Origin of the sequence: Streptomyces sp. NPDC058877 (assembly GCF_042742855.1) — a bacterium.
Classification (GTDB): Bacteria; Actinomycetota; Actinomycetes; order Streptomycetales; family Streptomycetaceae; genus Streptomyces.
Genome location: NZ_JBHYMF010000008.1, coordinates 1 through 57,214 on the forward strand (window position 1 = coordinate 1; position 57,214 = coordinate 57,214).

General features: G+C 70.3%; 46 protein-coding genes and 3 pseudogenes (1 of these 49 cut by a window edge). 32 read left to right on the top strand and 17 right to left on the bottom strand.

Features of this window, described 5'->3' with window-relative positions; translation table 11 throughout:
• Positions 1-797 (top strand): transposase (locus tag ACFW2Y_RS03440; RefSeq protein ID WP_384872854.1); only part of this gene is annotated, 797 nt, incomplete at its 5' end.
• Positions 798-939: 142 nt separating this feature from the next.
• Here ACFW2Y_RS03440 and ACFW2Y_RS03445 read toward each other — a convergent pair.
• From ACFW2Y_RS03445 to ACFW2Y_RS03460, 4 genes and pseudogenes are all read right to left on the bottom strand, one after another.
• On the bottom strand, positions 940-2,580 hold the full coding sequence (locus ACFW2Y_RS03445; protein WP_384872856.1) for an ISAzo13 family transposase: 1,641 nt from the start codon (positions 2,578-2,580) through the stop codon (positions 940-942).
• 85 nt (positions 2,581-2,665) lie between these two features.
• Positions 2,666-3,034 (bottom strand): annotated as a pseudogene (locus ACFW2Y_RS03450) (transposase); the annotation flags it as partial.
• Positions 3,035-3,351: 317 nt separating this feature from the next.
• Positions 3,352-3,759, bottom strand: a complete 408-nt coding sequence (locus ACFW2Y_RS03455; protein WP_121787123.1) for a PIN domain-containing protein — start codon at positions 3,757-3,759, stop codon at positions 3,352-3,354.
• Positions 3,756-4,031 (bottom strand): hypothetical protein, encoded by a 276-nt coding sequence (locus ACFW2Y_RS03460; protein WP_384872859.1) that lies wholly within the window; start codon positions 4,029-4,031, stop codon positions 3,756-3,758. The genes ACFW2Y_RS03455 and ACFW2Y_RS03460 overlap by 4 nt, the downstream gene beginning before the upstream one ends.
• A gap of 244 nt (positions 4,032-4,275) precedes the next feature.
• On the opposite strand from ACFW2Y_RS03460, the gene ACFW2Y_RS03465 reads away from it, so the two are divergent.
• Positions 4,276-4,779 (top strand): DinB family protein, encoded by a 504-nt coding sequence (locus ACFW2Y_RS03465; RefSeq protein ID WP_384872862.1) that lies wholly within the window; start codon positions 4,276-4,278, stop codon positions 4,777-4,779.
• Here the strand turns inward: ACFW2Y_RS03465 and ACFW2Y_RS03470 are convergent.
• A complete protein-coding gene (locus ACFW2Y_RS03470) occupies positions 4,776-5,792 on the bottom strand; it encodes a LuxR C-terminal-related transcriptional regulator (RefSeq protein WP_384872865.1) in 1,017 nt (338 codons plus the stop codon). The two genes, ACFW2Y_RS03465 and ACFW2Y_RS03470, sit on opposite strands and share 4 nt — an antisense overlap.
• Positions 5,793-5,919: 127 nt before the next feature.
• Here ACFW2Y_RS03470 and ACFW2Y_RS03475 point away from each other — a divergent pair, with 127 nt between their 5' ends.
• From ACFW2Y_RS03475 to ACFW2Y_RS03490, 4 genes and pseudogenes are all read left to right on the top strand, one after another.
• Positions 5,920-6,090, top strand: coding sequence for a hypothetical protein (locus ACFW2Y_RS03475; RefSeq protein WP_384872868.1), 171 nt, complete (start codon positions 5,920-5,922; stop codon positions 6,088-6,090).
• Positions 6,091-7,137: 1,047 nt separating this feature from the next.
• Entirely contained in the window at positions 7,138-7,743 is a 606-nt protein-coding gene (locus tag ACFW2Y_RS03480) for a hypothetical protein (protein ID WP_384872871.1), read from the top strand.
• Positions 7,744-7,932: 189 nt separating this feature from the next.
• Positions 7,933-9,291 carry a helix-turn-helix domain-containing protein gene (locus ACFW2Y_RS03485; RefSeq protein ID WP_384872873.1) on the top strand — a complete coding sequence of 453 codons (1,359 nt, stop codon included), beginning with the start codon at positions 7,933-7,935 and terminating at the stop codon, positions 9,289-9,291.
• A 62-nt stretch (positions 9,292-9,353) separates the two neighbouring features.
• A pseudogene (locus ACFW2Y_RS03490) lies at positions 9,354-9,905 on the top strand (4'-phosphopantetheinyl transferase); the annotation flags it as partial.
• A gap of 130 nt (positions 9,906-10,035) precedes the next feature.
• On the opposite strand, the gene ACFW2Y_RS03495 reads toward ACFW2Y_RS03490, so the two are convergent.
• On the bottom strand, positions 10,036-10,353 hold the full coding sequence (locus tag ACFW2Y_RS03495; protein ID WP_384873024.1) for a hypothetical protein: 318 nt from the start codon (positions 10,351-10,353) through the stop codon (positions 10,036-10,038).
• Positions 10,354-10,597: 244 nt separating this feature from the next.
• Between ACFW2Y_RS03495 and leuA the strand changes: the two genes are divergently transcribed.
• The 16 genes from leuA (at position 10,598) to gntD (ending at position 33,551) form a co-directional block, all read left to right on the top strand.
• Positions 10,598-12,343, top strand: a complete 1,746-nt coding sequence (gene leuA, locus ACFW2Y_RS03500) for a 2-isopropylmalate synthase (RefSeq protein ID WP_384872876.1) — start codon at positions 10,598-10,600, stop codon at positions 12,341-12,343.
• Between the two features lie 86 nt (positions 12,344-12,429).
• On the top strand, positions 12,430-13,200 hold the full coding sequence (locus tag ACFW2Y_RS03505; protein WP_384872879.1) for a thioesterase II family protein: 771 nt from the start codon (positions 12,430-12,432) through the stop codon (positions 13,198-13,200).
• A 53-nt stretch (positions 13,201-13,253) separates the two neighbouring features.
• The gene (locus ACFW2Y_RS03510; RefSeq protein WP_384872882.1) at positions 13,254-13,520 is read left to right on the top strand and encodes a phosphopantetheine-binding protein; all 267 of its coding nucleotides are present in this window, start codon (positions 13,254-13,256) and stop codon (positions 13,518-13,520) included.
• Complete coding sequence (locus tag ACFW2Y_RS03515) at positions 13,517-14,890, top strand: cytochrome P450 (RefSeq protein WP_384872885.1); 1,374 nt, start codon at positions 13,517-13,519, stop codon at positions 14,888-14,890. The genes ACFW2Y_RS03510 and ACFW2Y_RS03515 overlap by 4 nt, the downstream gene beginning before the upstream one ends.
• A 90-nt stretch (positions 14,891-14,980) precedes the next feature.
• The gene (locus tag ACFW2Y_RS03520; RefSeq protein ID WP_384873010.1) at positions 14,981-15,178 is read left to right on the top strand and encodes an MbtH family NRPS accessory protein; all 198 of its coding nucleotides are present in this window, start codon (positions 14,981-14,983) and stop codon (positions 15,176-15,178) included.
• Positions 15,175-15,936, top strand: a complete 762-nt coding sequence (locus ACFW2Y_RS03525) for a thioesterase II family protein (protein WP_384872889.1) — start codon at positions 15,175-15,177, stop codon at positions 15,934-15,936. The genes ACFW2Y_RS03520 and ACFW2Y_RS03525 overlap by 4 nt, the downstream gene beginning before the upstream one ends.
• A 13-nt stretch (positions 15,937-15,949) precedes the next feature.
• On the top strand, positions 15,950-17,752 hold the full coding sequence (locus ACFW2Y_RS03530; protein ID WP_384872891.1) for a non-ribosomal peptide synthetase: 1,803 nt from the start codon (positions 15,950-15,952) through the stop codon (positions 17,750-17,752).
• The gene (locus tag ACFW2Y_RS03535; protein ID WP_384872894.1) at positions 17,749-18,978 is read left to right on the top strand and encodes a cytochrome P450; all 1,230 of its coding nucleotides are present in this window, start codon (positions 17,749-17,751) and stop codon (positions 18,976-18,978) included. Before ACFW2Y_RS03530 ends, ACFW2Y_RS03535 begins: the two co-directional genes overlap by 4 nt.
• On the top strand, positions 18,975-19,712 hold the full coding sequence (locus ACFW2Y_RS03540) for a thioesterase II family protein (RefSeq protein ID WP_384872897.1): 738 nt from the start codon (positions 18,975-18,977) through the stop codon (positions 19,710-19,712). The genes ACFW2Y_RS03535 and ACFW2Y_RS03540 overlap by 4 nt, the downstream gene beginning before the upstream one ends.
• 105 nt (positions 19,713-19,817) lie before the next feature.
• Positions 19,818-20,801, top strand: coding sequence for a TauD/TfdA family dioxygenase (locus ACFW2Y_RS03545; RefSeq protein WP_384872899.1), 984 nt, complete (start codon positions 19,818-19,820; stop codon positions 20,799-20,801).
• Between the two features lie 97 nt (positions 20,802-20,898).
• Positions 20,899-21,975, top strand: a complete 1,077-nt coding sequence (locus ACFW2Y_RS03550; protein WP_384872902.1) for a phosphopantetheine-binding protein — start codon at positions 20,899-20,901, stop codon at positions 21,973-21,975.
• Positions 21,976-21,980: 5 nt separating this feature from the next.
• On the top strand, positions 21,981-22,211 hold the full coding sequence (locus ACFW2Y_RS03555; protein ID WP_384872905.1) for an MbtH family protein: 231 nt from the start codon (positions 21,981-21,983) through the stop codon (positions 22,209-22,211).
• Positions 22,208-30,526 carry an amino acid adenylation domain-containing protein gene (locus tag ACFW2Y_RS03560; RefSeq protein ID WP_384872907.1) on the top strand — a complete coding sequence of 2,773 codons (8,319 nt, stop codon included), beginning with the start codon at positions 22,208-22,210 and terminating at the stop codon, positions 30,524-30,526. The genes ACFW2Y_RS03555 and ACFW2Y_RS03560 overlap by 4 nt, the downstream gene beginning before the upstream one ends.
• Positions 30,523-31,839, top strand: a complete 1,317-nt coding sequence (locus tag ACFW2Y_RS03565; protein ID WP_384872910.1) for an MFS transporter — start codon at positions 30,523-30,525, stop codon at positions 31,837-31,839. The genes ACFW2Y_RS03560 and ACFW2Y_RS03565 overlap by 4 nt, the downstream gene beginning before the upstream one ends.
• Complete coding sequence (locus ACFW2Y_RS03570) at positions 31,836-32,456, top strand: hypothetical protein (protein ID WP_384872913.1); 621 nt, start codon at positions 31,836-31,838, stop codon at positions 32,454-32,456. Before ACFW2Y_RS03565 ends, ACFW2Y_RS03570 begins: the two co-directional genes overlap by 4 nt.
• Before the next feature lie 75 nt (positions 32,457-32,531).
• The gene (gene gntD, locus ACFW2Y_RS03575; protein WP_384872916.1) at positions 32,532-33,551 is read left to right on the top strand and encodes a guanitoxin biosynthesis L-enduracididine beta-hydroxylase GntD; all 1,020 of its coding nucleotides are present in this window, start codon (positions 32,532-32,534) and stop codon (positions 33,549-33,551) included.
• Positions 33,552-33,783: 232 nt separating this feature from the next.
• Here gntD and ACFW2Y_RS03580 read toward each other — a convergent pair whose 3' ends face one another.
• Both ACFW2Y_RS03580 and ACFW2Y_RS03585 read right to left on the bottom strand, forming a co-directional pair.
• On the bottom strand, positions 33,784-34,176 hold the full coding sequence (locus ACFW2Y_RS03580; protein ID WP_384872919.1) for a DNA-binding protein: 393 nt from the start codon (positions 34,174-34,176) through the stop codon (positions 33,784-33,786).
• Positions 34,176-34,427, bottom strand: a complete 252-nt coding sequence (locus tag ACFW2Y_RS03585; RefSeq protein WP_256524754.1) for a hypothetical protein — start codon at positions 34,425-34,427, stop codon at positions 34,176-34,178. Before ACFW2Y_RS03585 ends, ACFW2Y_RS03580 begins: the two co-directional genes overlap by 1 nt.
• Positions 34,428-34,677: 250 nt before the next feature.
• On the opposite strand from ACFW2Y_RS03585, the gene ACFW2Y_RS03590 reads away from it, so the two are divergent.
• Positions 34,678-35,352 (top strand): excalibur calcium-binding domain-containing protein, encoded by a 675-nt coding sequence (locus ACFW2Y_RS03590; protein WP_384872923.1) that lies wholly within the window; start codon positions 34,678-34,680, stop codon positions 35,350-35,352.
• Positions 35,353-35,423: 71 nt separating this feature from the next.
• Here the strand turns inward: ACFW2Y_RS03590 and ACFW2Y_RS03595 are convergent, their stop codons facing one another.
• Genes ACFW2Y_RS03595 through ACFW2Y_RS03605 form a run of 3 tightly spaced genes read right to left on the bottom strand, consistent with a single transcriptional unit; the run spans position 35,424 to position 37,174 of the window.
• Entirely contained in the window at positions 35,424-36,056 is a 633-nt protein-coding gene (locus ACFW2Y_RS03595) for a DUF6000 family protein (protein ID WP_384872926.1), read from the bottom strand.
• Between the two features lie 3 nt (positions 36,057-36,059).
• On the bottom strand, positions 36,060-36,791 hold the full coding sequence (locus ACFW2Y_RS03600) for a HEAT repeat domain-containing protein (protein WP_384872929.1): 732 nt from the start codon (positions 36,789-36,791) through the stop codon (positions 36,060-36,062).
• On the bottom strand, positions 36,788-37,174 hold the full coding sequence (locus ACFW2Y_RS03605; protein ID WP_384872932.1) for a CPCC family cysteine-rich protein: 387 nt from the start codon (positions 37,172-37,174) through the stop codon (positions 36,788-36,790). Before ACFW2Y_RS03605 ends, ACFW2Y_RS03600 begins: the two co-directional genes overlap by 4 nt.
• Before the next feature lie 596 nt (positions 37,175-37,770).
• On the opposite strand from ACFW2Y_RS03605, the gene ACFW2Y_RS03610 reads away from it, so the two are divergent.
• The gene (locus tag ACFW2Y_RS03610) at positions 37,771-38,907 is read left to right on the top strand and encodes a Fic family protein (protein ID WP_384872935.1); all 1,137 of its coding nucleotides are present in this window, start codon (positions 37,771-37,773) and stop codon (positions 38,905-38,907) included.
• A gap of 122 nt (positions 38,908-39,029) precedes the next feature.
• A complete protein-coding gene (locus ACFW2Y_RS03615) occupies positions 39,030-40,418 on the top strand; it encodes an IS1380 family transposase (RefSeq protein WP_384872938.1) in 1,389 nt (462 codons plus the stop codon).
• A 199-nt stretch (positions 40,419-40,617) separates the two neighbouring features.
• Here ACFW2Y_RS03615 and ACFW2Y_RS03620 read toward each other — a convergent pair whose 3' ends face one another.
• The 3 genes and pseudogenes from ACFW2Y_RS03620 to ACFW2Y_RS03630 form a co-directional block, all read right to left on the bottom strand.
• The gene (locus ACFW2Y_RS03620; RefSeq protein ID WP_384872941.1) at positions 40,618-41,226 is read right to left on the bottom strand and encodes an SMI1/KNR4 family protein; all 609 of its coding nucleotides are present in this window, start codon (positions 41,224-41,226) and stop codon (positions 40,618-40,620) included.
• Positions 41,227-41,386: 160 nt separating this feature from the next.
• Positions 41,387-41,686, bottom strand: a pseudogene (locus ACFW2Y_RS03625) (IS5/IS1182 family transposase); the annotation flags it as partial.
• A gap of 30 nt (positions 41,687-41,716) precedes the next feature.
• Complete coding sequence (locus ACFW2Y_RS03630) at positions 41,717-41,989, bottom strand: hypothetical protein (protein WP_384872944.1); 273 nt, start codon at positions 41,987-41,989, stop codon at positions 41,717-41,719.
• Between the two features lie 157 nt (positions 41,990-42,146).
• On the opposite strand from ACFW2Y_RS03630, the gene ACFW2Y_RS03635 reads away from it, so the two are divergent.
• The 3 genes from ACFW2Y_RS03635 (at position 42,147) to ACFW2Y_RS03645 (ending at position 46,199) form a co-directional block, all read left to right on the top strand.
• Positions 42,147-44,327, top strand: a complete 2,181-nt coding sequence (locus ACFW2Y_RS03635) for a DEAD/DEAH box helicase (RefSeq protein WP_384872946.1) — start codon at positions 42,147-42,149, stop codon at positions 44,325-44,327.
• Between the two features lie 295 nt (positions 44,328-44,622).
• Positions 44,623-45,060: an NfeD family protein gene (locus ACFW2Y_RS03640; RefSeq protein WP_384872949.1), complete on the top strand. Its 438-nt coding sequence runs from the start codon at positions 44,623-44,625 to the stop codon at positions 45,058-45,060.
• 29 nt (positions 45,061-45,089) lie between these two features.
• A complete protein-coding gene (locus ACFW2Y_RS03645; RefSeq protein WP_384873012.1) occupies positions 45,090-46,199 on the top strand; it encodes an SPFH domain-containing protein in 1,110 nt (369 codons plus the stop codon).
• A 631-nt stretch (positions 46,200-46,830) separates the two neighbouring features.
• Here ACFW2Y_RS03645 and ACFW2Y_RS03650 read toward each other — a convergent pair.
• A complete protein-coding gene (locus tag ACFW2Y_RS03650) occupies positions 46,831-47,460 on the bottom strand; it encodes a DUF6000 family protein (RefSeq protein ID WP_384872952.1) in 630 nt (209 codons plus the stop codon).
• A 662-nt stretch (positions 47,461-48,122) separates the two neighbouring features.
• On the opposite strand from ACFW2Y_RS03650, the gene ACFW2Y_RS03655 reads away from it, so the two are divergent.
• The gene (locus tag ACFW2Y_RS03655; RefSeq protein ID WP_384872954.1) at positions 48,123-50,768 is read left to right on the top strand and encodes a BTAD domain-containing putative transcriptional regulator; all 2,646 of its coding nucleotides are present in this window, start codon (positions 48,123-48,125) and stop codon (positions 50,766-50,768) included.
• Positions 50,769-50,887: 119 nt separating this feature from the next.
• Positions 50,888-51,634 carry a DUF4232 domain-containing protein gene (locus ACFW2Y_RS03660; RefSeq protein ID WP_384872957.1) on the top strand — a complete coding sequence of 249 codons (747 nt, stop codon included), beginning with the start codon at positions 50,888-50,890 and terminating at the stop codon, positions 51,632-51,634.
• A gap of 4 nt (positions 51,635-51,638) precedes the next feature.
• Here ACFW2Y_RS03660 and ACFW2Y_RS03665 read toward each other — a convergent pair whose 3' ends face one another.
• The gene (locus ACFW2Y_RS03665; protein ID WP_384872959.1) at positions 51,639-52,739 is read right to left on the bottom strand and encodes a threonine synthase; all 1,101 of its coding nucleotides are present in this window, start codon (positions 52,737-52,739) and stop codon (positions 51,639-51,641) included.
• Between the two features lie 194 nt (positions 52,740-52,933).
• Between ACFW2Y_RS03665 and ACFW2Y_RS03670 the strand changes: the two genes are divergently transcribed.
• Positions 52,934-54,508, top strand: coding sequence for a S8 family peptidase (locus ACFW2Y_RS03670; protein WP_384872962.1), 1,575 nt, complete (start codon positions 52,934-52,936; stop codon positions 54,506-54,508).
• 153 nt (positions 54,509-54,661) lie between these two features.
• Positions 54,662-55,816 carry a DUF4190 domain-containing protein gene (locus tag ACFW2Y_RS03675; protein WP_384872965.1) on the top strand — a complete coding sequence of 385 codons (1,155 nt, stop codon included), beginning with the start codon at positions 54,662-54,664 and terminating at the stop codon, positions 55,814-55,816.
• Positions 55,817-56,001: 185 nt separating this feature from the next.
• On the opposite strand, the gene ACFW2Y_RS03680 is transcribed toward ACFW2Y_RS03675, so the two are convergent.
• Positions 56,002-57,214: the 3' portion of a glycoside hydrolase family 18 protein gene (locus ACFW2Y_RS03680; RefSeq protein WP_384872968.1), read on the bottom strand. Its footprint extends 125 nt past the window's final position; 1,213 of the gene's 1,338 nt are visible here — the last part of the coding sequence; its start codon lies off the right edge, out of view; it ends in the stop codon at positions 56,002-56,004.

Here is a 57,214-nt window from a genome sequence, read left to right on the forward strand (position 1 = left end):
TGCCGCCCGCGCAGATCTGGGCCCGTGAGCTGGACACCGGGCGCTACCACTGCTCGGTCTCCACGATGTACCGGATCCTGCGCGAGCGCGGGCAGGCGGGTGAGCGCCGCCGCCAGGCCGCCCACCCGGCCAAGACGGTGCCCGAGCTGGTCGCCGACGGCCCTTCCCAGGTGTTCACCTGGGACATCACCAAAGCGGCCGGCCCTCGCAAGGGCGTTTGGTACCACGCCTACGTCATCATCGACATCTTCAGCCGCTACATCGTCGGCCACACCGTCGAGTCGGCCGAATCAGCCGAGCGGGCAGAGGAGTTGATCCGCGAGACCATCGCGCGCAACGGCATCGTCCCCGAGACCGTGCACGCCGACCGGGGCACCTCGATGACCTCCAAGAAAGTCTCCCAGCCGCTGATCGACCTCGGCGTCACCAGGAGCCACTCGCGCCCCAGGGTCTCCAACGACAACCCCTACAGCGAGGCCCAGTTCAAGACCACCAAGTACATGTCCGACTACCCGGAGCGGTTCGACTCCCTGGCCCACGCCCGCGAATGGTTCGACGGCTTCATCTCGTACTACAACCACGAGCACCGGCACTCGGGCATCGGCCTCCACACGCCCGCCAGCGTCCACTTCGGCACCGCCGAGGAAATCCGCGACCAGCGGGCCGTCACCCTCGCCGAGGCCTACGCCCGGCACCCCGAACGCTTCGGCCGCCGCCCCAGACCGCCCGAGATACCGCAGACAGCGTGGATCAACGACCCCGCCAAGCGCAGCGAACCCGCACCACAAACCTCATAGCGTCACGACCGTCTCACTGGACTTGAAATCTTCCGGTACAGCTCGCGGTCGATCAAGGCCCGGCCCGCGGCGGAGGCATAGGCCAGGAACGTGCCGATCTGGCAGTTCTCCGTGCGTCCGGGGGCCTGTAGCTAAATAACTGTCAGAGTTGATCTGTGCAGGTGTCCTCGTGTGACGGTAGGCGGGCTTGTAGTTGGGCGAGGGTCCGGGCTGGGGTTCCTGGTAGCGGAGTGACCACAACGCGGTGCAGGTCCAGGAGGCGGTGGCCGTCTTGAAACTGGTTGGACAGGTTGGTGCGGGTGACGTTCAGGAGCTGGGCCAGAAGTGTGCTGGTAGCAGCTCTGCGGCGGCGTAACAGGGCTGTCAGCAGGCGGTGGTAGTGGTCGAGACTGCTGACCTGCGGGTGGAGGTAGCTCCGCGGGCGGTGGAAGCGTCGCTGGAATGCCGCCTCGGCCAAGGAGTCCCAGTACGGTTCCGAGACAGCGACCAGACGGTCGAAGGCGGAGCGTGACATGCCGGTCAGGGCCGGGTCGGTGAGCATCGTGGTCAGGGCGGGATCGATCCGCTGTCGACTGGGGGCCGGCTCGAGGAGCCGGGGTGCGACCGGTGCCAAGGTGTAGTTCCAGTCCCCGTGGAAGGCGTGGGGTGTGATCGGCAGGGCTTGGAACTCGGCAGGTGGGACTGTGGTGCCCAGGTCGTATCGGCCGGTGTCGAGTTCGGCTCCGATTCTGAGCCCGGTGCGGGTGGTCGTGGCGGCGATCGTCTCGATGACGACCTCGTAGCTGGTCAGGGGCCTGCCGCGCCAGCTCGCGGTGATGTGGCAGAACATCCGATGCTCGATCTTGTTCCACTTCGATGTTCCGGGTGGGAAGTGGCAGACCGTGATCTCGAGTCCGCTTTCCAGAGCGAAGGCGGCGAGGTGCTTCTTCCACGTCCAGCGGCGGGGATCGTTGGAGCCGCCACAGTCGGCGGTGATCATCAGCTGGCTAGCGTCCGGGTAGTCGTCCCGGCCGCGCTGCCGCCACCAGCGGCGGATGGATTCCACCGCGAACTCGCCCGTGTCGTGGTCGGTCCCGACGTTGACCCAGCCGGTGTTGCGGGCGATGTCGTAGATCCCGTAAGGGATGACCACGGGCTGGTCACTGGTGATGAACGTATGGCAGTCCACACGGACCGGGTTCTTGCCCGGCCGCCAGATACGTCCAGGTCGGTCCCGGTTGCCAAGCCACTCCTTGGCCTTGGTATCCACGCTGATCAGCGGCTGGCCGCCATCGAGGAAGGCCGCGGCGGTGGCGTTGATATGCCTGAACTGAGCGTCCCGGTCCGGATGGCTGGCACCCTCCGTGGTCTTGGCGGTGCCCTGCAGGCTGTATCCCAGGGTGTGCAGCAGACGCCCGACGGTCGCCGCGCTGACGGGGTGGCCCTGAGCGGTCAGCGCCGAGGACAGAGACCGCAGCGAGAGGGTGGTCCAGCGCAACGGCGAGACCGGATCGCCCCGGGTCGTCGGCTCGATTAGCGCCTCCAGCGCGGGCAGCAGACCGGGATCGGTGGCCGTCACCGGCTTGCGGCCGGCCCCTGGAGCCCGGATCCGGCCGACCGGCAAAGGGCGCCCAGACAGCTCGGCAATCCCGCGTCTGATGGTGGCCGCGCTGACGCCAGAAGCTACGGCCACCAGGGTGATCCCGCCGTGACCAAGCGCGGCGGCCTCGCTGGCCAGGTAGATCCGCCGACGCCGTTCATCGAGATGAGGAAGGAACTGATCGAACTTCGCTCGCAATGCCATAACCGAGGCCCGAGCGGACATACCCGCAGTCACACCTCATTGTCCTGCCAACACCCCAACACCGAGCAGTAATTGAAATACAGGCCCCGGCCGTGCCGGAGTACTGCCGCTGGACTCCGGCTGACTTGACGCCCTTCTTCAAAAACCCGGTGTCGTCCCCGATCAGGACCGCATCCTTCGCTCCGATCGTCTCGACGACGAAGTCACGGATGTCGTCACGGACCGCGTGCTCGTCCCAGTCGGCGAAGTTCAGCAGTCTCTGGAAACCGTCCGGCCGACGCTGGCCGGCCTGCTCGGCCAGCGTCCACCCGTTCTTCTTCTCCAGCGGCGAGAGCAACGTGGACAGGTAGTCCAGCGCCCGCTCACGCGGCTCCGACCTGCCAAAACGTCCTGCGAACCGGGCATGGAGACCAGCTATCCCGTCGGACCAGTCCTCGATCTGCGCGACCGTCAGCGATTCATCACACAGTCAGCCCAACGACCAACACGACACTCCGTCACGCCACATGCGGTTGCAGTACTAAATGCTGGCAGCCAGAGTCGGCCTCCTGACTTGCGACCGTCCCTCACCCGGATTGAGCGCTGCTTCCTGCGGGTGGGTCTGGGTAGTTACGGTGGCAGTCGCAGACAACCAGGACGCCCACAACATGATGGCCGACTAATTCTTCACCGATGGGACGGCGATCAACTCGATCATCCTCGCTCTCGTGGATGCCTTCTACGAAGCAGCAGCCGATCAGTAGGCGGATTCAAGTTGAGTAGGTGCTGAGGTCAGACGTCCTTGATCTGTACTTGGTCGCCGCACAGCTTCGACCAGTCGTCGCGATCCGAGGTCAGTACGAGGACGGGTGCCGGGGAGCGGAGCGCCATCGCAGCGACGAGGGCGTCGATGGCGTACTTGTGGCCGTGCAGGCCGCCGGCGTCGCTCAGCAGCTGCACCGCCGTGAGGCTGTCCGCCTGGGTGACGTCCTGGACCTGAAGGCGGGATAGCAGCCAGCGCAGCCGGGCGGTATCCGTCTTCCCGTAGACGGCTTCCACCACCGTCAGGGCCGACACGAGGACGGGTACGCCCACCCGCCGAGCGGCCTCGATCCGGGTGATCATCTGGCGGTCGTTGCGCAGTAGCAGCGACAGCGCCTGGGAGTCGAGCACCAGGGACCTGGCCGCGGGCTCTTTCATGCGGCGCTGTCGTTCGAGGCGTAGGGCGTCGGTGCGTCACCAAACAGTTCGCTCTGTGCAGCCTGGACCTCGGCGTCGCTCAGCGGCTCGTGCTCGGCTTCGTAGGCGGCTACGATCTCAGCAAGGCCGTCCATGGCGAGCTGATGCCGGACCGCCGCCGTCACGTAAGCGGACACGCCGCGCTTGCCGGTACGGGTGCGCAGAGCACCGAGAAGCTCGGAGGGCATCGACACGGAGATGTTTTCCGTGCCGCCGGGGCGGGGTGACTTCATGGCCGCAAGTCTAGTACAGGAAGTATTACAGCGTCTGGAGTGCTGCGTGGCCTGTACCCAGGGCGGGCGGTGATGCGTAGTCTTGGCGCTTCCGGATCTTTTTGTACTTTGCAGTGAATCCCGTGCTGGGATGGTGCTGGGATGGCTGACCCCTCGTCACCGCCGCTGCGCAGGGCGTCTGCCCGTGGACCTCCGTGCCGGTTCCGCTCGACAGCGGGCAGGGGCATCGGGGACGCTTCACGCGATGACAACAATCGACGACACCCCGCCCGCGTGGGACGAGCGCACCCAGCTCGCCACGTTTCTGGACTACGCACGCGGCACCGCCCGCGCCAAGTGCGCCGGCGTCTCCGAGGAGCACGCCCGCAAGGCGCTCCTGCCGGGCTCACCGCTGATGACCATGAGCGGACTGATCAACCATCTCCGCTGGGTCGAGTACTACTGGTTCCAGGTGATCTTCCTCGGTGAGGAGGATCTGGCCCCCATGACGGACGAGGACCCCGACCGCGAGATGCGTATCGCCGTCGACTTCCCTCTCACGCAGTTGCTTGACGAGTACGCCGAACAGAGCGCCCGCTACCGGGAACTGGTCGCCCGGAACGATCTGGCCGAAAAGGCTGTGGGAACCATCCGCGGCGGCCTCCACGTCGACCTGCGCTGGATCCTCCTCCACCTCACCGAGGAGACCGCCCGCCACAACGGCCACCTGGACATCCTGCGCGAGATGCTCGACGGCACGACCGGCTAGGCCGTCTCCTCCGAGCCCTCCTCCACGGCACCGAGGTCGGTGTGGTCCAGAAGGTCGGTCTGTGCGATGAGGTAGGCGAGCTGTGCGCGGCTGCGGCTGCCGAGGACTTCCGCGGTCTTCTGGACATGGGTGCCGACCGTTCGCCTGCTGATGCCCAGACGCGCCGCGATCGCGTCGTCGGTGTAGCCCTCCACCATCAGGCGCAGCACGGCCCTCCGGGTCTCGTTGGTGAGGGGCGGCGGGCGCAGCCGGGAAGGGGCCTCCCCTACGGCCGCCGCACGGCTCCATGCCTGCTCGAAGCCTTTCACCAGGTACTTGATGATGCTGGGGTGCCGAATGAGCAGCGCGGACTGGCGGCGGTCGTGCGGCCCGGGCATGAACGCCGTTCTCCTGTCGCAGACGATGAGCCGCTCGAACACCTCGTCGATGGTCCTGACCTCGGCGCCCGCGGCCACCACTCGCTCGATGTAGGAGAGTGTCGGGCCGTGTGCCCGCACCGTGTGCTGGTACAACGTGCGCTGTTTGACGCCGCGAGCGGCCAGAGCGAGGTCGCGCGGCAGTGCCTCGGCGAGGAGTTCGGGTGAGCGGCCGCCGTTGGGCTGGGCGGTCAGCAGCTCCTCGCGGCAGGCCTGCACCGCCTCTTCCAGGGCGGCCGCGATCACGCTTGCGCCGGAGAGCACCCGGACCGAGGTGCCGCCGCCCTGCTGGGCCTCGGCGTAGACGACCTCCGCCCGGGCCATCGTGGTGCGGATCGCCACCAGGGTGTCCTGGTGCTCCGTGATGGCCTGCTTGATCGGCCGGGAGAGCGCGGCGGCGGCGAGGTCGGGGGGGACCGGAGTGAGAAAGCCCGGGTGGTCCGGCAGAAAGCGGAGCAGGCCCAGGTCGACCAGGCAGTCGGGGATGCCGTCCGCCGCCGTGCCGCCTGCCGCCAGCATGTCGCGGTAGAACTTCAGGCCGTCCTCGCAGAGCTCGGGGAGCTTCGCCACCTCCACCTGGTCATGCTCTGTACACATCTGTCCACCCTTCACGTTCTTGCACTGCCCACTCATGATGCCATTCGAGCCTTCACCCGTGGCGAACGGTGGTGGATGATTCTTAAGGCAGCAACGAGGAAATAAGTTCTCGAATCCAGGGGGAATCATGATGAACCGCATTCACGCCATCTCCGTCGCGCTCGGCACGGCCGCCCTGCTCGCCTTCGGCGCCGTCAATTTCCTTGCGGGCGGCGCGACGTCGGCGAACACCGAACGCACGGTGTCCACCGCGCAGGTTTCCGCGCCCGTCGCACTGTCCGACTCCGCGTGGGGATAATTCCCGCCTCGCTTCCGCAGCCGTCCTGACGGGTCGGGGTCCGAGCGGACGAGGGAGCGAACTCCAGGGCGACCGCGCTGACGCGGGCCGGCCTCACCGGCGCGGGGGACGCCGGTTCTCACGTCTCGTGATAACCGGGGCGACTCGTCTTCGGCATCCGGCGGGGCCGGGTGGAACCTGACATATTACGGGACACCCTCGACAGCGATCCGGAAGGATCTCGAAGAGGGAATGGTGTCCTTCCATAGGCGCCGGTTTGCGGGGGAAATATCGGCCGGCCACGGTACCGGGCGCACCGGGGCGGGAGTCGTCGTGCCGACGTGCCTGACGGACCGCCGCCCCGACGGGCACTCACTCTGAGTCGACGGCATGGCGCACCGCGCTGAGCAGGGGAGAAGGCCTGCGCGTTCACCCTCAACCGATCTTCGGGGGTGGGTATTTGAGAGGCTCCGAAGCGCCTCGGCCGATCTCCGTCCGGGAGTGCCGGACGGGGCGGCCGGTGCGGCCCCGCGGGGCTCCACGCCCCGGAATCCGCCTTCGTGACCCCGTTCGACGCCGCCCCGCGGCCGGAACCGCAAGGGGTGCGGGTCGCCGGAGACCGGTCCATTCCGTGAGTCTCCGACAGATCTGTCAGTACCCGAATGGAACGCCCGACACGAAGGAGGACGACTCGGAATGTCCGATCGACCTGTGGTGGCCCTGGTCGATGCTTACTCCAGCGCGCGACTGCTCATTCCCCCGATCCGGGAGCGAGGTTATGAGATCGTTCATGTGCAGAGCACCGCGGCGATACCCGAACGGTTTGCGCCGTCCTTTCACCGCGATGACTTTCGCGATCTCGTGGTACATCGGGATCAATTCACGGACACACTGGACCGCGTCTCCTCCTACCGCCCGGTAGCGGTGCTTCCGGGACTCGGCACGGGGACCGGACTCGCCACGGCTCTGAGTGCGGGCCTGGGGCTGCGAAGCAGTGGTGTGCGACGGGGGGCGGCTCAGCGGAATTGTATGCAAGACGCCGGGCCGGCCGGATTCACGGTGCATTCCGTGAGTCTGGACGGGGTCCACTACATCTGCGATATCTGGGAGACGCGGCGGACCGGTTCGCCGCGGGCGGACGGACGGCCGCGCGGTGCGCGGCTGCTCGCCCGCCGAGGCGAGCGGCAGGACGGTCTGGTGGACCTGACCCTGACCGGACTCGACGCGGCGGGGTTGCGTAACGGTCCGGCCTGCACGGAGTTCGAGCACACCGCGCAGGGTCCGGTTCGGGGCACCCCCGCGGCGGGCATCTGCGCGACCGACGAGCCGCTGCTCACGCGTACGGCGATCGGCGAAGGACAGGCCGACTGGACCGTCTTCGCCTATCTCGCCCCGGAATGGTTCCGGCTGCGTGCCGCCCGGCCCTACCGGCGGCTCCGGCACGTGGCCTGGGTCGCCCTGCCCGCCGGGACGTCCGGTTCCGCGAGATTCCGCGGCCTCATGCGGGAACTGAAGGCGCTGGAGAGTCAGCACGGCGCCGTGGGGGGCGGAGCTCCGTCGGTGACTCGGGTCCAGTTCCTCCACGCCGACGAACGGATCGTGGAGCGTGACTACGCCGCGGCCCTGTTCGCGGTGGAGCGGTACGAGGAGGAGACGGGGACGTCAGCCGGCTGAACGTCCGTCCGACCGTGGCTCCTCGCGGACCGCGCCGGAAGGAAGAGACCACGGAAGCCGGTGCCCGGGCCGACATCGCTGTCGGGGGAGGCGGCGACGGCGTGCGACCAGAACCAGTGTGCTGTCCGCAGCACGAGACACAGTGGCGAGGATGCTTTGAATTCGACTCAGAACCGCGACGCGCGCACAGTGACCCCGGACCGTCAGGCGTCTCCGAGCCTCGGGGCCGAACTCAAGGCGGCGCGCAGACGCATCGGTGTCACCCAGACGCAGCTCGCGGACCTGTCGGCCGTCAGTGTCCGGGCGATTCGCGATCTCGAACTCGACCTCACCCAGAACCCCCGGCGGGAAACCCTCCGGCTCCTGATGGACGGACTGCGGCTGACCGGCGCCCAGCGGGCGAGGATCGAGGAAGCGGCGGCGGGGCTGGCCACCCGCGGGATGCCGGCTGACTTCCTCGCCCCGCCGCCCGCCGTCCTCGAACCGACCATCGGCCGCGAGCGCGACATCGAGGCCCTCACGGGTCTGATCAGGTTCGGCGGCCACCGCCTGATCCGGGTGGTCGGCATGGCCGGCGTCGGCAAGTCCCGGCTGATCCAGGAGGTCGCCGGGGCGATGAACGCCTCGGGCCGGATGCCGGTCGTCTGGGCGGACCGGGACGGCGGACGCGCCGGCAGGCCCGCGGACACCTTGCAGGTCCATCTCGCCGCCCTGCTCCGCGGCGATTCCGGGCTCGACCATCTGGCCACCACCTTCGGCACCCACGACATGCTCCTGGTGGTGCCCGACACCACCATGAGCCCCGGCTCCGAGGCGGCGCTGCGTCGCCTGCTGATGCGGTGCCGGGGACTGCACGTCCTGTACGAGGCCCGTGAGGGCTCCACGTGGGGCGCCGGCACGGAGTACCCCGTCTTCCCGCTGTCCGTGGGGGACCGTACGGCCGGCCCCGCGAGCCGTGAGTCGGCCGACAGCCCCGCTCTGCGGCTGATGCTGTCGCGCTGCGGATCATTCGAACGCGAGGGGCACGCCGACAGCGGGATCACGGCCGCCCTCGCCGACGTCTGCCGCAGCCTCGACGGCATCCCGCGAGCGATCGAGGCAGCCGCCTCCTGGCTCCTCCTCTACAGTCCGGACCAGCTCCTGAGCCTGGCCAGGCGCGATCCGTTCAAGCTCGCCACCCCGCCCGGCGGCGATGCCACCGGTCCACGGGCCGGGCTCGAGGCATCCGTCAGGTCGCTGCGTCCGCGCGACGCCGACGTGCTGCGCCGGCTCGCGGCCCGACCGCTCCCCTGGACCACGGCCGAGGCCCTCTCCTCGCCGGAGCAGGGCGGCGACTCGGCGCAGGACGCCATCCACCTGCTGTGCACCCGGGGCCTGGTGCGCCCGGCCGACGGGGACGCCGGCGGCAGCCCCCGGTTCACCGTGCTGAACCTGGTCCGGCATCTGCTGGCGGAGAGCGCCGCACCGGCGGCTCCCGCGCGCGAGTCCCGGGGGCCCCTGCGCTGGCCGTCCGCCGCGGGCGGGGCGGCCCCGGCCCGTGCGGCCTGACTGCGTGATCGGGCCTGATCGCCGAGTGGGCGGCCCATGGAACAGAGGAGAATCGAGGGCACGTGCTCCAGCACATACTTCCCCCCACGGTCCGGACCGCTCAGTCGCTGAGCGACCGCGCCGGTGCCGAGGCCGGGTTGTTCCCCGAGGAGTGGCCCGCCGTCGCCACGGCCGTCCCCTCCCGCCAGGCGGAGTACGCGACGGTACGTGCCTGCGCGCGTGACGCTCTCACGAAGCTCGGGCAGCCTCCCGTGGCCCTGGTTCCCGGTGAGGACAGGGAACCCCGCTGGCCGGCCGGAATCGTGGGGAGCATGACCCACTGCACGGGATACCGGGGTGCGGCGGTCGCCCGGGATCGCGATATCGCGGCTCTGGGCATCGACGCGGAACCGAATGCTTCCCTGCCCGACGGAGACATCCTGCGACATGTCCTCGCGAGCCGTGAGGAATCTGACCTCCTGGCGATCCTGCCGGCCCGCGGAATCGCGTGGGACAGGTTGCTGTTCAGCGCGAAGGAATGCGTCTACAAAGCCTGGTTCCCCCTGACCGGGCGCTGGCTCGGATTCGACGAGGCGGTGGTGAGGATCAGCCCCGCGGGCACCTTCGAGGCACAACTGCTCGTCGAGGGGCCCACGCTGGACGGCAGAGCCCTGGCCGGCTTCGGCGGCACCTGGCTGCACGAGGACGGGCTTCTCCTGACCGCGATCGCCGTGCCGTCACGGCGGACCGCCGACGGGGCCGACCTCAGTACCAGCCGTCGTCGGGCTTCGCTCCGTCGTGGAACTCGTACGGATCGCGGTCCTCGGGCAACGGCGGGAGCACCAGGGCGCTGGGCAGCGGCCCCTGGTCCTGCTGACGTGCGTAGCGGTGCATGCGGACCCGCAGATGCATCTTCCGTTCCCGCACCCTCAGCCGGCGCCGCTCCCGCCGTCCGGCCTCGTCGTCGTCCAGTTCCTGGGTGAGTCGCCGGTTGTCCCAGTAATCGCGCTCCTGGTCGGCCACCTCTTCCCCGGGAGAGGGGGCGTTCCCATGGTCACCGTCATCGTCAAAGCGGGCTGTCATGCGGTTCAGATTACTCGGGCCCGGAGTCCTCGCCGCGGGAAAGGAGGTGAATTCGACCGGCGACATGGGGGGTGGAAGTCGCCTCCTGGTCGCCTGTGTTGTCGCCGATTCCGGAGCGTCGGCACTTCTAAGGTCTGATCCATCGCGCGAGTTTTCGGCCAGGCAGGCACATTACCGGCCGACTTCCGGGGTGAGCGCGCCCCGCAATGCACGGACATTCCCTTTCGATCTGGGCAGAGGACCAATGATGTCAAGCACACTCGTGGAACGGCCCGCCTCCGTGGCCGCCACCACCCCGACCGTCACCCCCGTGGGCGCCGCCTCCCTGACCGGCAGCGTGCAGCAGCCGAGCGGTATGCCGGCGCATCGCTACAAGCCCTTCGGCGCCCCGGATCTGCCGGACCGTCAGTGGCCGACGCGCAAGCTCCGCAAGGCTCCGCTGTGGTGCTCGGTGGACCTCCGTGACGGCAACCAGGCGCTGCCCGAGCCCATGGACCTGGCGCGCAAGCACCGGCTGTTCCGGCAGCTCGTCGCCATGGGCTTCAAGGAGATCGAGGTCGGTTTCCCGTCGGCGAGCCAGGTCGACTTCGACTTCGTGCGCGAGCTGATCGAGCAGGACCTGATCCCGCACGACGTGACGATCCAGGTCATCGTGCAGGCGCGCACCGAACTGATCGAGCGCACCTTCGAGGCCCTGCGAGGCGCCCCGCGCGCCGTGGCCCACCTGTACAACTCCATCTCACCGCTCCAGCGCGAGGTGGTGTTCGGCGCGGGCCGCGAGGACATCCTCGATATGACGGTGCGGGCGGTCCGGCTGATCACCGAGCTCGCGGCACGGCACGTCGGCGGAGAGATCCTGTTCGAGTACTCGCCGGAGTCGTTCACCGCGACCGAACCCGACTTCGCGCTGGAGATCTGCGAGGCCGTGATGGACGTCTGGCAGCCGGGTCCGGGCCGCCCGATCATCATCAGCCTGCCGGCGACGGTCGAGTGCACCCTGCCCAACGAGTTCGCCGACCAGGTCGAGTGGATGCACCGCAACCTGAGCCGTCGCGAGCACATCAGCCTGGGCGTGCACCCGCACAACGACCGGGGCACGGGAGTGGCCGCGGCCGAACTCGCGGTCCTGGCCGGGGCGGACCGGGTGGAGGGCTGTCTGTTCGGCAACGGCGAGCGCACCGGCAACGTGGACCTGCTGACGCTCGGGATGAACCTCTTCTCCCAGGGCGTCGACCCGATGATCGACTTCTCGAACATCGCCGCGATCCGGCAGGTCGCCGAGGAGTGCACGCAGCTGCCGGTCCATCCGCGTCACCCGTACGCGGGCGACCTGGTGTACACGGCGTTCTCCGGCTCCCATCAGGACGCGATCAAGAAGGGGATCGAATCGATGGAGCGGACGGCGCGGAGCTCCGGGGCTCCCGTCGGTGAGACCCCCTGGGGCGTTCCCTACCTGCCGATCGACCCGAGGGACGTCGGCCGCTCGTACGAGGCGATCATCCGCGTCAACAGCCAGTCGGGCAAGGGAGGGGTCGCGTACCTGCTCAAGGCGGGGCACGGCTACGACCTCCCGCGCGGCCTCCAGGTGGAGTTCTCCCGCCTGGTCCAGCGGCACAGCGAGGAACGCGCCACCGAGATCGGGGCCGCGCAGGTGTGGGAACTCTTCACCCGGGAGTTCCTGGCCGAGGGCTCGTGGCTGCGGGTGACCGGCACGGCGGACGGCGTGGTCGAGGCGGAGCTCGACGGATCCGCCGGCTCCTTCCCCGCGGACGGCGGTGAGGCGTTCGCCGAGGCGCTGCGGGCCGCCGGCACGGACGTGGTCGTGCGGTCCCTCGTCGGCCAGCCGCCCGGCGTCGGCGACTCCCCGGTGGTCGTCTACGCCGAGTGCGCGATCGGCGGGGAGAGCGTCTGGGGTGTCGGCGTGCACTCCGACGAGGCCGGCGCGGCCGTGCGTGCCGTCGCCTCCGCGGTCGACCGGGCCGCCCGGTAGCACCGCGGTACGTCGCTCCGGACCGGGGCGCCCCGCCACGGCACCGTCGACCCGGCGGCCGGGCCCATGAGATAGGCGAGACAACGATGTTCAGAGATCTCCGGAAGCTGCCCGGGGCGTCCTCCAACGGGCCGCCCGAGGAGCTGACCTGCTACTTCCTTCACCACGCGGGCGGTTCCTCCGCCGGCTACATGCCACTGGCGCAGGCCTTCCCGCCCGGCTGGCGACTGCGCGCCATCGATCTTCCGGGCCGTGGCGCGGCCTCCCGGCAGCCGCACTGCCGTGACGCGGCGGAGGCCGTGGAGCTGATCAAGCCCGCCCTCCTGGCCGAGGCGAACGGCCCGTACGCCGTGTTCGGGCACAGCATGGGCGCCCTGATCGGATACGAGCTCGTCCGGGAGCTGGAGCGGGCCGGACGCCCGCCGGTCTGGCTCGGGGTGTCCGCGATGCCCGCGCCCCGGCTGGCGTGCGCCCTCTTCTCGGAGCGCCGGGACCTGTGGTCGCCGGAGCGGCTGATCGGCTTCATGCGGAGGCTGGGCGGCACTCCGGAGGAGCTGCTGGCCGACCCCGACACAGCGGACTGGATGGTCGGCGTCCTCCGCGGTGACCTGCACCTGGTGGACACCTACGCGTACGCGGAGGGACCGCCCGTCACCGTGCCGATGTCGGTCTTCATGGGCGTCGAGGACGAGCTGTCCAGGCCCGAGCTGATCGACGACTGGCAGTCGTACTGCACCCGGCCCGTGCGATTCCACTCCCTGCCCGGGGGCCACTTCTACCTGTTCGAGCAGGCGGAAAGCCTGGCCCGGCACATGGCCGAGGACCTCGCGCGGGTCAGGGAGACGGTACCGCTGTGACCACGGTCCGTCCGACATGCGAGATCGACCCGACTGAGAAGGAAAGACAGGAAATGGAATCGTCACCGAACACAATCACCGCCCCTTCCACGCCGCTCGTGCGGGAGATCGCCGAGCTGTGGGCATCGTTTCTCGACGACCGCGAGGTCGGGGCGGACGACAACTTCTTCGAGATCGGCGGGAATTCGCTGATCGGCATCCGGATCCTCGAACGGCTGTCGGAGACGTACGGTGTCCAGCTGTCCGTCCGCGACTTCTACCTGGCGCAGACCCCGGCTCGGGTCGCCGAGCTGATCGAACCGGCCAGGGCGCGGACGTGAGGCTGACACCGGGCGCCGGCCCCGACATCGACCTCGACGAGGTCGATCTGCTCGACCTGGACCTCTACGCGTCGGGCGATCCTCACCGGATCTGGGACGTGATGCGGGCGAAGGCCCCCTTGCACCACCAGACACTGGCGGACGGCCGGGAGTTCTGGTCGGTGACCCGCTACGACGACGTCTGCCGCGTCCTCGGCGACCACCGGGAGTTCACCTCGGAACGCGGCACGGTCATCACCCATCTCGGGGAGGACGACGTCGCGGCCGGCGTCCTGCTGACGTCCACCGACCCGCCCCGGCACACCGAGGTCCGCCGGCCGATCGCGCCCAGAGTCACCGCACGGGCGGTGAAGTCCTGGGAGGACGGCATCCGGCGGGCGATCGTACGGTTCCTCGAACCGGCCCTCGACGGCTCCACCTTCGACCTCGGCGAGCAGGTGCAACGGCTGCCCGCGATCGTCACGGGTCCGCTCCTGGGAATCCCGGAGCAGGACTGGGACCAGCTCGTCCAGCTGACGTCGATGGTGATGGCCCCTTCGGACCGGCACTTCAAGCTCGGCGGCGAGGCCGCGACACTGGCCATCGCCCACCACGAACTCGTCGACTACGTGACCCGATGGGTCAAACGGCGGCGGTCGGACGGCGGCGAGGACGGGAGTCTGCTCGACCACCTCATGAGCGTCCGCGCGGGGGACTCGCCGCTGACCGACGAGGAGATCGCCCTCGACGGCTACAGCATCCTGCTGGGCGCCAACATCACGACCCCGTACACCATCTCGGGCACGGTGCAGGCGCTCGTCGACAACCCCGAGCAGTACGCGCTGGCCGCCGCCGACCCGTCCCTGGTGCCCAACCTCGTGGAGGAAGGGCTGCGCTGGACGTCGTCCGCGTGCAACTTCATGCGGTACGCGGTGGACGACGTCGAGATCGGCGGGGGCACGATCCCCGCCGGTGGAGCGGTCGTCGCGTGGATCGGCTCGGCCAATCGCGACGAGTCCCGGTTCCCCGACCCGCACCGGTTCGACATCACGCGGAGCAACGCGAAGCGCCAGGTCGCCTTCGGATTCGGACCGCACTTCTGCATCGGCGCGCCGCTGGCCCGGATGACCCTGCGCGTCTTCTTCGAGGAACTTCTCCGGCGGTGCGGGTCGATCGCACCCGCCGGAGAGCCGGAACATCTGCGCTCGATCTTCATCGCGGGGATGACCCATTTCCCCGTCACCGTCCAGAAGAGGCGACACGGCGGCGGGGCGGCGACAGCCGGCGCCGGCGTCGCCGCACGGCCTGCCGGAACACCGGAAGGCGGGTGCCCGGCAATCGCCGATTTTCCGCCTCAGCAGTCGCCGGTGAAAGTCGATTCCGGGTTCTAGCCTGGTTTTCTGAGCTTCAGCCGGCAGGGCCGCCATTCTTTGGGCTCACCCACCCACACCTCGACCGGAGCAATGATGAGCAACACCTCAATGGAAACAGCGGAGAATTCCGCATGGCTGGCCGTGCGCAATGAGGAGGGTCGGCACAGCATTTGGCCTGTCGACCTTTCCCTACCCCACGGATGGGACGAGGCCGGTTACCGCGGCGACAAGTCCGGTTGTCTGGAGTGGATTTCGGAGAACTGGGTGGACTCACGCCCGGCCGGTGTGGGGCGGGTGCGGAATTGAGGACCCGAGAAGGCGGCCGACGGTGGCTCGTCCGCGATCCCGACCCCGACGCGCGAGCCCGGGTGTTCTGCTTCCCGGTGGCCGGAGTGGGCGCATCCGCCTTTCGCGACTGGCCCACGCGGACGGGCGACATCGAGATCTGCCCCGTCCAGCTCCCGGGCCGTGAGAACCGGTTCGGATCCCCCGCCCACACGTCCATGGAGGTGTTCGCCAAGGACGCGGCGGACGCACTCCAGCCCTATCTGGACAAGCCCTTCGGGTTCTTCGGCCACTGCTTCGGGGCGCGTCTGAGCTACGGCCTCTCGGTCGAGCTCGCCGCCCGCGGCGGCCCGACGCCCCGGCGGATCTTCGCCTCCTCCTGCCTCGCTCCCCACCGCGGCGGCTACTTCGGCGGCGGCCGCTCCGGCCCCTTCACACCGGACACCACGGACGAGGAGTACAGGGAGGAGCTGCGCCACGGCTGTGAACAGCGCGGCGAGCCCACACCCCCCGACGAGCTGCTCGCCCTGTCCATCCAGGTGCTGCGCGCCGACATCGCACTGACCTGCGGCTACCAGCCCCCGGGCGCCGGCAGTACCCCCCTGAACGTCACCACCATCTCCTGGACCGGGGACACCCATGTGCGCCCCGAGGAGATGGACGAGTGGTCGGCCTACGGAGATCTGCACCAGATCCTCCTGGCCGGAGACGACCACACCCACCGATCGGCACCGGCGGACCTGCTTCAGGTCATCGAGGACGGTCTCCCCCATGAATAGGAGTGCTCACACCGTGAACACGGACGGCCGCACCGCCCTGGGCGCGCCCCTCACCCTCACCGAGCTCTTCGCCAGGTCGGCCGCCGCGCACGGCGACGCCCCGGCGGTGTCGGACGACTCCGGTCGCCGGCTCACCTACGCCGAGCTCGACCGCGCGACGGCGGAGCTGGCCCAGCGCCTCATCGACGAGGGCGTACGCCGCGAGGACCGGGTGGGCATCCACCGCGAGCGCGATGTCGACCTCGTCATCAGCATTCTCGGCGTACTGCGAGCCGGCGCGGCCTACGTGGCCGTGGACCTGCGGTACCCGAAGGCCCGGCGCGAGCTCATGCTCCGCGCGGCCGACGGCCGCCTGACCCTGGTCGGCCCCGGCGAGCGGGAACAGCTCGGAGACCAGGTGCGCACCCTGGTCTGGGAGTACGACGCCGAGCGCGCCCCGTCCGACGCGCCGACGGCCGGCCTGCCCGAGCCCGACCCGTGGGACGCCGCGTGCGTGCTGTTCACCTCCGGCTCCACCGGTACCCCCAAGGGTGTCGTGGTCGAGCACCACAACCTCGTGCACTTCGCGACCAATCCGCTGCTGCCGGAGCTGAGCCCCGTCGACCGCGTGGCCCAGATCGCGAACATCTCCTTCGACACCTTCCACTGGGAGCTGTGGAGTTCGTTCTGGGCCGGCGCCGAGATCGTCATGATGCCCTCGGTGCCCGACCTGGTGAAGGGCGACCCCGGCCGCGAGCTGCGCCGCCGCCGGATCACCGCGCTGCTCTCGCCGACCATGGCCTTCAACCACATCGCGGCCGAGGACGCCGACGTGTTCTCCTCGCTCCGCGTGCTCCAGACCGGTGGCGACGTGGTCCGTCCCGCCGCCTGCCGCGACGTGCTCGCGAGCAAGTTCTCGGGGCAGCTGGTCAATCTGTACGGGCCCACCGAGGGAACCACCGCGGCCACCGCGTACACCATCACCGACGTCGCGCCGGACGCGACGAGCGTGCCCATCGGCGCCGGTCTCGCCGGCGTGCGGCTGCACGTCCTCGACGCCAGGCTGCGTCCGGTCCCGAAGGGCACACCGGGTGAACTCCACATCGGCGGAGCCGGCGTGACCCGCGGCTATCTGCGTGATCCCGCGCGAACGGCGGAGCGGTTCCTCCCCGACCCGTTCGGCACCCCCGGATCCGTGATGTACGCGACCGGCGACCTCGTCAGCGAGCGCCCCGACGGCGTACTGGACTACCTCGGCCGGAACGACGACCAAGTGAAGATCCGCGGCTACCGGGTCGAACCGCGCGAGGTGGAGCGTGCGCTCCTTGCCTGCTCCGGCGTTCTCGACGTCGCCGTGCTGCCGCAGGGCGAGGGCCAGGACAAGCGGCTCGTCTCCTTCGTCGTGCCGCAGGGCCGGACCACCATGCCCGAGGTGCGCGCCTACGCCGAGGCGACCATCCCGGACTACCAGGTGCCCTCCGAGTTCGTCCAGGTGCCGGAGATCCAGTCCACCCCGCACGGCAAGCGCGACACGGCGGCGCTGCTCCAGCTCCTGGGTGACCGGGACCGGCGCCGCAGCGACTACGTGGCTCCGCGCACGGACAGCGAGCGCTACCTCACCCAGGTCTGGGAGGAGCTGCTCGGCACCGAACGGATCAGCGTCAACGACGACTTCTTCGAGCTCGGCGGCAACTCGATGCTGGCCTTCCGCATGAGTCGCCGGATCAACCGGGACCAGGCGGCGGGCATCGGTCTGGAGGACGTGCTCGGCAACACCGTGCTGTCCGACATGGCCCTCGCCCTCGACGCGTCGCGGAGCAAGGGAGAGGACGAATGACGCGGCTTCTGATGTCGGCCGCCGACATCGACCTCAACGACACCGAGGCGTTCGTCACCGGCGACCCCCACGAGCTGTGGGCGCGGCTGCGCGCGGAGGACCCGGTCCACTGGAACCCCACGCCCGAGGGCGGGTTCTGGGCCCTCACCAAGTTCGACGACGTACTGATGGCCTTCCGGGACACCGAGACGTTCAGCTCGGAGCACGGGACCGTCATCGGCGGCTCGTTCCGCAACGAGGTCGACACCGCCTCCGGGCGCATGCTCGTCACCTCCGACGCACAGCGGCACCGGCAGCTGCGCCGCCGTATGCACCGGGTGTTCTCGGCGAAGATGATCCAGCGGGTGACGGAGACGGTCCGCGAGAGGGTCGCCGTCGTGCTGGACAGGATGTGGGCCGACGGCGGCGGCGACTTCGCCGTCGACGTGGCCCGAGAGCTGCCGGCCGGTGGTCTGATGGCCCAGCTGGACATCGGTCACGCCGACGCCCTGCACCTGCTGCGCCTCACCCAGACCATGATCGGGTACCGGGACGAGGACCACACCCTCGGTATCGCGAACGAGGGGCTGCGGCTCGCGACCGCCCAGGCGGACGTCTTCGACTTCTTCCTGGACCTGATCGCCGAGCGCCGGGCCAGGCCCGGCGACGACGCGGTGAGCATCTTGCTCCGGCCCGAGCCGGGTGAGCGTGAGCTCGACGAGGACACGCTGCTGTTCAACCTCATGAACCTCGCCATCGGCGGCAACGAGACGACCCAGCACAGTGCCAGTGGCGGTCTGCTCGCGCTGATGGACGATCCCGCGCAGTGGGAGGAACTGCGCGCGGACCCCAAGCTGGTCGGCACCGGTCTGGAGGAGTTCGTCCGCTGGACGTCCACCGCCTCGTACGTACAGCGGCAGGTCACCACGCCGGTGGTGGTGCGCGGCGTGCCGCTGGCCGAGGGCGACTCGGTCACGCTGTGGACGGCGTCCGCCAACCGCGACGAGGACCAGTTCACCGACCCGAACCGCTTCGACCTCGGCCGCACTCCCAACCGCCATGTCGGCTTCGCCAGCGGACCGCATCACTGCATCGGTGCCGCGATGGGCCGCACCGCGCTCGCCGCCCTGCTCCAGGGCCTGCGCGAGCGGCCCGGCCGGCTGGTCCCGGCCGGTCCCACGGCCCGGCTCCGGTCGAACTTCATGCTCGAGTACAAGAGCGTTCCCGTCGAGGTGACCGCGGTATGAGCGTCTGGACCCTGCAACCCGTTCCGGCCGACGGCGACTACCTGGTCTTCGGCGTGCCGTACGCGGGCACCGGCGCCGCCTCGTTCAAGGCGTGGCCGCGAGAGCTCGGCGCGGGCCGGTTCTGCGCCGTGCAGCCGCCGGGTCGCGAGAACCGGTTCGGCGAGGCCCACGTCACCAGCCACCAGGAGTTCGCCGAGGGCCTGGTGGCGGAGATCGCCGATCGGCTGGACCGGCCGTACGCGCTGATCGGGCACTGCGGTGCGGTGCCCTTCCTGCTGCAGATCGCGGCGCATCTGGAGGAGCGGGGCCTGCCGGCTCCCCGGCGGGTGTTCGCCTCCGGGTGGGGCGCTCCGCACAAGGGTCTCTACGGCAGGCTGAACTTCGTCGACCTCGACGAGGTCGACATGGTCGCCGAGATCGAGGAGCGGTGCGCGGCTCTGGGCTACCGGCTCCCTCCGGAGTTCATGGAGATGGCAGCGGAGACCCTGCTGGCCGACGTGCGGCTTCAGCGCGGCTACCGGGCCGAGGCGCTGCCCAGCCGGAACGTCCCCGTCTCGGTGATCGGCTGGACCGAGGACGCCGTCGTCCCCGAGGCCGAGGTATGGCCCGGATGGGACGAGTGCGCCTCGGCCACGTACCACGTCCTCGACGGCGACCACTGGGAGTTCCTCCGCTTTCCCGGGGAGCTGCGTGACCTCGTCGAGCGCGAGATGGCCGCCGCGATCAGCACGTAGCCGGCCGATCCGGTTCGTGACCGCCGGACACCACGCAAACGAACGCGGCGTGCGTCAAGCACCAAGGCTGCGTAGACGCTCAAAGGATCCGATATGCCCCTTCACGTGTTGAGCCGCCGAACCCCCGAGGACACCGACCGACCGGGCGTGACGCTGACCGACCGGGAACGCGCCGAGGTGCGCGCCCTGGCGGAGGAACTGCACCGGTCCCCGGCCGGGCAGGTCGACGATCCCCGCTGGCTGGCGCGGGCGCGGCGGCACAGCTGCCGGCTACCGGTCCGGCTGCTCGAAGCCCTGCGCGACTTCCGTTCCGCGCCGGGCCCCGGCGGCACCCTCCTGGTCGGGAACCTCCCCGTCGACGCGGAGACCCTGCCCGACACTCCGTCGGTGCCGGACTCGGTGGAGCGCACCGCCACGGTGCCCGCCGCGACGGCGATGCTTCTCGGCCAGCAGCTCGGCGATGTGTTCGCCTTCCGCGACGAGAAGCACGGCGCGCTGGTGCACAACGTCGTACCGGTCCCGGCGCTGGCGGCCTCGCAGAGCAACGGCGGTTCCGTCGAACTCGAACTCCACAACGAGAACGCCTTCCACCCGCACCGGCCGGACCTCATCGGGCTGCTGTGCCTGCGCAGCGACCACGAGGGGACGGCGGGCACCCTGTTCTCCTCCATCAGGCGGGCGCGGGTGCTGCTCGACGACAGCGACGTGGCGGTCCTGTTCCAGCCCCGCTTCGTCACCGAGGCGCCACCGTCGTTCCGTGCGGGCGACGCGGCCACCGCGCACGGCGTCCTGAACGGCTCGTTCGACGATCCGGACATCCAGGTCGACTTCAACGCGACCAGGGCACTCGACGACGAAGCCGGCGCGGCGCTGCGCCGGCTCGGCGCCGCCCTGGCCGAGGTGGCGTCGGAACTCGTGCTGCGACCGGGCGACATGGCGTTCCTGGACAACCGCCTCGTGGTGCACGGCCGTACCGAGTTCACCCCCCGCTACGACGGCCACGACCGCTGGCTGCACCGGGTCTACGTCCACCTGGACGGGCGGCCCAGCCTGTCGCACCGGATCGGCCCCGGGCCCGTTCTGGCCTAGGGCCGTGCCGAGCCCCGGCCGGATCGGCCCACGGCCTGATCCGCCGGCCGGCTCCCCGTCGATCGCCCGCAAGACTCCCGAAAAGGACACAGCTCACATGAACGCAGCCCAGACGGCTGTCCTGCCGTCGGCCGAACCGGCGGCGCCGAGCCTGGTGCGTCAGATCCTCCTGGACATCTGGAGCAGCACGCTGAGGCACGACGTGACCGAGCACGACAACTTCTTCCGGTCCGGCGGTGATTCGCTGACGGCCCTCGTCACCATCGAGCAGATCAACCAGCGCCTCGGCTGGCAGCTCAACCTGGGCGACCTGATGCGGTTCCAGACCGTCGCCGAACTGAGCGCGGAGAGGGCGCGGCCGCAGGCCGCCAACACCGAGACCGCGCTGATCCGGATGAGCAACCAGGGTGCGCGCACCCCGATCGTCTTCGTCCACGCCGGGCACGGCATGGTCGACGGCTACGGCCGGCTCGTCCGGGAGCTGGGCACGGACCGGGCCTGCTACGGGCTCCAGTCCCCGCTGCTGGTCGAGGGCGTCGAGAGCGTGCCGGACGACATCCAGGGACTCGCCGGGCTCTACGCGGACGCGCTTCAGGACGAGTTCGGTGAGGACGAGTTCCATCTCTTCGGGTCCTGCGCGGGTGGCGCGCTCTGCCTGGAGATCAACCGCATCGCCGCCGACCGCGGGCTGACCATCGGCCGGACGATCGTGGTCGACGGCTATCTCGCGCGGGACTCCGAGGGCGTGATGTCCGAGGACGAGCTGATCGTGGACTTCTACGAGGGCCTCCTGCGCATGTCGGGCACCACGGAGCGGTTCCCCGCGATGAGCCCGCGGGACGCCGACCTCCCGCTGGCCCTGCGCAACTCGGCCGCCGCCATGTTCGGCGCCGGCCTGGGCTTCGACGAGCGGGCGGAGGGGTTCTGCCGCCGCCTCCACAGCGCCTTCGTGAGCACCGCGCGGGCCTGGGAGTCGTACCGCCCCGAGCCCGTCGACGTCGATCTGCTCCTGCTCCTCGCGCAGGACAACCACACCCTTGGGGACTGGAGTTCGGTCGTCAGGGGCGAGCTGACCGCGGAAGTGCTGGATTCCGAGTTCTACGGCCAGCGGCTCTGCATCGAAGAGGCCCCGAACCTCGTGGCCCGGACCACCGACTACCTGGGCGAGAACTGATCAGCATGGACAGCACAGCCACCAACCCGTTCGAGGACGCCACCGGCGAGTACCTCGTGCTCCGCAACACCGTCGGCCAGTACTCCCTGTGGCCGGGGTTCGCCGACGTGCCCGCGGGATGGCACACCGACTTCGGCCCCGGACCGCGGGCGGCCTGCGCCGAGCACATCGAGAAGAACTGGACCGACCTGGGCCCCGCGCGTCCGGGTGCCGCGGCGGGAGAACTGGTGTCATGACCGAGCAACTCGAACGGATCGCCCCGCTCCTCCGGGGCACGGAACCGGCGGCCGGTCTCCTCGGACGGTTCGCGGAGCAGGTCGCCCGCGCCCCCCAGGCGCCGGCGCTGATCGCCGGGGACACCGTCGTGACGTACGGCGAACTCGCCGACCGCGCGGACAGGGTGGCGCGCCGGCTGACCGACCGGGGCGTCGTGGCGGAGGACATCGTCGGGATCCTCCTGCCCATCTCCCCCGATCTGGTGGCCGCGCTCCTCGGCACCCTCAAGGCCGGGGCGATGTACCTGCCGCTGGATCCCCACTACCCGCCGGACCGGCTCGCCTACATGGTGGCCGACGCCGCACCGCGGGCGCTGATCACCACCCGGGAGGCGGAGGCCGGATTCGACGAACTGGCCGGGGTCGACACGGGCGCGGTGCTGTACCTGGATCCGCACGACGACCAGGACGAGGAGCGGCGGAGCCCGGCTCCGGACGGCACGGTCGTCCCGGACTTCGACCCGGACCGCGGCGCCTACACCATCTACACCTCGGGCTCGACCGGCCGCCCCAAGGGGGTCGTCGTCACCCACCGTTCGCTCGCGAACTTCCTGGACTGCCTGACCGACCGCTTCCGGGTGCACTCGGGTGACGTCGTCCTGTCGACCACCTCGATCTCCTTCGACATCGCCGGGCTGGAGCTGTACCTGCCGCTGGTGAACGGCGCCGCGGTGCACCTGGTGCCGCGGGAGACCACCGTGGACGGTGTGGCGCTGCGCCGGTACCTGGCCACCGCCGGGCCCACGCTGGTGCAGGGGACCCCGGCGCTGTGGCAGCTGCTGCGCGAGGCCGGCTGGAGCCCGCGCGAACTCCCCGCCACGGCACGCCTGCTGTGCGGCGGCGAGGCACTGCCGCAGGATCTCGCCGACTTCCTCGCCGGAGGAACGGCCGCCGTGTGGAACCTCTACGGTCCGACCGAGACCACCATCTGGTCGCTTCTGGCACCGGTGGTCGCCGGGGAGCCCGTCACCATCGGACGCCCGATGTGGAACACCGGCGTCCACGTCCTGGACGACCGCCTGGCGCCGGTGGCGCAGGGCTACACGGGCGAGCTGTACCTCTCCGGGGACGGTCTGGCCCGCGGATACCACGGGCGCGGCGCGCTCACCGCCGAGCGTTTCGTGGCCTGCCCGTTCGCCGACCCCGGCAGCCGCATGTACCGCACCGGAGACCTGGTGCGGCAGCGTGCCGACGGCCGGCTGGACTTCGTCGGCCGGGTGGACGAGCAGGTGAAGATCCGCGGCTACCGCGTCGAACTCGGCGAGATCGAGGCGGCACTGCGCCGGCTCCCCCAGGTGGCCCAGGCCCGTGTGATCATGCGGGAGGACGTCTCGGGCGTGGCACAGCTGACCGGGTACGTCGTACCGGCGGACGGTCACAATCCCACGGCCGACGAACTGCGCCACGCCCTCGGCGACTGGCTCCCGGCGCACATGGTGCCGTCCGGCATCGGGATCCTCGACCGCTTCCCGCTGACCCCGGCGGGCAAGATCGACCGCAAGGCGCTGCCGTCGGCGGTCCGCGCCGGCAGGGGAGCGGGCCGGGCTCCGGCCACCCCGCAGGAGCGGGTGCTGGCCGAACTGTTCGGCGAGGTGCTGGGACTCGGTGACGTCGGCGCCGACGACAGCTTCTTCGACCACGGCGGCAACTCGCTCGCCGCCAACCGCCTCGTCGCCCGCATCCGCGCCGAACTCGGCGTCGAGATACCCATCCGGGCCGTCTTCGACGAGCCCACCCCGGCCGCCCTCGCCCTGCGGCTCACCGAGGCCGAGCAGGCCCGCCCCGCCCTGCGCCCGATGGACCGCGGCGTCTCGCTGCCGCTGTCGTACGCCCAGCAGCGTCTGTACTTCCTCCACCGGATGGAAGGTCCCAGCTCCACCTACAACATGCCCGTCGCGGTGCGGCTGACCGGAGAGCTCGACATGGCGGCGCTGCGCGCGGCCGTCGTCCACCTCCTTCAGCGGCACGAAAGCCTGCGCACCCGCTTCACGGACGGGCCCTACGGGGCCGAGCAGGTGGTGGTGGCCGGCACCGACGCCGCCGTGGCCGCCGCCGCCGACATCTCCGTGCACGAGGTCACGGACCAGGAACTGCCCGCGGCCGTCGACGCGGCGGTGGGACACCGCTTCGACCTCACCACCGACATCCCGGTACGCGCCGACCTGTTCCGCACCGGCGAGCACGAGCACGTGCTGGTGCTGTGCATCCACCACATCGCGAGCGACGGCTGGTCGCTGGTCCCGTTCGTGCGCGACCTGTGCGACGCCTACACCGCCCACCAGGCGGGCCAGGCTCCCACCGCGGCGCCGCTGGAGGTCCAGTACGCCGACTACACGCTGTGGCAGCGCGAACTCCTCGGTTCGCCCGCCGACCCGGACAGCCTCATGGCGCGGCAGCTCGCCTACTGGCGCGAGCAGCTCGACGGCGCGCCCGAGCTGCTGGAGCTGCCCGTCGACCGCCCGCGGCCCGTCACGGCGACCCACCGCGGCGATGTGCTGCCCTTCGAGGTGCCGGCCTCGCTCGCCGACCGCCTGGCGAAGCTGGCCAAGCGTGAGGGCGTCAGCCTGTTCATGGTGCTCCAGGCGGCCACCGCGACCCTGCTGACCAAGCTGGGCGCCGGCACCGACATCCCCCTCGGCAGCGTCCTCGCCGGGCGCGCCGACCGTGCCGTCGACGACAACATCGGCTTCTTCGTCAACACCCTGGTGCTGCGCACCGACACCTCGGGCGATCCAACCTTCACCGACCTGCTGGCCCGGGTCAGGACCGCCAACCTGGCCGCGTACGAGAACCAGGACCTGCCCTTCGAGTACCTCGTCGAGGTGCTGAACCCGGCTCGCGGCACCAGCCACCACCCGCTGTTCCAGGTCATGCTGGTGCTCCAGAACAACGCGGTCCCGCGGTGGCGCCTCGGCGAGCTGGAAGCGGCGCACGAGGTGGTGCCGACCCGCACGTCGAAGTTCGACCTGACCTTCGAGCTGACCGAGCGGTTCACCGAGGGGGGCCGGCCGGACGGGCTCAGCGGTGAGATCGAGTACGCGACGGACCTGTTCGACCGTTCCACGGCCGAGACCCTGATCGAACGGCTGCTGCGGGTGCTGCGGTCGGTGGCCGACGACCCGGCGCGTCCGCTGGAGTCCATCGACGTCCTCGGCGCGGCCGAGCGGCGCTCGATCCTGCGGGAGTGGAACGACACCGGCGTGGAACTGTCCGGGGCGACCTACCCGCGGCTGCTGGCCGAGCAGGTGGCCCGCACTCCCGACGCCGTCGCGCTCGTCCATGAGGACACGGAACTGACGTTCGCGGAGCTGGACCGCCGGTCGAACCGGATCGCCCACTGGCTGATCTCCCGCGGCGTCGGCCGTGGCGACGTGGTCGGACTCGCGATGCGGCGCGGTCCCGAGCTGCTGTGCGCGCTGCTCGGGATCCTCAAGGCCGGCGGTGTGTATCTGCCGCTCGACCCGGACTATCCGCCGGACCGCCTCGCCTTCATGATCGCGGACAGTGCTCCCGTCATGCTCCTGACCACGAGCGACGCCGTCGCGAAGCTGACCGACGAGGCCCGGCGGCTGTCGCGCCTGGACTTCGACGACCCGCACACGGAAGGCGAGCTGGCGCGCTACCGCTCCGACGCGCCGACCGACGCGGACCGCCGGGCGCCGCTGCGCCCGGACGACCTGGCGTACGTCATCTACACCTCCGGCTCCACCGGCCGCCCCAAGGGCGTCGCCGTCACACACCGGGGCATCCCCAACCTCGCCCACAGCTACCTGGAGCGGTTCCGGCTCGAAGAGGGGTCGCGGTTCCTGCAGTTCTCCTCGATCAACTTCGACCCGACGTTCTGCGAGCTGTGCTGCACCCTGCTCGCCGGCGCGACCGTGGTCCTCACCTCACCCGACGAGCTGCTCTCCGCCGACCGGCAGCGGGAGGTCACGGCCCGGTACCGGCCGACGCACATCACCTTCTCGCCCACCATTCTCGGCGCGATGGCCCCGGACGCCCTCGCGGACTGCGGCAACCTGATGGTCGCCGGCGAGGCGTGCCCGCCCGCGCTGGCCGCCGCCTGGGCGCCCGGCCGCCGCATGATCAACGCGTACGGGCCGACCGAGGCCACCGTCGACACCCTGTACTGGGAGTGCGGCAGCGGCCCGGACGGCTTCGAGGACGCGTCGGTGCCGGTGGGCCGTCCGCTGAGCAACACGCGGGTGTACATCCTCGACGCCGCGCTGCGCCCGGTGCCGCCCGGTGTCACCGGCGAGCTGTACATCAGCGGTGACGGTCTGGCCCGCGGCTACCTCGGCAGGCCGGCCCTGACCGCCGAGCGGTTCGTGGCCTGCCCGTTCGGCGACCCCGGCAGCCGTATGTACCGCACCGGAGACCTGGCGCGCTGGCGCGCGAACGGTCCGGCCGGTGTCGTGGACTTCGTCGGCCGCGCCGACGACCAGGTCAAGATCCGCGGGATGCGCGTCGAACTCGGCGAGATCGACGCGGTGCTGAAGGGCCACCAGGAGGTGGCGCAGTCCGCCGTCGTCGTCCGCGAGGACACCCCCGGCCACCAGCAGCTCGTGGGATACGTGGTCCCCCGGGCGCACGGCGGGACCTACGACATCGAGCACGTCGACAAGTGGCACCAGATCCACGAGCAGGGATACAGCGAGCAGCGCGACCTCGGCACCGAGCAGGACTTCACCGGCTGGAACTCCAGCTACGACAACGAGCCGCTGCCGCTGGACCACATGACCGAGTGGCAGGAGGCCACGATCCGGCGCGTTCTCGACCTGCGGCCGGCCAGGGTGCTGGAGGTCGGGGTCGGTTCCGGCCTGATCCTGCGGCCGGTGGCGCCGCACTGCACCGCGTACACCGGTGTGGACTTCTCCGACGCGCTGATCCGGACCCTCGGCAGGGCGATCGAGGACAGCGACCTCCGCGACCGGGTCGCACTGCGCACCCTGGCCGCCCACGAGATCGGCGCGCTGGCCCCGGCCCGCTTCGACACCGTGGTGATCAACTCGGTGGCGCAGTACTTCCCCAGCGTCGACTACTTGATCGACGTGGTGCGCCAGAGCATGGAGATGCTCACTCCCGGCGGGCGGATCGTGCTGGGCGACATCCGCAATCTGCGGCTGCTGCGGGCCTTCGTCACCGCCATCGTCCTGCACGACGGCGCGCACGCCGACGAGTCCCTCGCCACGGTGCGGGACATCGTCGCCCACCAGCAGGAGCTGGAGAGCGAGCTGCTGGTCGATCCGGCCTTCTTCGCCCGGATCGGCGATCTCGTACCGGACGTCGTCGGTGTGGACGTCCAGCTCAAACGAGGTGTCTTCCGCAACGAACTGACGGACTACCGCTACGACGTGGTCCTGCACAAGCGGGGAGCGGACCTGATGTCCCTCCGCGACGTGCCGGCGCGCCAGTGGAGCGGCGCCGAGGACGTCGACGCCCACCTGGGCACGGCCCGGCCGGCGGCGCTGCGCGTCACCGGTGTTCCCAACGGCCGCGTGACGGCACAGGTGGCGACCGCGCGGCGGGTGGCTTCCGGGACCGGCGCGCTCGTCAGCAACCTGTCCGAGGCGGCCGACGCGCGGTCCGGGGTCGATCCCGAGACCCTGTGCGAGATCGGCGCCCGGCTCGGCTACACCGTGCACCCGACGTGGACCGACACCGAGGAGGGCGACCGTTTCGACGTGGTGTTCCTCGCCGCGGGCAGGGCCCCGGGGCAAGGGCTGACCGATGTGTTCCTGACCGCGGACGGGGACGAGCGTCCGCCGCGGCAGCTCGCCAACGACCCCCAGGCATCCGACCGCGGCCGCAACCTCGCCACCGAACTGCGCCGCCACGCGGCACGACGGCTGCCGGACCACATGGTGCCCGCCGCGGTCGTCGTCCTGGACGCGCTGCCGCTGACGCCCAACGGCAAGCTGGACACCCGGCGGCTGCCCGCACCCGAGTTCGGCTCCCGGACCGGACGGCCGCCGGCCACGCCGCGGGAAGCGACGATGGCGGCACTCTTCGCCGACGTGCTCGGCCTGGCGGCGGTCGGCGCCGACGACCGCTTCTTCGACCTCGGCGGCGACAGCATCCGGTCGATCCAGCTCGTCAGCAGGGCACGCGCGGAGGGCTTCCGGATCACCCCGCGCGACGTGTTCCACGAGCAGACGGTCGAGGCCCTGGTGGCCCGGGCCGCCCAGCACGCCGAGGAGGGCCCGGCGGACGACGGCCCGGTCGTCGACGTGGACGCCTGGGAGAAGATCCTGCGGACGCCCGATCCGGCCTACCCGGTGTCCGGCACCTCACCCGCCGCGGACCGGGGGCGCCTCACCCGGAGCGTCGCCGGCCAGGACGCCGAGCGGCTGCTGACCGGCCTGCCGCGGCTGTACCACTGCGGCCCCGAACACATCGCGGTGGCCGCGCTCGCCCCGGTGCTCGTCGCATGGCGCCGTACACGGCTTCCGGAGGCCGGAGCCTGGCTCCGGCTCGACCTGGCCACGGCGGACGCGCCGACCGCGCACCCGGTACGTCTCAACCCGGGCGCGCCGGACCTGGACAAGGCCCTGGCCGAACCCCGGGAGCTGGCGCGTGTGCTGAAGCGGGTGAAGGAGCAGGTGCGCGCCGTACCGGCAGGCGGCCGAGACTACGCCGCGCTGCTCGCCGACCCCGCGGCCGCGCCGCGACTGTCCTCGTACGGGGCCTCGCACGTGCGCCTCCGGGTGATGCCCGCCGGTACGGCCCCCGCCGACGGCGCCCCGCGTCTCGGGGACGACGGTACGGAACCCGCTCTCGGCGTCGATGTCCGGCCGGCCGCTGACGGCAGGTCCCTGGAGACCGTCTGGTCCTGGGACGCCACACGGTTCACCGAAGCCGCCGTGGGGGAGCTCGCCGACCGGTGGGTGACCTTCCTGGTCGCGCTCGCGAACCTCGCGGAGCGTCCGGAGCTCGGAGGGCTGACTCCCTCGGACGTCGGTCTGGTCGACGTCAAGCAGTCGACCATCAACCAGTTGGAGAGCGACTACCCCGGTCTCGACGACATCCTGCCGCTCACCCCGCTCCAGCAGGGCTTCCTGCTGTACACCGCGGCCGGCCACCACGGCCCCGACCCCTACCAGCGGCAGAGCCTGTTCGACCTGGACGGGCCGCTGGACGTCGAGCGGCTGCGACAGGCGGCGCACGCACTCCTGATGCGGCACCCCAACCTGCGTGCCGCCTTCACCCACCGAGGCACGCAGAGCTCGGTGCAGGTGGTGCCGGACCGGGTGGAGGTGCCGTGGACCGTGCACGACCTGTCCCGGCTCACGCCGGCGGAACAGGAACGACGGGAGGCGGAGATCCTCGCCGCGGACCGGGACCGGCGGTTCGACCTGTCCGTGCCCGTGCTGATGCGGTTCACCCTGCTGCGCCTGGGAGCGGAGCGGCACCGGCTGCTCGTCGGGGACCACCACATCCTGCTCGACGGCTGGTCGAACTCGCTGGTGTGGCAGGAGCTGTTCGCTCTGTACCGCGGCGAGCGGCTGCCGGCGGCGCCGCCCTTCCGCGGCTACCTGGCGTGGCTCGCGTCCTGCGACCGGGACGCCGCCGTGTCGGCATGGCGAAGCTATCTGGCGGATGTCGAAGGACCGACCAGGGTTCATGCCGCCAAGCCGGCGCCGGACGTCCCGCTGCGCGCCCTGGACGTCACGCTGACCGCGGAGCTGACCGACTCGCTGCGGCACCGGTGCGCCCAGGCGGGGATGACCCTCAACACGGCCCTCCAGACGGCGTGGGGCATCGCGCTCGGGCGTCTCACCGGGCGGGACGACGTGCTGTTCGGCAACACCGTCTCCGAACGGCCGGCCGAACTCGACGGCGCCGAGTCCATGGTCGGGCTGCTGCTCAACACCGTGCCGCTGCGCGTGAGCGTCCGGCCGGGCGAACCCGTCGGCACCACCATGGCGCGGGTGCAGGAGTCGCAGCTGGACATCTTCCCGCACCTCTCCATCGAGATCACCGAGATCCAGCGGCTCCTCGGAGCGGGTGAACTGTTCGACGCCTGCTACGTGTTCCAGAGCTACCCCGCGGATCCCCTGGACAGGATCGGGGCCGACGGCCTGCGGACGCGCGAGAGGACGCACAGCGCGAAGGGGCTTCCGCACTACCCGCTCAGCATCACGGTGATTCCGGACCGGCAGATCGAATTCACCGTCGGATATCACCCCCACGTGTTCGGCGACGACCAGATCGCCGAGATCAAGGAGTCCGTCATCGGCACGCTCGAAACGATCGCGGCAGGGGACAACGCATGAAGAACTTCCTGACGATGGTGCGCGGACTTCCGTTCGCGATGAAGATCCTGCTGGCCTCCGCCACCGCGCGGAGCCTGAGCTCCTTCGCGATCCTGGCCTACATGCCCATCTACCTGTACGACACGGTGGGCATGGACGGCGCCACCATCGGCTACGTGATCGGCGGCAGCGTACTGGTCGGCACGATCGCGGGTGTCTACGGCGGCTATCTGGCGGACCGGTTCATCAAGGTCGACCTGGTCATCGTGCTGGATTTCGCGATCATCCTGCTCTACCTCTGCCTGACGGTGATCCACGATCCGGTCGCCGTGACGGTCATCCTGCTGCTGAACAACATCGCCTCCTGGTCGATGGGTGTCGCCGGCAGCGCCCTGCTCTCCGAGCTGGTTCCCGCCGAGAACCGCGTCAAGGTGTTCTCCCTGCGCTATTCGCTGCAGAACATCGGCGCGGCGGCGGGCCCCTTCCTGGGCATCGGGGCGCTCGCCGTCGGATCGAGTGGTCCGTTCCTTCTCAGCGTCACCGTCATCGGCGCCTCCCTGGCGCCTCTGATGGTCTTCCGCCGGCGGTTCCTGCCCGCGGGCAGCGGTGGGAAAGCGCCCGCCGTGATGGCGGAACAGGAAACGCAGGAAACTCACGAGAATGAGGAAAAGGAGAAAAAGGAGGAGACCCCCAAGTTCCGCCAGGTGCTGAAGGTGATGGGGGCGGATCGCCGGCTGACCTACTTCACCATCGGTGGAATTCTCAGCATCGTGGTGTACGGCCCGCTCCTGACCTTCATGTCGCAGTACCTCGTCCTGGTGGAGGACCGCGACACCGCCTACCGGCTGGTCGCCTACATCTCCGCCGCCAACGCCATCGTGGTCATCGGCGCCCAGTACGCCCTCGGCAGCCGTCTGAGGCAGGACAACCTCCTGAAGTGGCTGACCGCCGGAGTCGGCGCCCTGGTCCTCGGCCTGGTCGCGATGTCGCTGTCCACGCATGCGGCCGTCATCGTCATCGCCGTGGTGATCTTCAGTCTCGGCGAGGTCGTCCTGGTGCCCGCGGAGTTCACGTTCATCGACTCCATCGCTCCCGACAACCTGCGCGGCAGCTATTTCGGGGCGCAGAATCTCATCCACATCGGCATCGCCCTGGGGCCGATACTCTGCGGCTTCCTGCTCCAGCATTTCGTGCCGGCCGTGATGTTCTACGCGCTGATCGCCGTGGTGATCGCCAGCTGGTGGTGCTACGTCATCGGCGTCCGGGCCACGGAAGCCGCTCGCGAACCGGTACAGGCGGGCGCGGAACCGGTGAAGGCGGGGGCCGGCAAGTGAGCTTCGAGGAGATCACGCAGAAGACGTACTGCCCCTTCGCCAAGCCGTCGAAGATGGGGCCGGGAATCACGATTGCGACGGATGACGTCGAGAACGAGCTCACGCGGCACAGGGACCTCATCTCGGAGTTCTTCCGCACGGCCGCCGAGCGCTCGCGCGACGGCATGATCATCACCTTCGAGGACCCGACGCTCGGTATCACGCTTGACGCGCTGACGGAGCTCACCCACCGCTTCTACACCACGCTCACCCGGATGTTCTCCAGCGTGTACCTCCCCGAGGACCCGCAGCTCGACGAGCGCTGGTACGCGATGATCGAAGGCGAACTGTTCTTCCTGGTCTCCTTCGCCCCCTGCTATCCGGAGACATCACCGCGGCACACCCACGGCGACCGGCGGACCTATTTCCTTCTGCAACCCGCCAGCACCTTCGAGCGGAACGCCAAGTTCATCGACAGGCAACGTGCGGGAATCCAGCGTGCTTTCGCCGCGGTCGGCAAACCCTACGACGCGCGACTGGCCAATCTGGAGAACGACGCCTTCAAGGCCGTCATGCCGATCGACCCTCTCGGCCATCACATTCCATGGTGGTCCCCCGGGGCGAGCGCGGCGCAGTAGCAGCGGGACTCCGTCCCGCACGCCGGCGCCTTCAAAAGACTGAAAGCAACCATTCGAAACAGAAGTGGGGCACCGATGACTTCTTACCAGGGCATTCTGAGCTACGACCTCTCCGCCGACGAGGTCTCCTCCCTCGAGCGGCTGTTCGCCGACCCGAAGCTGGCGGGGAGCGATCCCGGCGCGCAGACGTTCTACGACGACGCCTGGGAGCTGGTGTCGAAGGTACCGGCCGGACTGCGCCGGTTCCTGGAGGACTTCCGGCGCAATGACGCGGCTGCCGGCTTCCTGCTGCGCGGCTTCGGCGTCGACGACGACGCCGTCGGCCCGACACCCGGCAACTGGGCCGAGGCCGCCGCCGGACGTACCCGCCGGGAGGAGTTCTTCCTCGCGGTGATGGGCCAGTGCCTGGGCGAAGTGTTCAGCTGGCCCACCCTGCAGTCCGGACGAATGATCCAGAACGTGCTGCCCATCGCCGGCGAAGAGGACGAGCAGAGCGGACACGGCAGCGACGTGCTCCTCGAATGGCACACCGAGGACGCCTTCCACCCCTACCGCTGCGACTACCTGGCCCTCTTCGGCATACGCAACCACGACCGGGTTCCGACGACGCTGTCCTCGGTCCAGGACGTGGAACTGTCGGCGGACACACGCCGGGTGCTGTCCGAACCCCGGTTCTACATCCTGCCCGACGACGAGCACCTGCGTCAGCTCGCCGCCCTGCGGCCCCATGACCCCGGACTGCTGCGGATGCGCGAGATGCGGGACAACCCCGAGCCCGTCGCCGTGCTCTTCGGTGCCGAGGACGCTCCGTACCTGCGCATCGACCCGTTCTTCATGCGCTGCGTCGACGGCGACGGCGAGGCGGAAGTGGCCCTCAAGGAGCTGGTGACGGAGCTGGACCGGGTGCAGCAGGACGTGGTGGTGGAAGCGGGCACCCTGCTGGTCATCGACAACTACCTCGCCGTGCACGGCCGTCGCGCGTTCACGGCACGCTACGACGGAGCCGACCGCTGGCTCCAGAAGGCGGTGGTCGCCCGCGACCTCCGCAAGTCCCGCTCCGCACGGGACTCGGCAGCGGGACGCCTCCTGAGCTGACCCGGATGCCCGGGACCCTCGGCATTCGGCGACGGCCGGTTGGTGCTGTGATGGGAGACCCAGAAGGAACGTATCCGCAGGTGGGGGCGCCATTCTCGACGTTCCGCTTCAACGTCTGACGAATCGTCAATAACTGTGCCCGGCAAGCTTGTTGGTGGGTCGGGCACAGTTCTGTCCGCAGGGAGTCCTGTGCCCCTGGGGTAGCGGCAGGTCTGGTCGGCGTGAGACTGCCTCAGACCTTGACGACCTCCACGGAAGGGCCGCACAGGAGTGTCAGGTCCTCGGGGTCGGACGTGAGGACGGTCACCGGCCGGGGTGCGTTGCGGGCGATGACGGCGAAGGCGGCATCGATGGCGTACTTGTGGCCGTGGAGGTGATGGGCGCGCAGAAGCGCGGCGGCCTGGTCGGTGATCTCCTTGGTGACGTCGTGAACGTCGACGCGGGAGAGGACCCACTTGATGCGGGCCGGGTGGATCCGCTCGTAGTCGGCCTCAAGGGTGGTCATGGCGCTGGTGGCAACACGGATGCCCTCCTCTGATGCCGCCTGGATCAGAGCCGTGACGGTGCGGTCCTTGCGGTAGAGCTTGGAGAGTCCTTCGCTGTCGAGCAGGAGGGTGCCGGGCATCAGGCGGCGGCACCGCCGGCCTGGCGGTGGTCGTGGCGCAGTAGCGCGCGGGCGGCCTCGACCTCCTCGTGGGTGAGCTCGTCGTTGTCGGTCTCGAAGTCGGCGACGATCTCCCGGAGCTTGTCCATGGCGACCCGCTGTTCGAGGGCCTCGGCGACGTAGGCGGAGAAACCGCCGGGTCCGACGTGAGCGCGTACGGCCTCGGCGAGGTCCTCGGGCAGGCTGATCGAATACTTCCTGCTACTACTCATGGTGCCGATCCTACCGGTGGTCGTAAGCCTTCGCGGGGTGAAAGGTCCCATGGGCGGACCGGCCGCAGGGGAGTCAGCGGGGAGGTGCGATCAACGTTCTACGGGCCGGGCTGGTCCGTGGCGAAGCCCAACCGGCTCAGCGAGAAGCCACCCCCTTCAGGGGGTGGAGGAGTCACCAGGGATCGCAGGCGCCGCTGAATCGGGCGGCGCACACTGAAGTGAGTGCGATCCGCTCCGCGAGGTGATGCCGATGAGCCGCATCCTCTCTACCGGTTACGCCTTTCTCCTGGCACTGGCAGTGGCACTCACGGGGATGAGTGGCTGTGGCTCCTCGGGTGAGGAGAAGACGGTGGAAACGGGTCCGACAGTCACGACGACCCAGACCGTCACCGCAGAGCCCACACCCACTCCCACGCCGCCTCCCGCTCTGCCGAAGCCGACTGCAACTCCCACTGCTGACGCGGCCTCCACTGTCGAGGGATACTTCGCGGCCATCAACGCGCGCGACTATCGACGAGCGTGGGACCTCGGAGGCAAGAATCTTGGTGGCTCTTACGAGTCCTTCCAGGCAGGCTTTGCCGACACCGTCCAGGACACCGTCCGCATCGTCGATGTCCACGACGGCACGGTCACGGTCACGCTCGACGCCCTGCAGATGGATGGGACCGTGCGTTCCTTCGAGGGCACGTACGCGGTCAGGAACGGGGTGATAGTCGACGCTGACGTACGGCCGGCAGTGAGCCCGAAGCCGGAGAGCGCAGCGCCGACAGCGTCGAAGGACACCAACCGCTCTTATCCCCCGGGTCCTCCCGCGGGCGTTCCCGACGTCGACTGCTCAGACCTTCCTGGTCCCGTCTGGGTCGGCCCCTCCGACCCCCACCGCCTCGACCGCGACGGTGATGGCATCGGCTGCGAACTCGACTGAAGCCCCGGACGCTGTGGGTAGCGTCTGGCGTATAGGGACCTCACGTGGCCGCAGCGGCCCGGTACCTGGAACTACGGACGTGACCAGCCGTCGGCGAAGTCGCACTGGAGGTCGGTCCAGCGGCGCTGCTCGCCGGGGGTGTAAAGGGGGTGGTCGCGGAGGTGGGCGAGGGCCTGGACCCATTGGTCCCAGAGACCGTCAGGCTGGGTGAAGCGGGCCGCGTGGTGGGTGCAGAGGTGGGCGTCGAGGCGGAGGAGGGCGCCGAGGGCCGCGGGCTGGTCGTAGCGGAGGTCGGTGCGGGGGAGGTAGCGGTCGAGGTAGGCGGTGAGGATCTCGGCGTCCGCGTGGGTGCCGAAGCGGGCCAGGGCGAAGCAGTAGGCGCTGCCCGAGAAGCAGACCTCGCTGGCCAGAAGCAGGTCGCCGATGCGTTCGCGGAACCGTTCGCGGCGGTCGACGCCGATCAGCCATGCGGCGGTGAGGCGCGAGCGCCACTCGTAGCCGAGAAGGGCTTCCAACTCGGCATCGGTGATCGTGGCCGCGTCGTCGATGAGGTGATGGGCGAAACGTTCGCCGTGAGGCCACTCGGGCCGCAGGAATCGACCACTTTTCAGGACGAGGTAGCGCGCGTGGCCCGAGTCCTTCCTTGCCACGTAGCGCTCGATCACGTAGCCGTAGCCGACTTCCTCGGGGTGCTGGAACGGCATCGGTCACCTCTCCGGGTGCAGGTCGGTACGGTCGATCCAGGTGGGGGCGACGAAGATGTCGTCGCTGGCGGGGGCTTCGGAGGCTTCCAGCAGGGACCAGGTGCGGGACTCCTCGACCAGGTGCTCCCAGGGCGCGGTCCAGTCGAGTTCCCCGTTCAGGTCGGGGCCGGAGACGCCGTATGTGCGGCCGGCGTCCACGCGCCAGAACTGGGAGTAGAGGATCACCTGGGCGTGGTTGGCCAGGTCGTTGACGATCTTGGCGAAGTGGGTCGAGGGCCAGCCAGGGGCGTCGTCCGCAGTGGCGGCGCGTAGGCGCGCGGTGAGCGCCGGGACGACAGGTTTACGGACGCCGAGTTCGGTCAGCGCCCAGCGGATGCCGACGGACTCGGTCCAGTCCGGTGGGGTCGCCCGTTCCAGGCAGGCGAGGTAAGCGCGGCGCAGGGGCTCGACCGCACCGTCGATCTCCAGGCTCGCCAAGGCCATGGCCGCCCATTCGCGGACGGTCGGGTTGTCGCTGTCCAGCAGGCCGATGAGAGCGGGGCCGCAACGGGGATCGCCCACCTCCTCGAAGACCTCGATGGCGGTCAGCTGACCGAAGCCGCCGAGGGAAGGCAGGCCGTCGATGACGGCGGGTATGGCGTCGGCGCCGATCCAGATCAGCTCCGCGCGGGCGTCGTAGGACTCGTCGGCCTTGCCGTCGAGCTGCTGGACGAGTGTCTCGATGTGGGAGGTCATGACGCGGAGTGGTCCCGGCGCCAGAAAGTGGGGAGCCACCAGCAGAGCACCGAGCTGTCGGCGGGCCACGGGGCGCTGTCCTCGGCCGTCCAGTCCTCGAAGGAGTCCCGGGTCAGATCGATGGGGCGCCAGGCGGGGGCGAGCGGCTCGTCTTCGGCCGGCGGGCGGACGAACCGGCGGCCGTGCTCGTCGCAGGCGCCGAAGTCCTGGTAGTTGCGCTGGGCCTCGATCAGGGAGACCTTGTTCGCGCCGCCGGGCCTGGTGGGCCAGCGGAACTGGACCCCGTCGTCCTCCCAGAAGCAGACGGGGCAGATCTCGTACGAGCCGGGCATCTCGCCCAGCACGCGGTGCCCGCAGCACGGGCAGGGGTAGGAGTCGCTCACCTGCACAGTCTCGTTGCAGGCCCCGCCGGTGTGCCAGGGATTTCGCCGCCTCGGAGCCCCGGCCGGTCCGCAGCCAGTCCGCAGGACACCCGTAAACGGTCGTCGGGAGCCAACGCTCGCCAACCGGGAAATCCCAGGTCAGGGCCCTAGACTGGGCTCCGCCGCAGGTCAGGATCGGGCCGCAGGCATTCCGCTTCAACGTCTGATCGCATGTATGGAGGCGGCCTGACCTGTGGGAACGCGGGTCAGGCCGTCGCGCTGTCCGCATCAGTCCGCAGAACGGTCCGACGTGGCACGGCTGCGTCGTGCATTCGGACCGCGGCAGCGACCTGGAGTCAACCGGCCGTCGCAACATCGGGTTCTGGTAGATGCTCGTTCGATCGCCTCGCCGTTCGCATGGCGGGCGACGCTCATGGGCGCCATGACCGTCGTCTGGCCCCGTCTCTCACCAGCCGTGTCGCCATCGAGGCGCAGCCTACCGCCCCTGCCCTTCTCGTGGGCTCGACCTCTTCGTCGTTCCGGTGGACGATCGACGTCGAGGCGTCGATCAACACTGACGCATTGACGTAATATTTACGTCACTCTAGGGTGGGGGCATGCTCTTCCCCACGCCCGCTCTCACCGCCGAGGATCAGCGCGTTCTCGGCGAGATCGAAGATCTTCGTCGCTCGTTGCGCCTCCAGGTCCGGTCCACTCCGGTGAAGTGGACCGAAGGGCTGCGCAAGTTCTTGACCGCGGATGCGGTGGCGGCCTCCAACTCGATCGAGGGTTTCAGGGTGTCCACGGTCGACGTCGAGGACCTGCTGGAGGGCGAGCGGGATGTTGACGTCTCCGAGGAGGATCGCGAGGAGACGCTGGCCTATCAGCGGATGATGACCTATATCCAGACGCTGCATGACGTCGCGGACTTCCGGTACAGCAAGGAGTTGCTCAACGCGCTGCACTGGATGCTGCAGGGACACCGGAACACCCCGCGGAAGCCGGCCGGGCAGTGGCGCCGTGGTGTGGTGTACGTGACAGACGCCCGCGACCCCAGTATCGCGGCATATACGGCACCGGACGCAGCCGAGGTGCCTGCCTTGACGGGTGAACTGGTCGACTGGCTGAACACGGACGACGGCTCGCACCCGCTGGTGCGGGCCGCCATGGCGCATCTCCACCTCGTTGCCATCCACCCATGGGCGGATGGCAACGGCCGCATGTCCCGATCCCTCCAAACGCTCATGATCGCGAGACAGGGAGAACTGGCTCCCGAGTTCTCCTCGATCGAGGCTTGGCTGGGGCGCCCCGGCAATACCTGGGAGTACTATCGCGAGTTGCAGCGTCGGGGGGCCACCTACCGCCCCGACCAGGACGTCTCCGATTGGATCCGTTTCAACCTCACCGCGTACCACCAGCAGGCGCAGACCGTACGCAATCGCCTGGATCGTTCGAGTCGGGTGTGGCTCCTGCTGGGTGAGTTCGCGGAGGGCCGGGGGCTGGACGAGAGGGTGGTTTCCGCCCTGCACGATGTGGCGATGTCCGGGCGGGTGCGTCGTACACGCTACGAACGAGCGGAGGACCTGAGTCTGCAGCGGGCCCAACGCGACCTGCGGGACCTGGTCGCGGGCGAGGTCCTGACATCGGTCGGCCGCACCCGTGCCCGCTTCTACACCGCCGGCCCCGCCTTTCCGGGGTCGGCTCTTGAAGCGGCCCGGACGCCGTTGGCACTGGCTGATCCGTACACGCACTGAGCCTGGATCCACCGCGTGATCGCCGTCCGAGATCGGGGCCGGGACGAAGAAGTGCCTTGTGACCTGCGATGATGGGAGTTCTCTAGGCTTCCAGCACGCACGGTCAGCAAGGCACTTCGTAAGTGAAATCCTCCCACACGGCCGCGGCGACGTTCGCGGCGGCCGATGACTCGTCTCTGATCGCGTACGGCGGGCTGGCCGCCGGGGTGCGGCTGGCCGAGCGGTGCGGCCTGCCCGGGCTGGTCCGTGACAGGGTTCGCCTGGCCGGGGCGGTGAACGGTGCGGGCACGGCGCCGGACGCGAAGGTGATGTCGCGGGTGGCGGGCATGCTCGCCGGTGCGGACAGCACCGACGATGTGGACGTGCTGCGGCACGGGGCGATGCCCCGCGCGTTTGCCGGGATACGCGCCCCTTCCACGCTGGGCACGTTCCCGCGTGCCTTCACCTGGGGCCATGTGCGTCAACTGGATTCGGCCGCCAGGGTGTTCACGGCGAACCTGGTACGTCACTGCGCCCTGCTGCCCGGCGCGGAGCAGGTGGTGTTCCTGGACATCGACTCGAAGGTGAAACCCGTCCACGGCTACGCCAAGCAGGGCGCCGCCTTCGGCTGCACCCGCCAGCGCGGGCTGCACTTCCAGATCGTGACCGCCTCCACCCCGATCGCCGCCCCGGTCATCGTGGCCTCGCGGCTGCGCAAGGGGTCGGCCGGCTCCGGCAAGGGCGCCGCGCACCTGATCGCCGAGGCGGTCAACACGGTCCGGGCCATGGGCACGGTGGGCCAGATCGTCGTGCGCGGCGACTCCGCGTTCTGCTCGCACAAGACCGTGGCCGCCTGCCGCCGCCTGGGCGTGCGCTTCTCCTTCACGATCGCCCAGCGCAAGAAGGTCCACACCGCCGTCGCCGCCATCGACGAGGCCGCGTGGACCGCGATCAAGTACACGGACGCGGTGTTCGACGAGGACGAGCAGCGGTGGGTATCCGACGCCGAGGTCGCCGAGACCGACTACACCGCCTTCACCGGCAAGCCGAAGAAGTACCACGTCACGGCCCGGCTCCTGGTCCGCCGCGTCAGACGCCTCGGCCAGGCTCATGTCGCCGACGGGCAGGGCGAGTTGTTCACGGCCCACCGCTTCCACGCGGTGTTCACCGACACCGCGCTCGGACTCGTCGAGGCCGAGGCCACCCACCGCCGGCATGCCATCGTCGATCAGGTCTTCGCCGACCTGGAGGACTCCGCCCTCGGCCATCTGCCGTCGGGGAAGTTCACCGCGAACGCCGCCTGGCTCACCCTCGCCGCGCTCGCCCACAACCTCACCCGCGCGCTCGGCGCCCTGGCCTCCGCCCTCCACACGAAGGCCCGCAGCGGCACCGTCCGCCGCCACCTGATCGCCGTCCCCGCCCGCCTCGTCGCAGGCGCACGCACCCTGACCTGGCACTTCCCCGACCGATGGCCCTGGCTGGAGGCGCTGGAGAACCTGTGGACAGCCGTCGGTCACCGCCTACGCACCTGACCAACCGGACCGACGGCCCGCCCGCGACCCGAAGGACCTCGAAGACCCCGCCACCGGACCGGCCATCCGGCACCCACCCCTGCCCGAAACCGGAAAACAACCCGAAAACCGATCAGCAAACCCGCTCAGGATTCACACGGTGGATCCAGGTTGAGGAAGGAGAACGCCCTCATGGCCCCATGGGGGCGTTCGTTTTTCTCTAATCCCATTCTATGGAACCGTTCAGGACGCGACCTGGCGGGTCGTCCGGGGCGTGCTCGCCGAGGGGCTTGACCTCGTAGTGGACTCCCTCATGCGCGAGCCTGCACATGTGCCGGAACTCGTCATCGAAGAAATCCCGGAGGGAAGGATAGGCGCGGGCGTCCCTCTCGCCGTAGTCCCCCCACCTCCCGACAGAACCGGTGATCGCGTCGACGAAGTACCCGTACATCTCGCCGCACTCATAGGGCTCGGCAGCGAAGGGAATCCACTCCCGATCCCAGTGGGCGGCATCCTCGTTCGGACCCGGCATCATCACATGATGGAGCCGCACGATCGTCGACAGCGGCAGCAGCGCCCAGCAGCCGGAGAGGAACTCACCCTCCGTGCATGACCCCGTCAGCCCGTTCGAGTCGTCCAGCTGGGCCACGGTCCCGTTGTTGACCTTCAGGTACGCGCGCAGCTGATCGGGGAGCCGCACGCCGAGCTGCTCCTCAGCCGCGGCGATCTCCTCCTCGCTCGCCGGCCCGTTGAGAGCGCGATGGTTGACCGGGGCGTGTTCCTCAAGCCACCCCACGAGGCGGCTCCATGCTTGGACTGTCTCATTCATTACGATTCATTGTCTTTCGGTGGTATCTAGCGAGGAACCCCGGGTTGCGTTCACACCTGGGAGGAATCGCTTCTCAAGATAGGGGTGAACTGCACCGGAGCACGGATCTGGACTGCTGCCAGAGGGCTTTTGGTCTAGGCGGATTGCCGCCCATGCCCCGGTAGATTCCTCGCCAGGTTGGTGTTGTCTCGTCCGTTATGCGCTTGGCGAGGTTGTCGATGGAGGCGATGTGGATCGCGGCTTCGGGGCTGGTGGTGAGGGTCTCGTGGTCGCGGGCCGGACGGCGGTGCATCATGATCCAGTCGATGCTCCGCCCTACCGCCCAGCGTCTTTTTGCGACGTGGAAGCCGCGCTCTTCGGGGTTGCGGTTGACGACTTCGACATCGATTCCGAGGTGGGCGCCGTGCTCGATGACGGTGTTCTTGAAGCCGGTGTCGACCCGGCTTTTCATGATGGTCGGTTAGACCGCTTTCGCGGGGATGTACACCTCTCACCGGGCAGAGGTGATCAAACCGGGCCATGAGTAAACCCCGCATACCAGAAAATGCCGTGTAAGCGCCCGGGCGGCCTCGGCCTCCTCGCGGGTGAGGGCTTCGTCGTCGGTCTCGAAGTCGGCGACGATCTTCCGCAGCTCGTCCACGGTGACCTTCTGTTCGAGGGCGTCGGCGACGTGGGCGGAGAAACCGCCGGGTCCGACATGGGCGCGTACGGCCTCGGCGAGATCCTCGGGCAGGCTGATCGAATGCTTCCTGCTACCGCTCATGGTGCCGATCCTGCCGATGGTCGTAAGTCCGGGGGCGTGAACGGCTGGCCCGAGGTTCGCTCCATCCGCAGGGAGCCGCGAACGCCCGTCGACGCCCGTCCGAGGCCCGGTGAGGGCGGTGGGAGGATGCGGAGAGGGCCAGAGAGGGGCGGGAAGCGTGGGGCGTGGCGAGCGGGACACGGTCGCGAGGGGAGCGCGACTGTACGAGGCGGCGCAGGCAGTGGTCGGTGACCACGGAAGGGCAGTGGAGGCGGTACGGGCGGCCCTGAAGCCGATCCACGATGCGGCGGTGCAGCGGGAGCTCGACGCCATTCCGGTCGCCCGGCTGCAGGACGTCACCGAAGGACGGCTGCGGCTGGGGAGCGTCGAGAAGAGCGGACTGCGCACCCTGGGCAGTGTTCTCGAGGCGGGCCCCTACCGGCTGCGGCAGATTCCCGGCGTCGGGCAGCGCACCGTCGACCAGATGCTCGCCGCCGCCCACAGGCTCTCCGAGGCCGTGCACGAGACCGTGGCCGTCCACATCGACGTGGACCGGCCGGAACCGCGCACCACCGCGCTCGTCATGGCCCTGCACGTCCTGGTGGAGGCCGGCCCGGACGCCCGGCGCGCGGTGGACAAGGCCACCGCCCTGACGGAACGGCTCGGTCCGCTACTGGTCGACGCGAGGCCAGCCGCAGGAAGGGTCCGGATACTGCTGGCCGGCCGGGAGAAGAAGGCTCGCGCCTGGGCGGCGGTCGCCGAGACCCGGTCGCTGGTGGACGAGGCGGAGCGGGCCGGCCTGCCCGAGCTGCTCGCCCAGGCGTCGGTGGACCTGCTCCGGGGGCTCTCGTCCGACGTCGCGGCCTGGGTGGACTTCGAACTCCGCTCCGCCGAGTACTACAACCTGCTCGCCGAGATCTCCGGGCGGCTGCCGGACGCGGCTGCCGCGGAGGGCTTTCTGCCGGACGAGATCGCGGAGCGGGTACGGACCCAGGACCTCGACGACACGCACCGGCGGGTCTCCCTGCGCGGTTACCAGGCGTTCGGCGCACGGTTCGTGCTTGCCCAGCGCAAGGTGATACTCGGCGACGAGATGGGCCTCGGGAAGACCATCCAGGCGATCGCCGTCCTCGCCCACCTGGCCGCCGAGGGGCAGAGTCACTTCATGGTCGTCTGCCCGGCGAGCGTCCTCGTGAACTGGACTCGGGAGATCGAGGCCCGCAGCGCCCTTCGCGTCATGGTGCTCCACGGCCCCGACCGGCACCACGCGTTCGCCGACTGGAAGGGGCGGGGCGGGGTGGGGGTGACCACGTTCGACGCACTGCGCGGATTCCCGGCGCCGGGCGGCGGGGAGGTCGGACTGCTCGTCGTCGACGAAGCGCATTCCGTGAAGAACCCGAAGGCCAAGCGGTCCCAGTCGGTCGCCCTGTGGACGGAGCGCTGTGAGCGCAGCCTCTTCATGACCGGAACCCCGATGGAGAACCGGGTCGCGGAGTTCCGCAACTTGGTCCAGATGCTCGACGGCGACGTCGCGGACTCCCTCGGCGAACGGGACGCGTTGGCCGGATCGGTCGCCTTCCGCAAGGCCGTGGCCCCCGTCTATCTGCGGCGCAACCAGGAGGACGTGCTGACGGAACTCCCGAGCCTTCAGCAGACCGACGAGTGGGAGGAGCTGAGCGCTTCGGACGGGGAGGCGTACCGCGAGGCCGTGCGCGCGGGCAACTTCATGGCCATGCGCAGGGCCGCGTACATGCGCCCCGAGAAGTCGGCCAAACTGGACCGGCTCCGGGAGATCGTTCGGGAAGCCGGCGAGAACGGGCAGAAGACGGTGGTCTTCTCCAACTTCAAGGACGTACTGGGCGTGGTGAAGGAGGCCCTCGCGGTCGGAACCGCCAGGGCCACTCCGGTGTTCGGTCCGCTGACCGGCGGCGTCCCGGCCCGGCGTCGCCAGGAGATCGTCGACGACTTCGCCGGTGTCCAGGGCCCGGCGGTGCTCCTGGGGCAGATCCAGGCAGCGGGCGTCGGCCTCAACATGCAGGCCGCCTCCGTCGTGGTGATCTGCGAACCCCAGATCAAGCCGACCATCGAACATCAGGCGGTGGCCCGGGCCCACCGCATGGGCCAGGTCAGGCCGGTCCGCGTGCACCGTCTCCTCGCCACCGGAGGCGTGGACGAACGCATGGTGAAGATGCTGGAGACCAAGACGCGCCTGTTCGATGCCTACGCCCGCCGTAGCGCCGTGGCCGAAGCCACCCCGGACGCGGTCGACGTGTCGGACACCGAGCTGGCACGTCGCATCGTCGAGGAGGAACAGGCACGTCTGGGCATGACGGACGAGACGCCCACGTCATCCGATTGAGGGTGTCTTCCGGTCCCCAGCCAGTCCGCAGGACACCTGTGAACGGCTGTCGGGAGCCCACGCATGCCAACGAGGAATCCCAGGTCAGGTTCCCTGCGGGAGGCTCCGCCGCAGGTCAGGGTCTGGCTTCAGAATCGTCGACCTCCGCCTCATGGGGGAGGCCGACCGATTCCTCGCATGCCGCCTCCTGTCGCCGTCCGGACGTCCTGATCGCAGACCGGGGCCGGACGGGTGCCCTGCGTCCGCGTTCCGGGGGATCGATTGGTGGGTAGAACCCCAGAAGGAGGCCGACTCGATGCCGTGGTTCATATGGCTGCTCGCCGCCGGGGTGCTCGGGGTCGCGGAGTTCTTCACCCTGACCCTGGCCTTCGGGTTGCTGGCGGGCGCCGCGCTGGTTGCCGCTGTGGTCTCCGGTGTCGGCATCGGGCTTCTCGGTCAGCTCGTGGCGCTCGGGGTGGCGGCGGTGGCGGGACTCGTCATCGTCCGGCCCGTCGCGCTGCGGCACATGACCCAAGCGCCCCTTGCCCGTGAGGGCAGCGCCGCGCTGATCGGCGGGCGGGCCGAGGTCATGCAGGAGGTCACCGCGAGCCACGGCCTGATCAGGATCTCTGGTGAGGAATGGTCCGCCCGTGCTCTCGACGAGAGCCATGTCATCCCGGTGGGGGCGATGGTGGACGTCATGGAGATCGAAGGCGCCACAGCGATCGTCTACCCCCGCGAACTTCTCCCATGAACGGCTGAACACATCCCGACGGAGGAATGGTGGATCCGGTTGTCATCCCGATTCTCGTCGCGGCGATCGTGGTTCTCTTCCTCGTGGTCGCCACGGTGCGGATCGTCCCGCAGGCGCGCCGCTACAACATCGAACGGTTCGGCCGGTACCAGCGAACGCTGCAACCCGGCCTGAACTTCGTCGTGCCGGTGGCGGACCGCGTCAACACCAAACTCGACGTGCGCGAGCAGGTGTATTCGTCCGATCCCAAGCCGGTGATCACCGAGGACAACCTCGTGGTGAACATCGATACGGTGCTCTATTACCAGATCACCGACCCGCGGGCGGCAGCCTACGAGGTCGCCGACTACCTGCAGGCGATCGATCAGCTCACCGTGACCACGCTGCGGAACCTCATCGGCTCCATGGACCTGGAGGAGACGCTCACCTCACGCGAGGAGATCAACGCCCGGCTCCGTACCGTCCTCGACGATGCCACCGGCAAGTGGGGCATCCGGGTCAACCGCGTCGAGATCAAGGCCATCGATCCGCCGCATTCCATCCAGGAGGCGATGGAGAAGCAGATGCGGGCCGAGCGGGACAAGCGCGCCGCCATCCTGCACGCCGAAGGGGAGCGGCAGGCCAAGATCCTCACCGCCGAGGGCACGAAGCAGAAGGACATCCTGGAGGCCCAGGGCACGCAGCAGGCCATGATCTTGCGGGCGGACGGCGAGGCGAAGGCGGTGGAACTGGTCTTCCAAGCCGTTCATCGCAACAATGCCGACGCGAAGGTCCTGGCCTACAAGTACCTCGAAACGCTTCCGCATCTGGCGAGGAGCGACAACAACACGTTCTGGGTGATCCCGGGAGAGCTGACCGAGGCGGTTCGCGCCGTCACCAGCGCCTTCGGCGATCGGTCGACGACGGGTCTTCCCGGATCCGCGCAGCCGGAGGAAGCGACCACCGGCGATGCCGATGGCGCGTCGGACGAAGGTGGGTCCCCGCAGATCGAGGCCGGCTCGTCGCTCTCGCTCGACGCCGCCACGGCTGCTGACGAGGTCGCGCAGCAGGCTGCCGTCGTGGTGAGCGACGCGAAGGCCGAGGCCGAGGCCGCCGGCGCGCCCCAGGTGCCGGGCCGGGGACAGGACTCCAGCGGTTGAGCGCCGATGGCAGAGCTCCGGGAACCCCGCTGGGACCACTCCCGCAGCAGGCCGCCGTCGGGGTCTCCGAGTGGGCCGGTTCCCTCACCGTGGCCTTGCCCGTGACGACTTCCCCGACCGGTGGATACTCGCCCGTCACCGCCGTGCTCGGCGCCGCCGGCGTGGCCGTCGTGGTGGCGAGCCTCTGGCCCGGCGGCGAGGAGACCGCCGCTGCCGCAGACCCTGTGTCACGGGACGCTCAGCCGGCAGACGGCGGAACTGATCGACGACGGCAAAGGGGGCGAGGTCGGCGCGGAGCAGTGGGAAAGCCCGGGCAAGGGCGACCAGGCGGTGTTCAAGGCGTGCAGCGTGCTGCGCGCCGACCCGGACAACGGCCACTCCGCGGGATCTGCAAGCTGGTTATCGCGGACAACCGGAATGATCCCGGCTACGGACCCGATGGCTCCGCCCCCTCGGCACCGGCTCCACCGGCGAGTGGCCGAGTGCACCTTCGCCCGGCTCCACGGCCTCGAACGACTCCGCGTCCACCGGGAACGACGGGCCGACGTCCCCGAAGCCTTCCTCGCCCTCGTCTCCGCCACCTACGGGGTCGAGAGGCGGGCAGCCCTCCAACGAGCGGGCGACATCCGCACTACGCGCGGGTCCAGCCGTTGGCGAAGTCGCAGTGGAGGTCGGTCCAGTGGCGGGTCTCGGCGGGGGTGTGGCCGGGGTAGCCAAGGCGTCCCACTCCCTTGACCCACTGGTCCCAGGGGCCGTCGGGCTCCGTGAAGCGGTCGGTGTGGTGGGTGCAGAGGTGGGCGTCGAGGCGGAGGAGGGCGCCGAGGGCCGCGGGCTGGTCGTAGCGGAGGTCGGTGCGGGGGAGGTAGCGGTCGAGGTAGGCGGTGAGGATCTCGGCGTCGGCGTGGGTGCCGAAGCGGGCCAGGGCGAGGCAGTAGGCGCTGCCGGAGTAGCAGACCTCGCTGGCCAGGAGCAGGTCGCCGATGCGTTCGCGGAACCGTTCGCGGCGGTCGACGCCGATCAGCCATGCGGCGGTGAGGCGCGAGCGCCATTCGTCGCCGAGGAGGGCTTCCAGTTCCTCGTCGGTGATCGCGGCGGCGTCGGCGATCAGATGCCGGGTGAAGCGGGTGGTGTGCCACCACCGGGGGCCCAGGAACCGCCCGCCGTTCAGTACGAGGTAGCGCGGGAGGCCCCCGTACGTCCTCGTCACGTAGCGCTTGACCACCTGGCCGTGGCCCATCTCCTCGGGGTGTCGGGACGGCATCGGTCACTCCTTCGGGTACGGGTCGGTGCGGGTGATCCAAGTGGGGGCGGAGAAGACGTCATCGCCGACGGGGACTGCGTCGACTTCGCGGAGGGCCCGGGCGCGGCCTCCTCGACCAGCTGCTCCCAGGGCGCCGTCCAGCCGGATTCCCGGTCCGGGCCGGCGTCGGAATCACTGGAGACCTCAGAGGTGGTGGAGGTGTCCCCGTCCTCCACCCGCCGGAACGGGGAGTGGAGGATCATCTGGGCGTGGTCGGCGTGGGCGTTGACGATCTCAGTGAAGTGGGTCGGGGGTCACCCCGGGTCCTCCGTCGGGGCGGGGCGCCCACGGCGGGGGCGGGTGTGGTGACGGCTCATCCGTGCAGTCTGATCGACCCGCCGTCCCCGGCGCCACGCCTTTCCGCCCGATGGCGCCCCGGCGACGGGGGACCCCTTCCCCGCAGGGTCCGCGCACGGGGTGCCCCCCGGCCCTTTCCGGTCGTTCTTCCGGTCGTCCCGGGGCCTTCGCCGCATGCGGTGCGAGGGGCGCCCGCACCGTCCTGACCACGGTCCTTCGGAGGCGGCGGAGCCGTGGCCGGGCCGGTCGCGGGTGCGAGTGCCCCACCCGTCCCCCCGTATCCTCGACCGGGGGAAACGGGGGAGAAGGACGGCGGAGGTACACAGGTGGAGTTCCGGCTGCTCGGCTCCGTTGCGCTGGTGACGGAGGGCGGGGAGGTGGCCCTGGGGCCCGCCAAGCGGTCCAGTCTGCTCGCCGTGTTGCTGCTGAGGCCCAACAACGCGGTGAACGCGAACCGGTTGATCGACGCCCTGTGGGAGGAGGAGCCGCCCACCCACGCCAAGACCGTCCTCCAGGGGCACGTCTCGCGGCTCCGGGCCCTGCTCGCCGAGCACGGTGCCGAGGCGTACGGCGTCGAACTCGCCACCCAGGGCTCGGCGTACGTCCTGCGGATGCCCGAATCGCTCGTGGACGCGCACCGCTTCGAGGAGCTCGTCGGGCTCGCCGGGGTGCAGCGCCGGCCCGCCGACACCGTGCGGATGCTGCGGGAGGCACTCTCGTACTGGCAGGGGCCCGCGCTCACCGGCACGGTGCACAGCAGGCCCCTCGAAGCCGCCGCCGGTGCCCTGGAGGAGATGCGCCTCGCATCGGTGGAGGCACTGGCCGGGGCGTACGGGCAGCTCGGCGAGCACGGCAGGGCCGCAGCCGTCCTCCGCACCGAGGCCGTCGCGCACCCGCTGCGCGAATCCCTTGCGGCAGCGTTGATGCTGGCGCTGGCGCGCTCCGGCCGTCAGTCGGACGCCATCGACTGGTACCACCGGACCCGGCGGCTGCTCGCCGAGGAACTGGGCGTCGACCCCGGCGAGACGCTCAGCGACGCGTACGCGACGCTGCTCCGCGCCGCCGAGCCCGTCCCCGCGCCCCGCCCCGCCGCCAGTGCACAGGCGCCGACCCCCGAGGGGCTGCCGCGGGCACCGCGCGGTTTCACCGGGCGCGGTGCCGAGCTGGCCGCGCTCGACCGGGCGGTCCGCGCCGGGGACGGCCCCGTCTGTCTCGTCACCGGGCCCGCCGGCGTCGGCAAGACCGCCTTCGCGGTCCACTGGGCGTACGAGCGGCGTGCCGAGTTCCCCGACGGGCGGCTCTTCGCCGACCTCCGCGGCTTCAGCGACACCCCGGCGCCCGAGACCGCAGCCGTCCTGCGGGAGTTCCTGCTCGCCCTCGGCGTCGCACCGCAGCGGATGCCCGAGACCGTCGATGCGCGCGGTGCGCTCTTCCGTTCCCTCACCGCCGACCGCCGGCTGCTCGTGGTCCTCGACAACGCCCGCTCCTCCGAGCAGGTCCGGCCGCTGCTGCCCGGCGGCGAGCACGGTGCGACGCTCGTCACCAGCCGCGACCGGCTCGGCGGTCTCATCGCCTCGGACGCGGCCACGCCCGTGCCCCTCGGGCACCTGCCGCCGCCCGCGTCCCGGGCGCTCCTCGTCAGCGTGCTCGGCGCGGAGCGGGTCGCCGCCGAACCCGCCGCAGCCGCGCGCCTCGCCCGGCTCTGCGACGGGCTGCCGCTCGCCCTGCGGGTGACGGCGGCCCGCCTCGCCGAACGGCCGCAGTGGACGCTCGATGCGATGGTCGGTGAACTGGAGGACGAGCAGAACAGGTTGCTGCTGCTCGACGTGGAGGACCGCGGGGTGTCGGCCGCACTGCGCCTCACCGTGCAGCAACTCCCGGACTCCGCGGTCCGGCTGTTCCGCGCGCTCGGCCTGCACACCGGCTCCGATGTGGACCGCTTCGCGGCCAGTGCCCTCGCCGGCACGACGCCCGGGCAGGCCTCCGCCGACCTGGACCGGCTCGCCGCCGCGCACCTGCTCACCGAAGCCGTACCCGGTCGCTGGACACCGCACGACCTGGTGCGCCTGTACGCCCGCCACCTCGCTCCGCAGGCGGACCCCGAGGGCCTGCCCCGGCTCCTGGACCACTACCTCTACACGGGCCTGGCCGCCGACGCCGCGGCCGAACCGGGCTCGCAGCCCTGTTACGCGCTGCCGGCCGATGCCCGCCGACCCGCTGCGACCAGGGAGTTCGAGGACCGCATGGCGGCCCTCGACTGGTATGTGGCCGAGCGTCCCGCCCTGGAGGGGGCCGTGGCCGTCGCAGCCGCCCTGGGCATGCACGACCGGGCCTGGCGCCTCGCGCTCGTGCAGTGGCCGCTGATGCTCATGCGCATCGGGGACGGCTGGACGCCGCTCCTGGAGGCCGGGCTGGCCTCCGCCGAGGCCGTCGGCGACCTCGACGCGCAGTCGCGCACGCGCGCCCTGCTCGGTTGGATCCTGCACGAGGAGGGCCGTGACGCCGAGGCGCTCGTCCACCTGGAGAAGGCGCCGGACCTGGCCGCCAGGGCCGGGGACGCCATCAGCGAGGCGATCGCGTACGTCAACCACGCGGCCGTCCTGGACGCGACCGGGGAGTCCGAGCGGGCCGGCCTGCTGATGCTGCACGCCGCCGCGCTGGCCGACCGCACCGGCCACCCCTCCACCCAGGTGCTCACCCTCCAGCACCTGGCCGACCACTGCCTGAAGACGGAGGAGTACGGGGCGGCGCTCGCGCACACCCTGCGCGCGGGGGAGTTGGCACCTCCCGACGCGGTGGTCGTCCGGGCCCAGCTGCAGATCGTGCGGGGGGAGGCACTGGCCGGCACGGGGCGTCTGGAAGAGGCCGCCGACCAGCTGGAACGGGCGATGGCCGCGTCCGAAGCGGCCGGATACACCGAGGGGACGGCCCGGGCGGCGGCGCACCTCTCCCGGCTGTCAGCGGATCGTTAGCGGCGCGCAAGCAGGACGGCAGCGTGGGTCGTGAAGCTGTATGCAGCACCGAGTTCGGGTGCTGCGGCGCGCGCGGACCGACGCGCGCCGACCGACCGCGTCAACGGGGGAGTACCACCATGCGCAACCACCGCAGGAACACCGTCCTGGCCGCCGCCGCCATCGCCGCCCTCTCGCTGGGCCTGACCGCTTGTGGGGGCGAGGACGGGGCCACGGGTGCGAAGGACGCCGGGAGCGCGAGCTCCCCCTCGACCGCGGCCGGTTCGGACGGCAGCAACACGGCGGCGAGCGGCAGCACGGTCGACCGGGCCGCTGCCGAGGGCGGCTCGGCCACGGCCGGCGGCTCCACGACCACCGGCGGTTCCCGGACCGGCTCCACGTCCGGCGGGGCCACCGTCCCGACGGGCTCCAGGAGTGGGAAGTCCCCGGCTGCCGCCCCCGCCTGCGCCCACGGCGACATCAAGGTGACGGCGGCGAAGGAGGACGAGGTGCCGACCGAGCACATCGTCCTCACCGCCACCAACACCTCCGGTCGCTCGTGCACCCTCCTGGAGTACCCGCTGATCGCCTTCGGCCCGATCCAGACCGCCAAGGACGTCCCGGCCGTCGCCAAGAGCAAGCCGGCCGTCCCGATCGTCCTGAAGGCCGGCGAGCCCGCCTACGCCCACGTGCGGATCGCGCTCGGCGGCGTGCACGAGGACACCGAGGTGGTCAAGGAGTTCAACGTGAACCTCTTCGCCCCCGACGGTCCGGCCGAGGGCAGCATCGTGGTCAAGGCCCCCGCCGGCGGCCTGGCGGTCGACGAGGCGGTCGCGAAGACGGGCTACTGGACGTACGAGCTGCGCAACGGCGCCGACGAGTTCTGATCCGTCACGGCACGAGGCCCGTCTTGGCCCCCGCCCCGCACAGCGGCACCACCGTGAGGCCGGGGCGGGGCGGGGTCGCGGACGTCGCCGCCCAGCAGGCCGCGCCGGTCGCCTCGACGAAGAGGCCACGGCGGGCCAGGTCCCGCTGGGCGGTGCGGATCTGTTCCTCGGTCACGGTCAGGAACGTGCCGCCGGTCGCGCGCACCGCCCGCAGGACCTGCCGGGCACGGGGCGGCGCCGGGATGGCGATGCCCTCGGCGAGGGTGGGCCGCGCGACGGTCGTGCCGATGAGGTCCTCCGCGCCCGCGTGGAAGGCCCGGGCCAACGGGGACACGGCTTCCGCTTGGACGGCGACGAGTGCGGGCCGGGTGTCGACGAGCCCGTGACGGTGGAGCTCCTCCACGGCGAGGGAGGCACCGAGGAGCAGGGTGCCGTTGCCGACGGGGACCACGATGGTGTCCGGGAGGCGCCCGCCCAGCTCCTCCCACAGCTCGTAGACGTAGGTCTTGGTGCCGTGCAGGAAGTACGGGTTGTAGACGTGCGAGGCGTAGAAGACGCCGGGTTCTCCGGCGGCTTCGCGGGCCGCCCGTGCGGTCGCCTCGCGGTCCCCGGGAACCTCGACGACCCGGGCCCCGTGGGCCCGGATCTGCTCCAGTTTCTTGGGGGAGGTGCCCGCGGGCACGTAGACGACGCAGTCGAGTCCGGCCCGCGCCCCGTAGGCGGCGATCGCGGTGCCCGCGTTGCCGCTGCTGTCGGCGAGGACCGTACGGGGCCGGAGGCCGCGGGCGAGCGCGGCGAGCATCACGGCGCCCCGGTCCTTGAAGGAGAGGCTCGGCATGAGGAAGTCGAGCTTGGCCGAAACCGCGTCGGTGAGGGGGACGAGCGGGGTGCGTCCCTCGCCGAGGGTGACGTCGGGACCGCAGGGAAGTGGCGGCAGTGCCTCCGCATAACGCCACAAGGAATTCACACGTGACGCGAGTGACGCAAGGGGAACCGGTGTGCTCGCGAAGGCGAGGTCCCAAGGGCCGCGGCACTTCGGGCAACACCAGGTGAGGGCGTCGACGGTGGACCTGATGTGGCAGCGGGGGCACTCGTAGGCGTTCATGAGGAGGAGCATGTCAGCGTTCCGGCAAGGGTGTTGTGGGCTTGCCGGGGCCCTTGTGTGATTCCTATGGATCGGTCAATCTTTCGCTCGACAGCCGGACGTTCAAGACGGCGCGGGTCCTCCGCGCCGTGTTGACATGCCCTTGTCATATCTCTGTCGTGTTCCTGCCTTACCCCACGAGGAGGACCCCCCACATGTCAGTGATGCGCACACCGCGCCGCCGGATGGCCACCGCGGCGGCCGTCGCCGTCACCGCCCTCACCCTCGGCTCCCTCTCCGCCCTCCCGGCCGCCGCCGCGGCGCCCGCCCCCGAAGGCGTCATCGAGAACGCCGGGGCCGAGGGCACCGTCCCGGGCAGCTACATCGTCACCCTCGACGAGTCCGCCCAGGCGGAGACCGCCAAGGGGCGGGCCGTCGCCGCCAAGTTCGGCGCGAAGATCAAGCGGACCTACACCTCCGCGATCAACGGCTACTCCGTCGAGCTCTCCGAGGCGCAGGCGAAGAAGCTCGCGGCCGACCCGGCCGTGACGTCCGTCGTCCAGAACCGCGTCTTCCACGTCGACGGCACCCAACCCTCCCCGCCCTCCTGGGGCCTGGACCGGATCGACCAGCGGGCGCTCCCGCTGGACCGGAGCTACACCTACCCGGACAGCGCGGGCCAGGGCGTCACCGCGTACATCATCGACACCGGGGTCCGGATCACCCACCAGGACTTCGGCGGTCGCGCCTCCTACGGCTACGACGCCATCGACAACGACAACACCGCCCAGGACGGCCACGGCCACGGCACCCACGTCGCCGGCACCGTCGCGGGCTCGTCCTACGGCGTCGCCAAGAAGGCGAAGATCGTCGGCGTCCGGGTCCTCAACAACTCGGGCTCCGGGACGACCGCGCAGGTCGTCGCGGGCATCGACTGGGTGACGCAGAACGCCGTCAAGCCGGCCGTGGCCAACATGAGCCTCGGCGGCGGCGTCGACAGCGTCCTCGACCAGGCCGTCCGCAACTCGATCGCCTCCGGCGTCACCTACGCGGTCGCGGCCGGCAACGAGAGCGACAACGCCGCCAACCACTCGCCCGCCCGCGTGGCCGAAGCCATCACCGTCGGCGCCACCACGTCGAGCGACTCCAGGGCCAGTTACTCCAACTACGGCAGCGGCCTGGACCTCTTCGCCCCCGGCTCCTCCATCACCTCCTCCTGGAACAGCAGCGACTCCGCCACCAACACCATCTCCGGCACCTCGATGGCGACCCCGCACGTCGCCGGCGCCGCCGCGCTCTACCTGGCGGACAACCCCACGGCGACCCCGTCGCAGGTCTCCACGGCCCTCGTGAACGCCGCGACCCCGAACGTCGTCGGAAGCCCGGGATCCGGCTCCCCCAACCGCCTCCTGTACGTGGGCGGCGGCACCACCCCGCCGCCCAGCGGCTCGAAGTTCGAGAACACCACGGACTACGCGATCAATGACAATGCGACCGTCGAGTCCCCGATCACCGTCAGCGGCGTCTCCGGCAACGCCCCCGCCACCCTCCAGGTGCCGGTGAACATCGTCCACACCTACATCGGTGACCTCCGGATCCAGCTGATCGCCCCCGACGGTTCGGCGTACACGCTGAAGTCCTTCGGCTCCGGCGGCAGCTCGGACGACATCAACACCACCTACACGGTCAACGCCTCCTCGGAGGTGGCGAACGGCACCTGGAAGCTCCGGGTCACCGACAACGCCTACTGGGACACGGGCAAGATCGACTCCTGGGCCCTGCAGTTCTGATCCGGTCCGGGTCGTCAGGGGCGGTCGCCTTCGGGCGTCCGCCCCTTCCGCGTCCACACCCCGCCCCGGCTGCCCGCGGGCGCACCCGGGCCGCGTACGATGCGCGACCGATCGTTTGTTCGCGCCGCCCGTCCGCAACAGGAGCACGTACCCGTGGAGCCCACCCAGCCGCCCCAGCCGCCCCCGCCGCCCCCGGGCGGCCCCCAGCCGGGGGGATGGCCCGCGCCCGGCCCGTACACCTCCCCGGGCATGCCGCAGGCGGCCGGCCCCTACGGCGGCCCGTACGGGATGCCGCCCCGGCGCACCACCAACGGCTTCGCCGTCGGTTCCCTCGTCTCCGGCATCGTCTGCTGCCTGCCGCCCCTCGGGCTGGTCCTCGGCCTCGTCGCCCTCCCGCAGATCAAGAAGAAGGGCCAGGCGGGCAAGGGGCTCGCGATCGCGGGCATCGTGCTCTCCGCCCTCAGCTGCCTGCTGCTCGTGATCGGCCTCGTGACCGGCGGCATCGGCTCGGCCTGGGGCGACTTCAAGGAGGGCATGGACGAGGCGTCCCGCTCCCGCTCGGCCTTCGACCTGCGCACCGGACAGTGCTTCAAGGCGAGCGGCAAGCTGGAGAAGGAGGCGACGCGCCTCACGGTCGTCGACTGTGCCCGTCCGCACGACGGCGAGGTCACCGGAGACTTCGAGGTCACCGGCTTCGAGGCGTGGCCGGGCGAGGACCCGGTCGACGGGATGGCGCAGGACCGCTGCGAGACGATCAACGAGGCGTACGCGATGGACACCTGGGCGATCCCGCAGGACGTCTGGCTGTACTACTACATGCCGTCCAAGCAGAGCTGGCGCCTCGGCGACCGAAAGGTGACCTGCGTGTTCGCCAGCGAGGAGAAGCCCTTCTCGGGCTCGCTGCGCGCCGACAGCACCACCCTGACCGTCGACCAGAAGTACTTCCTGCTCGCCATGAACCCGATCGAGACGGTCAGCTACCAGGAGCCGGAGGAGGACCCGGACGAGGACTTCGCCACCAACAAGAAGTGGGCCGGGGAACTCCTCGCGGCGATCGACGGGGCCCGCGGCGGTCTGGAGCACCACTCCTGGACCGGTGACTCCGCGGCCCCCGTCGCGGCGCTCCGCAAGGAGCTCGACACCGCCTCCAAGAGCTGGGGCGAGCTGGCCTCGGCGAGCAGCGCGGACGCCTACTGGGAGGCCTACGAATCGGCCTGGGAGGACCTGCCCGAGGACCTGGGAGCGGCAGCGCGGACCGCGCTCGGCCTGACCGACGCCTTGCCGGTGGTCGAGGGCTCGGCTGCCTGAACCGACGACGGTGCGTGCGGTCGGGGCCGGGCCTCCCGGGTGGGGAGGTCCGGCCCCGGCGCGTGCGGACCGGGGACGGCGCTGCGGGGACGGCGGCCCGTGACCGACCGCCGTTCCGGAGCGCCGTGAGCGGCGGGTGCCGGTCCGCGGCTTTCGGGCCCGGCCGGTGAAGGCCGGGGCGGGGGTCAGCGGCGGCTCAGCCCCCGGTCGACGGCGGTGATCAGCTCGCCGTCCGGGGTGTCCCCGTCGAGGGACCAGACCATCGCTCCGCCGAGTTTGTGCTGCCGGACGTAGGACGCCTTGGTGCGCAGCACGGTCGGGTCGTCGTAGGTCCACAGGGTGGTGCCGTCGAAGAGCCAGGCGTGGCCGTTCCGGTGACCCCGGTGGAGCGTGTACGTTCCCGAATCCGCCAGCTCCTTCAGGAACTTGTAGTCCTCGGTGCCGGCCGTCCAGGTCGCCGGGGCGGGCCCGGCGGCGGGCTGCCCGAGGCCGTTGCCGCCGCCGGTCACACCGGTCCAGCCCTGGCCGTAGAAGGGCATGCCGACGACGAGCTTGTGGGCGGGCGCGCCGCGCCGCAGCCAGGCCCTGACGGTCTGGTCGACGCTGAAGTCGTCCTTGGCGTAGAGCGCGGACTGCTGGGCGGTCGTCTTCTCGCCGGAGACGTGGAAGTCGTAGCCCTGGAGGTTCACGAAGTCGAAGTCCCGCATGATCTTCGGGACTTCGAAGCCCGCGTCGATCTTGGCGGGAGCGGTGGGCACATAAGCGCTGAGGTCGTAGTGCCGGCGCTGCGGGAGGGAGCGGCCGTAGGCGTCGAGCTGGGTGCGGAACTCCCTTACGAGCTTGGTGAGGTTGGGCTTGTCCTCGGGGCGGATCACGTTCCCGGGCGCGCCGTCCGAGCCCGGCCACTCCCAGTCCAGGTCGATGCCGTCGAAGATCCCGGCGGCGGCCCCGGCGCCGCCCCGGGAGCCGTCGACCGGCAGGTCGCCCTTGATGTACGTGTCGACGCAGGAGGCGACGAGGGCCTTGCGCCCGGCGTCGGTGCGCACCGCGTCGGAGAAGTGGGCGGATCCGCTCCAGCCGCCCAGCGAGATCATGACCTTGAGGCCGGGGTGCTTCGCCTTCAGTTCGCGCAACTCGTTGAAGTTGCCGGCCAGGCGCTGGTCGGGGGCGTCGCCGATGCCGTCCACGGAGTTCGCGGCGTCGACGGGGCGGACGTAGTCGGCCCAGGGGTCCGAGCCGGGGACGTTGCCGATGCGACAGGTGCCTTCGGGGCCGACCACGCCGAAGGCGTAGTTGATGTGGGTGAGCTTGGCGGCCGTGCCGCTCGTGTCCAGGTTCTTGACCTGGAAGTTCCTTCCGTAGATGCCCCATTGGGTGAAGTAGCCGACGCGCTTGAGC

What these genes read in the sequence shown, in the direction of transcription:
- ACFW2Y_RS03445 (WP_384872856.1), bottom strand. Translation starts at nt 2,580, where the DNA reads ATGGCATTGCGAGCGAAGTTCGATCAGTTCCTTCCTCATCTCGATGAA.
- ACFW2Y_RS03455 (WP_121787123.1), bottom strand. Translation starts at nt 3,759, where the DNA reads ATGAAAGAGCCCGCGGCCAGGTCCCTGGTGCTCGACTCCCAGGCGCTG.
- ACFW2Y_RS03460 (WP_384872859.1), bottom strand. Translation starts at nt 4,031, where the DNA reads ATGAAGTCACCCCGCCCCGGCGGCACGGAAAACATCTCCGTGTCGATG.
- ACFW2Y_RS03465 (WP_384872862.1), top strand. Translation starts at nt 4,276, where the DNA reads ATGACAACAATCGACGACACCCCGCCCGCGTGGGACGAGCGCACCCAG.
- ACFW2Y_RS03470 (WP_384872865.1), bottom strand. Translation starts at nt 5,792, where the DNA reads ATGTGTACAGAGCATGACCAGGTGGAGGTGGCGAAGCTCCCCGAGCTC.
- ACFW2Y_RS03475 (WP_384872868.1), top strand. Translation starts at nt 5,920, where the DNA reads ATGATGAACCGCATTCACGCCATCTCCGTCGCGCTCGGCACGGCCGCC.
- ACFW2Y_RS03495 (WP_384873024.1), bottom strand. Translation starts at nt 10,353, where the DNA reads ATGACAGCCCGCTTTGACGATGACGGTGACCATGGGAACGCCCCCTCT.
- leuA (WP_384872876.1), top strand. Translation starts at nt 10,598, where the DNA reads ATGATGTCAAGCACACTCGTGGAACGGCCCGCCTCCGTGGCCGCCACC.
- ACFW2Y_RS03505 (WP_384872879.1), top strand. Translation starts at nt 12,430, where the DNA reads ATGTTCAGAGATCTCCGGAAGCTGCCCGGGGCGTCCTCCAACGGGCCG.
- ACFW2Y_RS03510 (WP_384872882.1), top strand. Translation starts at nt 13,254, where the DNA reads ATGGAATCGTCACCGAACACAATCACCGCCCCTTCCACGCCGCTCGTG.
- ACFW2Y_RS03520 (WP_384873010.1), top strand. Translation starts at nt 14,981, where the DNA reads ATGGAAACAGCGGAGAATTCCGCATGGCTGGCCGTGCGCAATGAGGAG.
- ACFW2Y_RS03535 (WP_384872894.1), top strand. Translation starts at nt 17,749, where the DNA reads ATGACGCGGCTTCTGATGTCGGCCGCCGACATCGACCTCAACGACACC.
- ACFW2Y_RS03540 (WP_384872897.1), top strand. Translation starts at nt 18,975, where the DNA reads ATGAGCGTCTGGACCCTGCAACCCGTTCCGGCCGACGGCGACTACCTG.
- ACFW2Y_RS03550 (WP_384872902.1), top strand. Translation starts at nt 20,899, where the DNA reads ATGAACGCAGCCCAGACGGCTGTCCTGCCGTCGGCCGAACCGGCGGCG.
- ACFW2Y_RS03555 (WP_384872905.1), top strand. Translation starts at nt 21,981, where the DNA reads ATGGACAGCACAGCCACCAACCCGTTCGAGGACGCCACCGGCGAGTAC.
- ACFW2Y_RS03560 (WP_384872907.1), top strand. Translation starts at nt 22,208, where the DNA reads ATGACCGAGCAACTCGAACGGATCGCCCCGCTCCTCCGGGGCACGGAA.
- ACFW2Y_RS03565 (WP_384872910.1), top strand. Translation starts at nt 30,523, where the DNA reads ATGAAGAACTTCCTGACGATGGTGCGCGGACTTCCGTTCGCGATGAAG.
- gntD (WP_384872916.1), top strand. Translation starts at nt 32,532, where the DNA reads ATGACTTCTTACCAGGGCATTCTGAGCTACGACCTCTCCGCCGACGAG.
- ACFW2Y_RS03580 (WP_384872919.1), bottom strand. Translation starts at nt 34,176, where the DNA reads ATGCCCGGCACCCTCCTGCTCGACAGCGAAGGACTCTCCAAGCTCTAC.
- ACFW2Y_RS03585 (WP_256524754.1), bottom strand. Translation starts at nt 34,427, where the DNA reads ATGAGTAGTAGCAGGAAGTATTCGATCAGCCTGCCCGAGGACCTCGCC.
- ACFW2Y_RS03590 (WP_384872923.1), top strand. Translation starts at nt 34,678, where the DNA reads ATGAGCCGCATCCTCTCTACCGGTTACGCCTTTCTCCTGGCACTGGCA.
- ACFW2Y_RS03595 (WP_384872926.1), bottom strand. Translation starts at nt 36,056, where the DNA reads ATGCCGTTCCAGCACCCCGAGGAAGTCGGCTACGGCTACGTGATCGAG.
- ACFW2Y_RS03600 (WP_384872929.1), bottom strand. Translation starts at nt 36,791, where the DNA reads ATGACCTCCCACATCGAGACACTCGTCCAGCAGCTCGACGGCAAGGCC.
- ACFW2Y_RS03610 (WP_384872935.1), top strand. Translation starts at nt 37,771, where the DNA reads ATGCTCTTCCCCACGCCCGCTCTCACCGCCGAGGATCAGCGCGTTCTC.
- ACFW2Y_RS03620 (WP_384872941.1), bottom strand. Translation starts at nt 41,226, where the DNA reads ATGAATGAGACAGTCCAAGCATGGAGCCGCCTCGTGGGGTGGCTTGAG.
- ACFW2Y_RS03630 (WP_384872944.1), bottom strand. Translation starts at nt 41,989, where the DNA reads ATGAGCGGTAGCAGGAAGCATTCGATCAGCCTGCCCGAGGATCTCGCC.
- ACFW2Y_RS03640 (WP_384872949.1), top strand. Translation starts at nt 44,623, where the DNA reads ATGCCGTGGTTCATATGGCTGCTCGCCGCCGGGGTGCTCGGGGTCGCG.
- ACFW2Y_RS03650 (WP_384872952.1), bottom strand. Translation starts at nt 47,460, where the DNA reads ATGCCGTCCCGACACCCCGAGGAGATGGGCCACGGCCAGGTGGTCAAG.
- ACFW2Y_RS03660 (WP_384872957.1), top strand. Translation starts at nt 50,888, where the DNA reads ATGCGCAACCACCGCAGGAACACCGTCCTGGCCGCCGCCGCCATCGCC.
- ACFW2Y_RS03665 (WP_384872959.1), bottom strand. Translation starts at nt 52,739, where the DNA reads ATGAACGCCTACGAGTGCCCCCGCTGCCACATCAGGTCCACCGTCGAC.
- ACFW2Y_RS03670 (WP_384872962.1), top strand. Translation starts at nt 52,934, where the DNA reads ATGTCAGTGATGCGCACACCGCGCCGCCGGATGGCCACCGCGGCGGCC.